Origin of the sequence: Kaistia dalseonensis (assembly GCF_030814715.1) — a bacterium.
In the GTDB taxonomy this organism is placed as follows: Bacteria; Pseudomonadota; Alphaproteobacteria; order Rhizobiales; family Kaistiaceae; genus Kaistia; species Kaistia dalseonensis.
Window position 1 is genome coordinate 400,567 of record NZ_JAUSVO010000004.1, and the last position, 57,172, is coordinate 457,738.

General features: G+C 63.2%; 49 protein-coding genes, 1 tRNA gene and 2 pseudogenes (1 of these 52 cut by a window edge). 24 read left to right on the forward strand and 28 right to left on the reverse strand.

Annotated features, from left to right (window positions below):
- The 3 genes from QO014_RS15670 to QO014_RS15680 all read right to left on the reverse strand — a co-directional run.
- Positions 1 to 68: the beginning of an ABC transporter permease gene (locus QO014_RS15670; protein WP_266349655.1), read on the reverse strand. The gene continues 769 nt to the left of window position 1, outside the view; 68 of the gene's 837 nt are visible here — the first part of the coding sequence; its start codon is at positions 66 to 68; its stop codon lies off the left edge, out of view.
- On the reverse strand, positions 61 to 852 hold the full coding sequence (locus QO014_RS15675) for an ABC transporter ATP-binding protein (protein WP_266349656.1): 792 nt from the start codon (positions 850 to 852) through the stop codon (positions 61 to 63). The genes QO014_RS15670 and QO014_RS15675 overlap by 8 nt, the downstream gene beginning before the upstream one ends.
- A 297-nt stretch (positions 853 to 1,149) precedes the next feature.
- Positions 1,150 to 2,160: an ABC transporter substrate-binding protein gene (locus QO014_RS15680; RefSeq protein WP_266349657.1), complete on the reverse strand. Its 1,011-nt coding sequence runs from the start codon at positions 2,158 to 2,160 to the stop codon at positions 1,150 to 1,152.
- Between the two features lie 31 nt (positions 2,161 to 2,191).
- On the opposite strand from QO014_RS15680, the gene QO014_RS15685 reads away from it, so the two are divergent.
- Both QO014_RS15685 and QO014_RS15690 read left to right on the forward strand, forming a co-directional pair.
- On the forward strand, positions 2,192 to 2,380 hold the full coding sequence (locus tag QO014_RS15685) for a hypothetical protein (RefSeq protein WP_266349658.1): 189 nt from the start codon (positions 2,192 to 2,194) through the stop codon (positions 2,378 to 2,380).
- 12 nt (positions 2,381 to 2,392) lie between these two features.
- Positions 2,393 to 3,205, forward strand: a complete 813-nt coding sequence (locus QO014_RS15690) for an alpha/beta fold hydrolase (protein ID WP_266349659.1) — start codon at positions 2,393 to 2,395, stop codon at positions 3,203 to 3,205.
- Between the two features lie 28 nt (positions 3,206 to 3,233).
- On the opposite strand, the gene QO014_RS15695 is transcribed toward QO014_RS15690, so the two are convergent.
- The gene (locus QO014_RS15695) at positions 3,234 to 4,130 is read right to left on the reverse strand and encodes an AraC family transcriptional regulator (protein WP_266349660.1); all 897 of its coding nucleotides are present in this window, start codon (positions 4,128 to 4,130) and stop codon (positions 3,234 to 3,236) included.
- Between the two features lie 99 nt (positions 4,131 to 4,229).
- Between QO014_RS15695 and QO014_RS15700 the strand changes: the two genes are divergently transcribed.
- Positions 4,230 to 4,964, forward strand: coding sequence for an SDR family oxidoreductase (locus QO014_RS15700; RefSeq protein ID WP_266349661.1), 735 nt, complete (start codon positions 4,230 to 4,232; stop codon positions 4,962 to 4,964).
- A gap of 202 nt (positions 4,965 to 5,166) precedes the next feature.
- Here the strand turns inward: QO014_RS15700 and mmsB are convergent, their stop codons facing one another.
- The 6 genes from mmsB to QO014_RS15730 all read right to left on the reverse strand — a co-directional run bounded on the left by mmsB (position 5,167) and on the right by QO014_RS15730 (position 13,995).
- Positions 5,167 to 6,453 (reverse strand): multiple monosaccharide ABC transporter permease, encoded by a 1,287-nt coding sequence (gene mmsB, locus QO014_RS15705; RefSeq protein WP_266349662.1) that lies wholly within the window; start codon positions 6,451 to 6,453, stop codon positions 5,167 to 5,169.
- On the reverse strand, positions 6,453 to 7,985 hold the full coding sequence (gene mmsA, locus QO014_RS15710; protein WP_266349663.1) for a multiple monosaccharide ABC transporter ATP-binding protein: 1,533 nt from the start codon (positions 7,983 to 7,985) through the stop codon (positions 6,453 to 6,455). The genes mmsB and mmsA overlap by 1 nt, the downstream gene beginning before the upstream one ends.
- A gap of 105 nt (positions 7,986 to 8,090) precedes the next feature.
- Complete coding sequence (gene chvE, locus QO014_RS15715) at positions 8,091 to 9,161, reverse strand: multiple monosaccharide ABC transporter substrate-binding protein (RefSeq protein ID WP_266349664.1); 1,071 nt, start codon at positions 9,159 to 9,161, stop codon at positions 8,091 to 8,093.
- Positions 9,162 to 9,383: 222 nt separating this feature from the next.
- Positions 9,384 to 10,454: a multiple monosaccharide ABC transporter substrate-binding protein gene (gene chvE, locus QO014_RS15720; protein ID WP_266349665.1), complete on the reverse strand. Its 1,071-nt coding sequence runs from the start codon at positions 10,452 to 10,454 to the stop codon at positions 9,384 to 9,386.
- Between the two features lie 476 nt (positions 10,455 to 10,930).
- Positions 10,931 to 12,799 (reverse strand): ABC transporter ATP-binding protein, encoded by a 1,869-nt coding sequence (locus QO014_RS15725; RefSeq protein ID WP_266349666.1) that lies wholly within the window; start codon positions 12,797 to 12,799, stop codon positions 10,931 to 10,933.
- Between the two features lie 164 nt (positions 12,800 to 12,963).
- Entirely contained in the window at positions 12,964 to 13,995 is a 1,032-nt protein-coding gene (locus QO014_RS15730; RefSeq protein ID WP_266349667.1) for a zinc-dependent alcohol dehydrogenase, read from the reverse strand.
- A gap of 196 nt (positions 13,996 to 14,191) precedes the next feature.
- Between QO014_RS15730 and guaD the strand changes: the two genes are divergently transcribed.
- Positions 14,192 to 15,529, forward strand: coding sequence for a guanine deaminase (gene guaD / locus QO014_RS15735; protein ID WP_266349668.1), 1,338 nt, complete (start codon positions 14,192 to 14,194; stop codon positions 15,527 to 15,529).
- Between the two features lie 31 nt (positions 15,530 to 15,560).
- The gene (locus QO014_RS15740; RefSeq protein WP_266349669.1) at positions 15,561 to 16,478 is read left to right on the forward strand and encodes an acetamidase/formamidase family protein; all 918 of its coding nucleotides are present in this window, start codon (positions 15,561 to 15,563) and stop codon (positions 16,476 to 16,478) included.
- On the opposite strand, the gene QO014_RS15745 is transcribed toward QO014_RS15740, so the two are convergent.
- Positions 16,475 to 17,863, reverse strand: a complete 1,389-nt coding sequence (locus QO014_RS15745; RefSeq protein WP_266349670.1) for a glycoside hydrolase family 1 protein — start codon at positions 17,861 to 17,863, stop codon at positions 16,475 to 16,477. The two genes, QO014_RS15740 and QO014_RS15745, sit on opposite strands and share 4 nt — an antisense overlap.
- Before the next feature lie 217 nt (positions 17,864 to 18,080).
- On the opposite strand from QO014_RS15745, the gene QO014_RS15750 reads away from it, so the two are divergent.
- The gene (locus QO014_RS15750; RefSeq protein WP_266349671.1) at positions 18,081 to 19,043 is read left to right on the forward strand and encodes a ring-cleaving dioxygenase; all 963 of its coding nucleotides are present in this window, start codon (positions 18,081 to 18,083) and stop codon (positions 19,041 to 19,043) included.
- 6 nt (positions 19,044 to 19,049) lie between these two features.
- Positions 19,050 to 19,730, forward strand: a complete 681-nt coding sequence (locus QO014_RS15755; protein ID WP_266349672.1) for an alpha/beta hydrolase — start codon at positions 19,050 to 19,052, stop codon at positions 19,728 to 19,730.
- An 82-nt stretch (positions 19,731 to 19,812) separates the two neighbouring features.
- Here the strand turns inward: QO014_RS15755 and QO014_RS15760 are convergent, their stop codons facing one another.
- Positions 19,813 to 21,912: an ice-binding family protein gene (locus tag QO014_RS15760; protein ID WP_266349673.1), complete on the reverse strand. Its 2,100-nt coding sequence runs from the start codon at positions 21,910 to 21,912 to the stop codon at positions 19,813 to 19,815.
- Between the two features lie 140 nt (positions 21,913 to 22,052).
- On the opposite strand from QO014_RS15760, the gene QO014_RS15765 reads away from it, so the two are divergent.
- The gene (locus QO014_RS15765) at positions 22,053 to 22,718 is read left to right on the forward strand and encodes a Crp/Fnr family transcriptional regulator (protein ID WP_266349674.1); all 666 of its coding nucleotides are present in this window, start codon (positions 22,053 to 22,055) and stop codon (positions 22,716 to 22,718) included.
- A gap of 79 nt (positions 22,719 to 22,797) precedes the next feature.
- On the opposite strand, the gene QO014_RS15770 is transcribed toward QO014_RS15765, so the two are convergent.
- On the reverse strand, positions 22,798 to 23,346 hold the full coding sequence (locus tag QO014_RS15770) for a L,D-transpeptidase (RefSeq protein ID WP_266349675.1): 549 nt from the start codon (positions 23,344 to 23,346) through the stop codon (positions 22,798 to 22,800).
- Between the two features lie 334 nt (positions 23,347 to 23,680).
- Between QO014_RS15770 and QO014_RS15775 the strand changes: the two genes are divergently transcribed.
- From QO014_RS15775 to QO014_RS15785, 3 genes are all read left to right on the forward strand, one after another.
- A tRNA-Ser gene (locus QO014_RS15775) sits at positions 23,681 to 23,770 on the forward strand.
- Positions 23,771 to 24,256: 486 nt separating this feature from the next.
- Positions 24,257 to 24,532 carry a hypothetical protein gene (locus QO014_RS15780; RefSeq protein WP_266349676.1) on the forward strand — a complete coding sequence of 92 codons (276 nt, stop codon included), beginning with the start codon at positions 24,257 to 24,259 and terminating at the stop codon, positions 24,530 to 24,532.
- Entirely contained in the window at positions 24,532 to 25,467 is a 936-nt protein-coding gene (locus tag QO014_RS15785; protein ID WP_266349677.1) for an AAA family ATPase, read from the forward strand. The genes QO014_RS15780 and QO014_RS15785 overlap by 1 nt, the downstream gene beginning before the upstream one ends.
- Before the next feature lie 894 nt (positions 25,468 to 26,361).
- On the opposite strand, the gene QO014_RS15790 is transcribed toward QO014_RS15785, so the two are convergent.
- Complete coding sequence (locus tag QO014_RS15790) at positions 26,362 to 26,940, reverse strand: hypothetical protein (protein WP_266349678.1); 579 nt, start codon at positions 26,938 to 26,940, stop codon at positions 26,362 to 26,364.
- A gap of 216 nt (positions 26,941 to 27,156) precedes the next feature.
- Between QO014_RS15790 and QO014_RS15795 the strand changes: the two genes are divergently transcribed.
- A complete protein-coding gene (locus QO014_RS15795; RefSeq protein ID WP_266349679.1) occupies positions 27,157 to 27,435 on the forward strand; it encodes a hypothetical protein in 279 nt (92 codons plus the stop codon).
- The gene (locus QO014_RS15800; protein ID WP_266349680.1) at positions 27,432 to 27,659 is read left to right on the forward strand and encodes a hypothetical protein; all 228 of its coding nucleotides are present in this window, start codon (positions 27,432 to 27,434) and stop codon (positions 27,657 to 27,659) included. The genes QO014_RS15795 and QO014_RS15800 overlap by 4 nt, the downstream gene beginning before the upstream one ends.
- Here QO014_RS15800 and QO014_RS15805 read toward each other — a convergent pair.
- Positions 27,656 to 27,952, reverse strand: a complete 297-nt coding sequence (locus QO014_RS15805; protein WP_266349681.1) for a hypothetical protein — start codon at positions 27,950 to 27,952, stop codon at positions 27,656 to 27,658. The two genes, QO014_RS15800 and QO014_RS15805, sit on opposite strands and share 4 nt — an antisense overlap.
- A gap of 470 nt (positions 27,953 to 28,422) precedes the next feature.
- Here QO014_RS15805 and QO014_RS15810 point away from each other — a divergent pair, with 470 nt between their 5' ends.
- The 4 genes from QO014_RS15810 (at position 28,423) to qatD (ending at position 33,118) form a co-directional block, all read left to right on the forward strand.
- On the forward strand, positions 28,423 to 30,219 hold the full coding sequence (locus QO014_RS15810) for a KAP family P-loop NTPase fold protein (RefSeq protein WP_266349682.1): 1,797 nt from the start codon (positions 28,423 to 28,425) through the stop codon (positions 30,217 to 30,219).
- Positions 30,220 to 30,380: 161 nt separating this feature from the next.
- The gene (locus QO014_RS15815) at positions 30,381 to 31,082 is read left to right on the forward strand and encodes a Qat anti-phage system associated protein QatB (RefSeq protein ID WP_266349683.1); all 702 of its coding nucleotides are present in this window, start codon (positions 30,381 to 30,383) and stop codon (positions 31,080 to 31,082) included.
- A gap of 150 nt (positions 31,083 to 31,232) precedes the next feature.
- Positions 31,233 to 32,354 (forward strand): Qat anti-phage system QueC-like protein QatC, encoded by a 1,122-nt coding sequence (gene qatC / locus QO014_RS15820; RefSeq protein WP_266349684.1) that lies wholly within the window; start codon positions 31,233 to 31,235, stop codon positions 32,352 to 32,354.
- The gene (gene qatD, locus QO014_RS15825; protein WP_266349685.1) at positions 32,351 to 33,118 is read left to right on the forward strand and encodes a Qat anti-phage system TatD family nuclease QatD; all 768 of its coding nucleotides are present in this window, start codon (positions 32,351 to 32,353) and stop codon (positions 33,116 to 33,118) included. Before qatC ends, qatD begins: the two co-directional genes overlap by 4 nt.
- On the opposite strand, the gene QO014_RS15830 is transcribed toward qatD, so the two are convergent.
- The 4 genes from QO014_RS15830 to QO014_RS15845 all read right to left on the reverse strand — a co-directional run bounded on the left by QO014_RS15830 (position 33,102) and on the right by QO014_RS15845 (position 37,968).
- Complete coding sequence (locus QO014_RS15830; protein WP_266349686.1) at positions 33,102 to 34,337, reverse strand: tyrosine-type recombinase/integrase; 1,236 nt, start codon at positions 34,335 to 34,337, stop codon at positions 33,102 to 33,104. The genes qatD and QO014_RS15830 overlap by 17 nt on opposite strands.
- Before the next feature lie 660 nt (positions 34,338 to 34,997).
- Positions 34,998 to 36,512 (reverse strand): IS3 family transposase, encoded by a 1,515-nt coding sequence (locus QO014_RS15835; RefSeq protein ID WP_266349687.1) that lies wholly within the window; start codon positions 36,510 to 36,512, stop codon positions 34,998 to 35,000.
- 216 nt (positions 36,513 to 36,728) lie between these two features.
- Complete coding sequence (locus tag QO014_RS15840) at positions 36,729 to 36,854, reverse strand: hypothetical protein (protein WP_266349688.1); 126 nt, start codon at positions 36,852 to 36,854, stop codon at positions 36,729 to 36,731.
- A gap of 79 nt (positions 36,855 to 36,933) precedes the next feature.
- Positions 36,934 to 37,968 carry an AraC family transcriptional regulator gene (locus tag QO014_RS15845; protein WP_266349689.1) on the reverse strand — a complete coding sequence of 345 codons (1,035 nt, stop codon included), beginning with the start codon at positions 37,966 to 37,968 and terminating at the stop codon, positions 36,934 to 36,936.
- A gap of 190 nt (positions 37,969 to 38,158) precedes the next feature.
- On the opposite strand from QO014_RS15845, the gene QO014_RS15850 reads away from it, so the two are divergent.
- The 5 genes and pseudogenes from QO014_RS15850 to QO014_RS15870 form a co-directional block, all read left to right on the forward strand.
- Entirely contained in the window at positions 38,159 to 39,322 is a 1,164-nt protein-coding gene (locus QO014_RS15850) for an ABC transporter substrate-binding protein (RefSeq protein WP_266349690.1), read from the forward strand.
- Positions 39,323 to 39,433: 111 nt separating this feature from the next.
- Positions 39,434 to 41,200: a SulP family inorganic anion transporter gene (locus QO014_RS15855; RefSeq protein ID WP_266349691.1), complete on the forward strand. Its 1,767-nt coding sequence runs from the start codon at positions 39,434 to 39,436 to the stop codon at positions 41,198 to 41,200.
- Positions 41,197 to 42,891, forward strand: coding sequence for an FAD-dependent oxidoreductase (locus QO014_RS15860; protein WP_266349692.1), 1,695 nt, complete (start codon positions 41,197 to 41,199; stop codon positions 42,889 to 42,891). Before QO014_RS15855 ends, QO014_RS15860 begins: the two co-directional genes overlap by 4 nt.
- A 56-nt stretch (positions 42,892 to 42,947) precedes the next feature.
- Positions 42,948 to 43,355: a hypothetical protein gene (locus QO014_RS15865; protein ID WP_266349693.1), complete on the forward strand. Its 408-nt coding sequence runs from the start codon at positions 42,948 to 42,950 to the stop codon at positions 43,353 to 43,355.
- Between the two features lie 393 nt (positions 43,356 to 43,748).
- Positions 43,749 to 43,996 (forward strand): annotated as a pseudogene (locus tag QO014_RS15870) (transposase); the annotation flags it as partial.
- Between the two features lie 497 nt (positions 43,997 to 44,493).
- On the opposite strand, the gene QO014_RS15875 reads toward QO014_RS15870, so the two are convergent.
- From QO014_RS15875 to QO014_RS15905, 7 genes are read right to left on the reverse strand one after another with little or no spacing between them, the layout of a single operon-like run.
- Positions 44,494 to 45,357, reverse strand: coding sequence for a 6-bladed beta-propeller (locus tag QO014_RS15875; RefSeq protein WP_266349694.1), 864 nt, complete (start codon positions 45,355 to 45,357; stop codon positions 44,494 to 44,496).
- The gene (locus QO014_RS15880) at positions 45,338 to 46,099 is read right to left on the reverse strand and encodes an aspartate/glutamate racemase family protein (RefSeq protein ID WP_266349695.1); all 762 of its coding nucleotides are present in this window, start codon (positions 46,097 to 46,099) and stop codon (positions 45,338 to 45,340) included. The genes QO014_RS15875 and QO014_RS15880 overlap by 20 nt, the downstream gene beginning before the upstream one ends.
- Positions 46,100 to 46,143: 44 nt before the next feature.
- Positions 46,144 to 47,484, reverse strand: coding sequence for an amidase (locus QO014_RS15885; protein ID WP_266349696.1), 1,341 nt, complete (start codon positions 47,482 to 47,484; stop codon positions 46,144 to 46,146).
- A 5-nt stretch (positions 47,485 to 47,489) separates the two neighbouring features.
- Positions 47,490 to 48,347: an ABC transporter permease gene (locus QO014_RS15890; protein WP_266349697.1), complete on the reverse strand. Its 858-nt coding sequence runs from the start codon at positions 48,345 to 48,347 to the stop codon at positions 47,490 to 47,492.
- Positions 48,344 to 49,171 (reverse strand): ABC transporter ATP-binding protein, encoded by an 828-nt coding sequence (locus QO014_RS15895; RefSeq protein ID WP_266349698.1) that lies wholly within the window; start codon positions 49,169 to 49,171, stop codon positions 48,344 to 48,346. The genes QO014_RS15890 and QO014_RS15895 overlap by 4 nt, the downstream gene beginning before the upstream one ends.
- 45 nt (positions 49,172 to 49,216) lie before the next feature.
- A complete protein-coding gene (locus QO014_RS15900; protein ID WP_266349699.1) occupies positions 49,217 to 50,068 on the reverse strand; it encodes an ABC transporter permease in 852 nt (283 codons plus the stop codon).
- 29 nt (positions 50,069 to 50,097) lie between these two features.
- Positions 50,098 to 51,429, reverse strand: coding sequence for a substrate-binding domain-containing protein (locus tag QO014_RS15905; RefSeq protein ID WP_266349700.1), 1,332 nt, complete (start codon positions 51,427 to 51,429; stop codon positions 50,098 to 50,100).
- Positions 51,430 to 51,763: 334 nt separating this feature from the next.
- Between QO014_RS15905 and QO014_RS15910 the strand changes: the two genes are divergently transcribed.
- On the forward strand, positions 51,764 to 52,486 hold the full coding sequence (locus QO014_RS15910; RefSeq protein WP_266349701.1) for a GntR family transcriptional regulator: 723 nt from the start codon (positions 51,764 to 51,766) through the stop codon (positions 52,484 to 52,486).
- A 1,458-nt stretch (positions 52,487 to 53,944) separates the two neighbouring features.
- Here QO014_RS15910 and QO014_RS15915 read toward each other — a convergent pair.
- Both QO014_RS15915 and QO014_RS15920 read right to left on the reverse strand, forming a co-directional pair.
- Positions 53,945 to 54,346 carry a hypothetical protein gene (locus tag QO014_RS15915; protein WP_266349702.1) on the reverse strand — a complete coding sequence of 134 codons (402 nt, stop codon included), beginning with the start codon at positions 54,344 to 54,346 and terminating at the stop codon, positions 53,945 to 53,947.
- Between the two features lie 40 nt (positions 54,347 to 54,386).
- Positions 54,387 to 55,438, reverse strand: a pseudogene (locus QO014_RS15920) (IS3 family transposase).
- Between the two features lie 306 nt (positions 55,439 to 55,744).
- On the opposite strand from QO014_RS15920, the gene QO014_RS15925 reads away from it, so the two are divergent.
- Positions 55,745 to 57,100: a ferredoxin reductase family protein gene (locus tag QO014_RS15925; RefSeq protein WP_266349703.1), complete on the forward strand. Its 1,356-nt coding sequence runs from the start codon at positions 55,745 to 55,747 to the stop codon at positions 57,098 to 57,100.
- Positions 57,101 to 57,172: the final 72 nt, after the last annotated feature.

Genomic DNA, 57,172 nt, shown 5'->3' on the forward strand with positions numbered 1-57,172 from the left:
ATCGCGCGCCGAATTCGGCCCCGGGACATGCCGGAGGCCGGCGCGGGAAGGGCGGCGCCCTCAGCCATGGGCCGGCTCCGGCTCGGCCTTCAGTTCGTCGCCAAACAGCGCGGCGCGGACGGCGTTTTCGAGATGGTTGAAGGCCGGCGTCTGCAGCATGGCGAGCGCACGCGGGCGCGGTAAATCGACATCGATGGTGGTGACGAGCCGGCCGGGATGGGCGGCGAGCACATGCACCTGATCGGCCATGAAGACGGCCTCGCCGATCGTGTGGGTGACGAGGATCGCTGTCGTGCCGGTCTCCTGCCAGATCCGCAGCAATTCCATGTTCATGCGCTGGCGGGTGATCTCGTCGAGCGCGCCGAAGGGCTCGTCGAGGAGCAGGATCTTCGGGCGAAGCACCAGCGCGCGGGCGATCGAGACGCGCTGCTGCATGCCGCCGGAAAGCTGGGCCGGCTTCGCATTCTCGAAGCCGGAGAGGCCGACGAGGCGGATCAGCGTCTCGGGTCGTGGCCCATCGCCGATCGGCCCGCCGGCGATCTCGAGCGGCAGCGCGATATTGTCCATGACGGAGCGCCAGGGCAGCAGGCTCGCATCCTGGAACACGAAGCCGATCTCGTGCCGCCGCCTGGCTTCGTCCGGCGGCGTGCCGCCAATGGTGATCTTGCCCGCGCTCGGCGCCAGAATATCGGCGACGAGCCGAAGCAGCGTGGACTTGCCGCAGCCGGACGGCCCGATCAGCGCGGAAAAGCTGCCCGAGGGGAATTTGAGCGAGATATCGTCGATCGCCGTGACCGAACGACCGTCGATCGCGAAATTCTTGGTGACGTGGTCGATGGTGATGTCGGTCATGGGTACCAGTCTGGTTCGGAATTGACCCTTCGCGACATAGTGCGCGAAGGGTCTTGTCTGTCGACCCGCCTCCTGCCTAGCCCGCCCCTTGCGGGCGGGTCGAAGACGCCCCTGCGTTTTCGGGACGGGGTCGGACACGGTCTCGTCAGGACGGCAGGACTGCCGCCAAGAACGTACTTGTCTCCAAGAACGCCTTGGCGATGCCAAGGCTAACCCCGCCCCAAAACCGCAGGGCGGTTTTGACCCGCCCGCAAGGGGCGGGTTAAGCGGAGCGCGTGGCGATTGCGGCGATGCTTCTTACTTCCCGTGTGCGGCGGCGATCAGCTTCTGCGTCACGACGTCCTCGACCTTGACCTGGCCTTCCTTCAAATCGCCGGCCTTGATCGAGAAATCGATGCCCTGCTGGAACACCGAGGGCTCGATCCAGAGCAGGCCGTTCTTGGCGGCGTCGCCGACCGGGATGAAATCCTTGTAGACGCCGGCTTCGACCGTTTGCGCCTTCAGATCGAGGCCGCGCTGGCCATATTTGTCGACCATCAGCTTGGCCATGGCGTCGGGATTGTCGAGGAACCATTGCCAGCCCTTGATCTCGGCCTTGAGCCAGCGAACGATCAGGTCGGATTTGGTGTCGATCGATTCATCGGTCGCATAGAGCACGCCGGCATAGCCGGGCAGGCCGAGATCGTTCATGTAGGCGACTTCGATATCGACGCCGCGCGTCTTCAGCATCACGCCCTGATTGGTCGCCCAGCCATAATAGCCGTCGACCTGGCCGGCCGCGAGCATGCCGGGATCGGTGCCGACCGGAACGTAATTGACCGAGGCCGGATCAAGGCCGGCCGCCTTCATCAGCACGTCCATTTGCGGGCGGGTGGCGTTCGGCAGCGCGATCGTCTTGCCGGGGAAATCGGCGAGCGTCTTGATCGGCTTGGAGGCGAGCGACATGATCGCGCCGGGCGCCTTCTGCATGATCGCAGCGAAGGCCTTGACCGGCACGCCGCCGATGCGGTTGCGGATCACGCCCTCGACATCGCTGTCGCTCGTGATGGCCTGGCCGCTGGCGACCACCGCCGTGCCATCCGTGCCCGGTCCGCCGGGCAGGAATTCGGCCTCGATGCCCTCGGCGGCGAAATAGCCCTGGTCGATCGCGGCGAAATGGCCGCCGAACTGGATCGACTTGATCCAGCCGAGCTGGTGCACGAACTGGTCGGCGGCATAGGCGCGGCGGGCGCCGAAGGTCAGCGCGCCGGGCGCCATGAACATGCCGGCGAAGAGACCGCCCGTCTTCAGAACGGAACGCCGGTTCACACCGGGGGCCGCGAGGGCGGGGAGGGATGGGATGTCTGAGCGTCCTGATTTCTCGGTCATGAAGTGCCCTTTCTCGCGTTTCCAGCCGGAAGAGACCGATCGTCTATTGAGCAAGCTCTGTGCCAAAAAGAATCCGCAGAAAGCCGACTTTCTACAAAATGGTATTTTGACGATAATCTGTATTCGTGTTGAAAATATCGGCAGCATGCGGCCGTCTTGAGCAGGAGAGAGAATGTCCATCGTCACGGCAAACGGCATCGAACAGGCGATGGTCACGGCCGGCCCGGCGGATGGAGCGCCGGTGCTGCTGGTCCATGGCCTCGGCTGGGACCATACGCTCTGGTCCGGGCAGATCGAGACGCTGGCCGCGCGCGGCTGGCGCGTGATCGCGCCGGACCTGCGCGGCATGGGGCTAAGCGCGAAGCCCGACATGGCCTATTCGATCGATCTCTATGCGCGCGATCTGCTGGCGCTCACTGACGCGCTGGATCTCGGACCGTTTGCGATCGCCGGCTTCTCGCTGGGCGGGATCATCGCGACGGCGATGATCGAGCAGGCGCCGTCACGGATCGGCGCGGCCGTGATCGCCTGCTGCGGCGTTCATACGACGGCGGAAGGGGAGGCGGGCACGGAGGCGATGTTGGCGCGCTCCGCCGGGCTCGGGCCGCTCGCCTTCGCCCGCGAGCAGGCGGCGGCGATCTGGCATCCGGATTTCGCGGCGGCGAATCCCGATCGGGTCGAGCAGTTCATCGCGTGGCGCGCGGCCATGGACCAGGCGGCGCTGACGCGGGCCTTCCGGGCGGGCTATGGCATCGACTATCGGCCGGGGCTCGCCAGGATCACCGCGCCGGTTCGGCTGATCGCGGCGGATCGCGATCCGTTTGCCTCGGTCGCGACCATGGCGGCGATGCGCGAGGCCATTCCCGGCGCCGATCTGGTCGTGATCGAAAACGCCGGCCACATGGCACCGATCGAGCAGCGCGATGCGTTCGATGCGGCGCTGGTAGCATGTTTCGAAAGCGCGTGGCCGGCTCGGGCCGGCTGAGTTCGGCCCGCCCTGAAAGTCAGGCCCATCATGATCGGGCATGGGCCCTGGGCGCGGCGCCGAAGGCCGACCTGAAGGCATGGCCAAAGGCGCTTTGCGAGGTATAGCCGACCTTGCCTGCTATGCTCGCGACGGATTCCTCGCCGCTCGCCAGCGCCGCGCGGGCCATGGTGAGGCGCCATGCCCTGACATAAGCGAGTGGGGGTTCGCCGACCCGGCGCGTGAAGGCGGCGGAGAAGGCGGCGCGCGACATGCCGGCCACCTGAGCCAGATCCGCCACCGTCCATGGCCGCGCAATATCGCCATGGATCGCCCGAAGCGCCCGACCGAGCCGTGGATCGGCGAGGGCACCCAGCCATCCAATCTCGAACTGCGCGGCGCTTGCCGCATAGGCGCGGATCGCCTCCACCACAAAGACATCGGCGAGCCGGGCACTGATGATGTCGCCGCCGATCAGGTCGCGCCCGACTTCGCCATCGATCAACGCCAGGACCGCGGCCATCGCGCCGGAGGCGGCCGTGGATTTGGGGATGAACAGGAAATCGGGCAGCATGTCGAGCAGGAAGCCGGCATTGCCCTCGGCAAAGGCGACGGTTCCCCCGATTGAAACCATATCGTCGCCGCCGAGCCGCACCGCGTCGCAACCGGGTGTGCCGTAGAGGGCCTGGCCGTCGAGGGGCGGCAGTTCCGGGTCGCTCGCCACCGCATAGGCCGTGCGCCCGAGGAGGCAGACATCGCCCGCGGCCATGCGTTGCGGTGGCCGTCCTTCCACCATTATCCAACTCGCTCCGCGCAGCAGCGCGACGAATTTGAGCCGGTCGAGCGCGGGAAAGGCGAGAGCCCATTCGCCGGACGCTTCAAGCCGGGTGCGACGCGTCACCCGTGCGCCGAGGATCGTCAGCACATCGGAAAGAGGGTCAGTCATCGCTTTGGACGATCTCGACAACTATGTGGATTATACAGCATAGGAAATCTTGCTGACCATGCACACTCTCTCTGGAACATTCAATGAAGGAGACGCGAGATGGGCATCGAGGGCAAGATTGTCGCCATTACCGGGGCGAGCAGTGGCATCGGCCGAGCGACGGCGAAGCTGCTCGCGGAACGCGGAGCCCACGTCATATTGGGGGCGCGCAATGAGGAGGCGCTCGCGGCGCTCGTCGACGAGATCAATACCGCAGGTGGAAGAGCCGCCTATAGGGTGACCGATGTCCGTCGCCGGAGCGATCTCGAAGCGCTCGTCGAACTGGCGGTCAAAAGCGGCGGCAAGCTCGACGTCATGATCAACAATGCCGGGATCGGGCCGATATCGCGTTTCGATGCGCTGCGCGTCGAGGATTGGGACGCCATGATCGACGTCAATCTGCGCGGCACTCTTTACGGCATCGCCGCCGCCCTGCCTGTCTTCAACCGCCAGCAATCGGGCCAGATCATCAATGTCGTCTCGACCGCCGGGATCAAGATTGTCCCGACCATGGGCGTCTATGCGGCGACCAAGAACGCGGTGCGGACGATCAGCGAGGCACTCCGGCAGGAATCCGGCCCGCATCTACGGGTCACGGAGGTGTCGCCGGGGATGATCGCGACCGAATTTGCAGGTTCGATCACCGATCCCGCCGTGAAGCAGGCAATCGCAGAGCGCTTGGCCGATATCGCCATTCCGCCAGCCGCGATCGCGCGCGGCATCGCCTATGCGATCGAACAGCCGGACGATGTCGATGTCGGCAGCATCGTCATCCGCCCCACGGCGCAGGATTGAACGGCGGCCCCGGGGAAAATCTCGCGCTTGGCGGGGAGGGCCGGGGGAGGGGCTTGCGGGGAATGCCGTCGATTGCGGCGCTTACCGGCTTCTGCCGGCCGGCCCCCTCTCCAACTCTCCCCCGCCGCGCGGGAGAGAGGGTGGGCCGGTGGAATCCCCCCGCCACGCTGGCGAGGGGCCGTCTGTCAGTAAGGGCTGAGGCTCAGCCCTTGTTCTTGTTGTAGACGTCGAAGATCACGGCGCCGAGCAGCACGAGGCCCTTCACGACCTGCTGCCAGTCGACATTAACGCCCATGATCGACATGCCGTTGTTCATCACGCCCATGATGAAGCCGCCGACCACGGTGCTGATCACCTGGCCGACGCCGCCCATCGCGGAGGCGCCGCCGATGAACACCGCCGCGATCACGTCGAGCTCGCTGCCGAGGCCGGCGGCCGGCACGGCCTGGCCGAGGCGGGCTGCGATGATCAGGCCGCCGAGCGCGGAGAGCACGCCCATATTGATGAACACCAGCAGCGTCAGCCGTTCGGTCTTGATGCCGGAGAGCTGGGCCGCCTTGATGTTGCCGCCCATGGCATAGACGCGGCGACCGATCGTGGTGTGGCGCGTGATGAAGACGAAGATCGCGACGAGGATTCCCATCACCACGAGGACGATCGGGAAGCCGCGATAGACCGCGAACTGGTAGACGAAGAAGAGCGCCAGCGCGGAGATGACCAGCGTCTTGACGAGGAAGAGACCGAAGGGTTCCGCCTGGTAGCCGCGGCTCTCGCGGGTGCGCCGCGAGCTGATGCCGGAGATCACATAGGCGAGCACGCCGATGATGCCGAGCACGATGGTCGTCATGTGCAGGACGATGCCCGAGCCGACAATGGTCTTGCCGGCCGCGTTGACGATCGGCTCGACCAGCGTGAGCGGTCCGATCAGGTCGGGCAGGAAGCCCGAGGAGAGCTGCTTGAAGCCGTCCGGCAGCGGGCCGACGGACGAGCCGCCGCCGAGCAGGCCCTGGCAGAGGCCGCGGAAGACCAGCATGCCGCCGAGCGTGACGATGAAACTCGGTATGCGGTGATAGGCGATCCAGTAGCCCTGCGCCGCGCCGATCGCCCCGCCGATGATCAGGCAGATGATCGAGACGACGAGCGGATTGCCGAAGAAGCCGCCGAGCGGCCAGATCACCATCATCATGGCGGCGAGCGCGCCGATGAAGCCCGCGACGGAGCCGACGGAGAGATCGATGTGGCCGGCGACGATGACGAGCAGCATGCCGAGCGCCATCACGATGATGAAGCTGTTCTGCTGCACGAGATTGCTGAGATTGACCGGCTTGAACAGGGTGCCGGTCGTCAGCTGGAAGAACACCATGATGGCGATCAGCGCCAGGATCAGTCCGTATTCCCGCAAATTCGATACGAATGAGGAGACGGGAACGCGCGGCGCACTCGGCACGTCCTGGGCAACGCCCGACTGCGGTGTGGGGGTGTCGGTCATTATGCTACTTTTCCTTCTCCGCGCACGATGGCGCGCATGATCTTCTCCTGGCTGGCCTCGCTTGCGGCCATTTCCCCGACGATTCCGCCTTCGTTCATGACGTAGATCCGGTCGGAGATGCCCAGAAGTTCGGGCATTTCGGATGAGATGACGATGATCGCCTTACCCTCTGCGGCGAGGCGGGCGATGATCGTGTAGATCTCATACTTGGCGCCGACGTCGATGCCGCGCGTCGGCTCGTCGAGGATCAGCACCTCCGGGTCAGCGAAGAGCCATTTCGACAGCACCACCTTCTGCTGGTTGCCGCCGGAGAGGTTGCCGGTCTTCTGGAAGACGCTGGGGGAGCGGATATTGGTCTTGCGCCGATAGTCGTTGGCGACGTCGAGCTCCTTCAGGTCGTCGATGACGCCCAGGGCCGACACGCCTTTCAGATTGGCGATGGTGATGTTGTTCTTGATGTCGTCGATCAGGTTGAGCCCGAAGACCTTGCGATCCTCGGTGACATAGGCGAGGCCGCGATCGGCCGCCTTGCCGACGGTCGAGACGTCGATCGGCTTGCCCTTGAGGAACACCTCGCCGGTGATCTTGCGGCCATAGGTGCGGCCGAACAGGCTCATGGCGAATTCGGTGCGGCCCGCGCCCATCAGCCCGGCAATGCCGACCACCTCGCCCTTGCGGACGTTCAGGTTGATGTTCTTGATCACCTGCCGGTCCGCGTGCAGCGGATGATAGACCGACCAGTTCTTCACCTCGAAGAACACGTCGCCGATCTTCGGCTCGCGCGGCGGATAGCGGTCCTCGAGCGAGCGGCCCACCATGGAGGTGATGATCCGGTCCTCGCTGATCTGGCTGCGATCCAGCGTCTCGATCGTGCGCCCGTCGCGGATGACGGTGACGTGGTCGGCGACGCGGTTGATCTCGTTCAGCTTGTGCGAAATGATGATGGAGGTGATGCCCTGCCGCTTGAATTCGAGCAGCAGATCGAGCAGCGCCTGGCTGTCCTTCTCCGAAAGGCTCGCGGTCGGCTCGTCGAGGATCAGCAGCTCGACTTCCTTGCTGAGCGCCTTGGCGATTTCCACCAATTGCTGCTTGCCGGTGCCGATATTGGTGATCAGCGTCTTCGGGTCTTCCGAGAGACCGACCTTCTTGAGCAGTTCGCGGGTGCGCGTCTCATTGGCGTCCCAGTCGATGACGCCGAATTTCGCGTGCTCGTTGCCGAGGAAGATGTTCTCGGCGATCGACAGCATCGGCACCAGGGCGAGCTCCTGGTGGATGATGACGATGCCCTTTTCCTCGCTGTCGTGAATGCCCCTGAAATGGCATTCCTGGCCGCGATAGATGATCTTTCCGTCATAGTCGCCTGCCGGATAGACGCCCGACAGGACTTTCATCAGGGTCGATTTGCCGGCCCCGTTCTCGCCGCAGATGGCGTGGATTTCGCCTTCCTCGACTTTGAGATTGACGTTCGACAGTGCCTTGACCCCCGGAAAGGTCTTGGTGATGTCGTGCATCTCGAGAATATATGAAGACATGGAGAGCCGCTCCGGCAAAGGCATCGGGCGCGGAGACGTTAGCGCCTCGCCCGCGCAACGAGAAGGGGGCACCGCCGCTGCGGAGCCCCCCATTCAGGATCGTGATTACTTGAGTTCGTCGGCCTTGATGTAACCCGACTCGACGATGAGCTTCTCGTAGTTCGCCTTGTCGACTTCGACCGGGGTCAGCAGGATCGACGGGACGACCTTGACGTCATTGTTGTAGGTCGTGGTGTCGAGGCCTTCCGGCTTGCCGCCCGAAAGGACGGTGTCCAGCAGGTCGACGGTCGACTTGGCCAGCGCGCGGGTGTCCTTGAACACGGTCGAATACTGCTCGCCGGCGATGATCGCCTTGATCGAGGCCGTCTCGGCGTCCTGGCCGGTGATGATCGGCCAGGGCTGGTCGGCAGCGCCGTAGCCGACGCCACGGAGCGAGGCGATGATGCCGCGCGCGAGGCCGTCATTCGGCGCGAGAACGCCGTCGACGCGCGAGCCGTCCGAGTAGTAGGCCGACAGGAGATTGTCCATGCGGGCCTGGGCGGTGGCGGCGAGCCAGGTCATCGTGCCGACCTTGTCCATGCCGGTCTGGCCCGACTTGATCTTGATCGTGCCGTTGTCGATCAGCGGCTGCAGGACGGACAGTGCGCCATTGTAGAAGAAGAAGGCGTTGTTATCGTCCGGCGAACCGCCGAAGAGCTCGACGTTCCACGGTTTCGTGTCGGGGAACCGCTCCTTCAGGCCCTTCAGCAGCGAATTGGCCTGGATCACGCCGACGCCGAAATTGTCGAAGGTCGTGTAGTAGTCGACATTCGGCGACTTCTTGATCAGGCGGTCATAGGCGACCGTGACCGCACCGGCGTCGGCAGCCTTCTGCAGCGCGTCGGTCATTGTGGTGCCGTCGATCGAGGCGATGATCAGGGCCTTCGGGCCCTTGGTGATATCGTTCTCGAGCTGGCTCAGCTGGTTCGGAATGTTGTCCTGCGCGTACTGCAGGTCGACCGTATAGCCCTTGGCCTCGAGCTGCGCCTTGACGAAGTCGCCGTCATTGATCCAGCGCTGCACCGTCTTGCTCGGCATCAGCACGCCGATCAGGCCCTTGTCTTCCGCATGCGCGGCAGGCGACAGGGCGACAACGCCGAGCGCGAGCGCGGCGAGCGCCGATTTGATCAGACCCATAATACTCTCTCCCCAATTATCGAACGTTCGCGCCGAATAGCGGCGCTTGCACACATCGACGCTTCAAAGCGACTTTCGATCTCTCGCCGACGCATTGCTGCGCCGCCGTTTCCTTCGCTGGGGCCTGTTCCGGGGACCAGATCCACCAGTCGACATCGCGAGCGACCGACCGGATAGAGGGAGAGGCGCCGCCTTGGCGGCGCCTCTCGGTATTGCGAAAGCTTACTTGAGTTCGTCGGCCTTGATGTAGCCCGACTCGACGACGAGCTTCTCGTAGTTCGACTTGTCCACCTCATGCGGCGTCAGCAGGATCGCGGGAACGACCTTGACGTCATTGTTGTAGGTGGTGGTGTCGAGGTTCGCCGGCTTGCCGCCCGACAGGACGGTGTCGACGAGTTCGACGGTCGACTTGGCGAGATCGCGCGTGTCCTTGAACACGGTCGAATACTGCTCGCCGGCAATGATGGCCTTGACCGATGCGGTCTCGGCGTCCTGGCCGGTCACGATCGGCCAGGGCTGGTCGGCCGTGCCGTAGCCGACGCCACGGAGCGAGGCGATGATGCCGCGCGACAGGCCGTCATAGGGCGAGAGAACGCCGTCGACGCGCTTGCCGTCCGAGTAGTTGGCCGAGAGCAGGTTGTCCATGCGGGCCTGGGCGGTGGCGGCGAGCCAGCGCAGCGTGCCGACCTTGTCCATGCCGGTCTGGCCGGACACGATCTTGATCGAGCCGTCATCGATCAGCGGCTGCAGGACCGACATGGCGCCATTGTAGAAGAAGAAGGCGTTGTTATCGTCCGGCGAACCGCCGAAGAGCTCGACATTCCACGGCTTCGTGTCGGGGAAGCGCTCCTTCAGGCCCTTGACGAGCGAATTGGCCTGGATCACGCCGACGCCGAAATTGTCGAAGGTCGTGTAGTAGTCGACGTTCGGGGTCTTCTTGATCAGGCGGTCATAAGCGACCACCACGACGCCCGCATCGGCCGCCTTCTGCAGCGCGTCCGACAGCGTCGTGCCGTCGATCGAGGCGATGATCAGCGCCTTCGGGTTCTTGGTGATCTCGTTCTCGAGCTGGCTCAGCTGGTTCGGGATATCGTCCTGAGCGTACTGCAGGTCGACCGTGTAGCCTTTGGCCTCGAGCTGCGACTTCACGGCGTCGCCGTCATTGATCCAGCGCTGCGAGGTCTTGGTCGGCATCAGGACGCCGATCAGGCCCTTGTCCTCGGCATGGGCAGACGGTGCCACGGCGAACAGGCTCACCGCGAGCGCCGCGAGAGCGGACTTGATGATGTTCATTCTCTTCTCCCTAATTGTATGATGTTTGCGTCTCAGGCTCTTTGGAAGCGGGCCTGTGAGGCATGGTGCGATAGTCGAGTCACGCGCCGGTTCGTCCACCTGTCGGTCATGCATCCCCCCGGCCGGAACCGACGTCTCCCGTGCAGTGAACGGCACCCGGAGGCTTCGGAGGCGTCTACCTATGATTTAATTTGGACGTCAGTCAAATGCGTTTTTGGCTGCTCCAGCGGATTTGATCCTGTCTCCTCGGAATCCGACCCGGCGCGGCAATACATCAATCATATGACGAGGCGTTTTGGAATGCGTCTTTTGTCGTCCAGCGCGCGCCGGGCGACGCAACGACGCAAGGCGCCGGCCGGTCTGATCACCAGCGGGCGCCCAAGGGCAGGTCAGGATTTTGGAAGGGAGCGATATGGGCCGCCTCGCGCGGGACGAGGCCGTGGGCCGCACCAATCGGCGCGGGGGAAGGGCGGGCGCTAGGCGCTCGCCCGTTCCAGAGGCTCGGCTTCGGCGAACTGGTAGCGATAGAGCTTCTCATAGAGGCCGCCGCGGCGGACCAGCTCGGCATGGGTTCCCGATTCGAGCACGCGGCCATGCTCGATGACGGCGATCTTGTCGGCGCTCAGGATCGTCGCGAGGCGGTGGGCGATTACGATCGTGGTGCGGCCTTCGACGAGCTTGTCGAGGGCGATCTGGATCATGCGCTCCGATTCCGAATCGAGCGCCGAGGTCGCCTCGTCGAGCAGCAGGATCGGCGCGTTCTTGAGGATCGCGCGGGCGATGGCCATGCGCTGGCGCTGTCCGCCGGAAAGCTGGACGCCGTTCTCGCCGACATGGCTGTCATAGCCGTTCGGTAGGCCCATGATGAAATCATGCGCGAAGGCGTCGCGTGCCGCCTGCTCGACCTCCTCGTCGGTCGCGCCGAGGCGGCCGATGCGGATATTGTCGCGCGCGGTGCCGGCAAACAGGAACACGTCCTGGCTGACGAAGGCGATGTGATGGCGCAGCGACGCGACGGCGACGGAGCGGATATCCTGCCCGTCGACGCTGATCGCGCCCTTGTCGACATCATAGAAACGCTGGATCAGAGCGAGCAGCGTGGACTTGCCGCCGCCCGAGGGACCGACCAGCGCCAGGCGCTGGCCATGGCCGACCGAAAGCGTCACGCCGTTCACGACCGGCTCGGTCTTGCGATAGCCGAAGACGACGTCGGTAAGGTCGATGCGGCCGCGCGTCAGCGTGAGCGGCGGCTTGTCGTCGGCCTCGGTGACGCTGGGCGGGGTATCGAGCACGCCGAACAGCATGCGCACCGCGATCATGCTCTCGGCAATGCCGACATTGACGCGGGCAAGGCGCTTGGCGGGCTCATAGGCCAGCAGCAGCGCGGTGACGAAGGACATGAACTCGCCCGGGGTCTTGCCCGAGGAGATCGTCGCCCAGCCGGCATAGAGGATGACGACGCCGATCGCGATGCCGCCGAGCGATTCCATCAGCGGGCTGGTGCGGGCCTGAAGCTGGGAAATCTTGTTGGCGCGCTTCTCGACCGATTCGACGGCCGTCGCCATGCGGTTCTGCATGTGGTCGCCGAGCCCGAAGGCCTTGACGATCTTGGCGCCCTGCACGGTTTCCTGGATGATGGCGATGATCTGGACGCCGGCGGTGAACTCCGCCTTGGCGATGCCCTTGATGCGCTTGACCAGCCGCGACACGCCAAAGATGGCGGGCGGGGCGATCAGCAGCGCGATCACGGTCATCAGCGGCGCCTGGTACACCATCACGAAGACAAGGCCGGCGAGCGAGACGAAGTCGCGGCCGACGCTGACCACGATGGTGTCGAGGATGTTGCGGATTGCGTTCGCGCCCGCCGAAACCGACATGATGAGTTCGCTCGAGGCGCGATCGGTGAAGAAATCGAGGCCGAACTTCAGGCAGCGCTCATAGAAGCGCTTCTGGTTTTCCGCCACGATCCGGTTGCCGATGCGGCTCTGCACGACCATCTGGCCGTAGGTCGCCGCGCCCTTGACGATGAAGATCGCCATGACGCCGAAGGACAGCACCCACAGCATCTCGACGTCTTGCTTGACGAAGATCTGGTTCACCACGTCGCGCATGATCCAGGCCGAGAGCGAGGTCATGGCCGCGACGATGAACAGGAAGATGAACGAGATGGTGTAGCCGCGCCAATGGTTCCTGAAATTGCCGCGCAGGATGCGGCCGACAAGGCCGATCGTGCCGCTTTCATCGGCCATGGCCGCGCGGAAGGCGGACCAGCGCCGGGAAAACCCGTTCTGGCGGGCGGGCTCGGATCCGTTTTCAGGAAGCGTATTCGCTTCGGTTTGCGTCATGAGAACTGCATCCGGCGCCGACTTCTCGAACGCCCGGACATATGCTCCACATCTGATGTCGATGTGCTTCTTCTAGCGGTTACGCCATTCCATGTCCACCAAACCGCCTTGCGGCGAATTCAAGCAGCCGCAAGGCGTTGATGAACGTTGCAGGAATCCCATCTCTACTGGCTGATTACGACCTTGATTCCGGCCCGCGCCTTGACGATGCCGATGCCGCGCTCGAAGCCTTCGAGATCGAGCTGGTCGGAGATGACGGCGCCGGGATCGACCCGCCCGCTCTCGATCAGGCCGATCACGTCGGGCCATATTCCCGGGCTGCCGAGCGCGCCGCGCAGCGCGATATCGGCCGTGACGATCCGGTCGAGATCGATGCCGCTTGGCTTCTGGCCGGCGAACAGGCCCTGCAGGATCAGCCGTCCGCCCGGCGCGGTCGCCTGGATCGCCTCGACCACGGCGGCCGGATTGCCGGTCGCCTCGATCACGACGGAGGGCAGGCCGCCGCCGATCTCGGCGAGGCGCGCCGGCACGGCGCCATCGGCGACATTGATCGCCGCCGTCGCGCCGAGGCGTTCGGCGAGCGCGAGGCGGCGCGGCGTGCCGCCGACGACCGTGACGCGACGAGCCCCGAAGGCGCGCGCCATCTGCAGCGCGAGAAGGCCGATCGGGCCGTCGCCGAAGATCGCGACATCGTCGCGCGGCGACACGGCCGCGAGCCGCACGCCGTTGAAGGCGACCGCCGAGGGCTCGACCAGCGCCGCGGTCTCGACGGGCACGGTGCGGGCGATCTTGTGCAGGAACAGGGCAGGGAAGTTGATCCGCTCGGCAAAGGCGCCGCTGCGGTTCAATATGCCGGTCTCTGTCCGGTTCGGGCAGCGGTGATAATTGCCGGAAAGGCATACCGCGCAGCGCATGCAGCCGACGCTGCATTCGCCGACGACGCGATCACCGGCCGCGAAGCCCTCGACACCGTCGCCGCAGCTGATGACCTCGCCGACCCATTCATGGCCCGGCACGATCGGGTATCGCGCCATGCCGGAGGTGAAATAGGGCATGGTGCCGTCGAAGATCTCGACATCCGTGCCGCATATGCCGGTCGAAAGCACGCGGATGGCGACATCGCCCGGTGCCGGCGGCAGATCGTCCCGCCTGGCGACCCCGGCGCGGCCGGGTCCCTCGATGACGACGGCCCTCATGAGCGCGATCCCGCGCGCGCGCCGAAGCAATTAGCCAAGGATAGTGCGGCTCTTCCCATCATGCCCTCTGGTGTTTCCGTGTTCCCCGGGGGATCGTGTCCCCTTCTGATTTGCGGCCGACTGTCGACGGCGGGCGGTTGCCTGTCAATCGAGCCGGCGCGGCCGCTTGCGCATGACGATGACGAGAGGACCACGCATGACGATGCAGGCGATCCGCGGCGCCGCCATCACCTTCAAGGCTGATCCGTTCCGGCACGACTGGACGGAGGCCGTGAACCATATTCCCGATGCGCTGATCACGATCGAGGATGGCGTCATCGTCGCGGTCGGGCCGGCGGCCGAGGGGCTCGCCACCCTCGGCGCCGATGTTCCGGTCACCCATTATCCCGACGCGATCATCTGCCCGGGCTTCATCGACGCCCATGTCCATTATCCGCAGGTGCAGATGATCGGCGCCTTTGGCGAGCAATTGCTGGAATGGCTCGAGAAATACACCTTCGTCGCCGAGCAGGACTTCGCCGATGCCGGCCATGCCGAGACGGTGGCGGGCGTGTTCCTGCGCGAATTGCTGCGCGCCGGCACGACGACGGCCGCCGTCTATTGCACGGTGCATCCGCATTCGGTCGATGCGTTCTTCGCCGAATCGAGCCGCTTCAATACGCGCATGATCGCCGGCAAGGTGATGATGGATCGCAACGCGCCGGAAGCGCTGCGCGATACCGTCGAGAGCGGCTATCACGATTCGAAGGCGCTGATCGAGAAATGGCACGGCAAGGGCCGGCAGCTCTATTGCATCACGCCGCGCTTCGCGCCGTCCTCGAGCGAGGCGCAGCTCGAAGCTGCCGGACGACTCTGGCGCGAGCATCCCGGCACCTATGTCCAGTCGCATCTGTGCGAAAATCTCGGTGAGGTCGCCTGGGTGCGGGAGCTCTTTCCCGAGCGTTCGAGCTATATCGACGTCTATGACCATGCCGGGCTGACCGGCCCGCGCGCGATCTTCGGCCATGCCGTGCACATGGATGAAGAGGATTTCGCCTGCTGCCACCGGACGGGCTCGGCGCTTGCCCATTGCCCGACCTCGAACCTCTTCCTCGGCAGCGGCCTGTTCAAGATGTTCGAGGCGAAGCGGGCCGATCGCCCGGTCCATGTCGCGCTCGGCACCGATGTCGGCGGCGGCACCAGCCTGTCGCAATTGCAGAGCCTGAACGAGGCCTACAAGGTCGCGAAGCTCGGCGGCGGCACGCTGACGCCGGCGCAGGGGCTTTATCTCGCGACGCGCGGCGGCGCGGAGGCGCTGCGCCTCGACGACCGGATCGGCTCGATCGAGCCGGGCTATGAGGCGGACCTGATCGTGCTCGATCTGAAGGCGACGCCGTTGATGCAGTTCCGCCAGGCCTATTGCCGCGACCTGATGGAAACGCTGTTCGTGCTGATGACGCTGGGCGACGACCGCGCCATCCGCGCCACCTACATCGCCGGCGCCCCGGTCTATGACCGGGAACGGGAACAGCAGTTTATCTATCCCGAGCGCTGACATGATCGCGGGACAATAGGAAAGCAGGACCATGGCCCTTCATCGTTTCGTTCCCACCCGCTGGCACAACACGCTCGGCCAGCACGAGCCGGAGTTTCACTGTCAGGACGGCGATACCGTGATCATCGATACGCTCGATGCTTTCGGCGTCGACAAGGACGGCATCAGCCGGGCTTCGTCGCCCAATCCCGTGAATGCGCCGATCTTCATCGAAGGCGCCGAGCCGGGCGACGCGCTCTGCGTCGAGATCCTGCGGATGACGCCAACGCGCGGGACAGGCTGGACATTCACCGGCCTCGCGGCGAACGTCATCGATCCGGGCGCGATCGCCAGCCTGCCGCCGCGCGAGATGGTAACCTGGCTGATCGATCGGCAGATGCTCACCACGCGGCTGGAAAACCCGCCCGCAGGCCTTGAATATCTGACCCTGCCGCTCGACCCGATGATCGGCTGCTTCGGCGTCGCACCGGCGCTCGGCCAGGCCTTCTCCAATGCGACCAGCGCGGAGAATGGCGGCAATATGGATTACCGGCGCTTCGGACCGGGCACCACCGTCTGGTTCCCCGTCGCGGTTCCCGGCGCCCTTTTCAGCCTCGGCGATGGCCATGCCATCCAGGGCGACGGCGAAATCGTCGGCACCGGCATCGAGACGACGTTCGAGATCGAAGTCCGGCTGAGCATCGCCAAGGGCCGCAAGCTGGTCTGGCCGCGCGGCGAGACCGCCGACGACATTTTCTCCATCGGCAATGCGCGCCCGCTCGACCAGGCGCTCCAGCACGCCACGACAGACATGATGAACTGGCTGATCGCGGATTACGGCCTCAGCAGCGCCGGCGCCAGCCATCTGATGGGCCAGGTCGTCCGCTATGATGTCGGCAACGTCTTCGATCCCGCCTACACCATGGCCTGCCGCATCCCGAAGAAATGGCTGCCGCCGAAAGCGGTCTAGACATTCTTTTCGATGATCTCGCGATAGATCTCGAAGCTCAGCTTCGTGGTTCGCTTCTGCGTTTCGAAATCGACATGGACGATGCCGAAACGGCGGCCATAACCCTGCAGCCATTCGAAATTGTCGAAGAGGCTCCAGACCATGTAGCCCTGCACATTGGCGCCGTTGGCGCGCGCGGCGAGCACGGCGTCGACATGGCGGGTGATATAGTCGGCGCGGCGCGGGTCCATGATCATGCCGCGCTCCATCACCTCGTCGGTCTCGCCAAAGCCGGCGCCGTTCTCGGTGATGTAGACGGTCGGGTTGCCATAATCGTCGCGGATGCGTTCCAGCAGGATCTTCAGATAGTCCGGCCGGACGGGGCCGTTGAAGGCGGCAGGCTCTGGATCGGGATTGGTGTCGAACCAGCGAAAGCCGAACGGCACGGTCGCATCATGGCGCACATAGGCGGGCGCATAGAAGTTGACGCCGAGGAAATCCGGCCGGTTGGCGGCGAGGATGGCGAGATCGGCTTCCGTCACCACGAAATCGGGATTGCGGCGGCCGAACTCGGTGATGATCTCGTCGGGATAGCGGCCCTTGAACATCGCATCGAGGCACCAGCGATTGATGATCGCGTCGCCGATCGACGCGGCGGCGATATCCTCCGCCTTGCCGGGCGTCTCGGGGATCATCGGCATCAGCGGCAGAGCGAGGCCGATCGTGCCCCGATAGCCGGCGGCGCGATAATCGCCGATCGTCTCGGCGCTCGCGAGCAGCCAGTGATGCATCGCCACCGCCTGCCGGGCATATTGCGCCTCGGTGATCGCGAACGGGCTGCCGATGCCGGCCTTGATGTTCTCCACCGTTGGCTCGATCAGGAAGAGATTGATGAAGGGCTCGTTGAAGGTGATGAACTTCGAGACCTTGTCGCCGAGCGCCTCGCGCACGACGCGGGCATAATTGCGGAACCAGCCGATCGAATCCCGGTTCAGCCAGCCGCCGCGCTCCTCCAGCGCCTGCGGCATGTCCCAGTGAAACAGCGTCACCACGGGCTCGATGCCGGCCGCGATCAGATCGTCGACGAAGAGCTTGTAATGGGCGATGCCGGCCTCGTTGATGCGGCCGACGCCATCGGGCAGCAGCCGTGCCCAGGAGATCGAGAAGCGATAGGCGTTGAGCCCGAGGCTCTGCATCAGCGCGATATCCTGCAGATATTGCGCCCGGTCATAGGCGTTGATCGCCACATTGCCGGTTTCCTGCTTGCCCGAGACCGGCTCGGTCACGCGGTAGACATTGGTGTAGACGTCCCAGTTGCAGAGACCCTTGCCGTCGGCCTGCCAACCGCCCTCGACCTGATAGGAAGCGCTGGCCGCGCCCCAGAGGAACGCCGTCTCGTCTGTCATCGGATCACTCCACCCGTCCTTGGACGCTCGATTGCGAAAGACAGTCGCCGCGATAGGCGTCCTCTTCAAGGGGGAAGCGTCTCTGTTCGCGGAACGAGAAACAGTTGCATTCGATTGTCCACGAATCGGAGACAACCTTGTTCCGGCGACGTCGATTGTGTTTGCCGCCTCCCCGTCCGATCTTCTGGTCAACGAAATTCAACAGGAGAGTTCCACCATGGATCTCAAGCTTGGAGGCTTCCACCACCTGACCGCCATCACGGCGAACGCCCCGGCCAATCTCGCCTTCTATACGAAGGTGCTCGGCCTGCGGCTCGTCAAGAAGACGGTCAACCAGGACGACACCAGCGCCTATCACCTGTTCTATGGTGACGGTGCGGCTTCGGCCGGCTCCGACATCACCTTCTTCGACTGGCCCGTCGGCGCGGCGCGCCGCGGCACGCATTCGGTCGTCCGCACCGGCTTCCGCGTCGATGGCGACAGCCTCGGCTGGTGGCGCGATCATCTGCGCGGCAAGGGCGTCGCCACGGGCGATGTCGTGGAAGTCGGCGGTCGTCCGACCCTCACCTTCGAGGATCCGGAAGGCCAGCGTCTCGCTCTCGTCGCGAATGGCGCCCCGGCCGAACGTCACCCCTGGGAGAAGAGCATCGTCCCGGTCGAGCACCAGATCCTCGGCCTCGGCCAGATCACGATGAGCGTGCCCGACCTGACGCAGACCGAAGCGGTGCTCACCCGCGTGATGAACATGAAGAAGGTGCGCGAATATCCGGTCTCGGCGATCTCGAACAACCTCGTTCATGTGTTCGAGATGGGCAATGGCGGACCGGAAGCGGAGTTGCATGTTGCGGTCGAGCCCGATCAGCCGACGGCCCGCGAGGGCGCCGGCGGCGTGCACCATGTCGCGTTCCGCACCCCGGATTATGAGGGGCTGAAGGCCTGGACCGACCGGGTCCGTGGCTTCCGAGTTCCTTCCAGCGGCGAGGTCGAGCGCTATTATTTCCGCTCGCTCTATTTCCGCGAGCCGAACGGCGTTCTCTTCGAGATCGCGACCGACATACCCGGCTTCACGGCGGACGAGCCGCTGGCGACGCTTGGCGAACATCTCTCGCTGCCGCCCTTCCTCGAAGGGCGCCGCGCATCGATCGAAGCCAATCTGCAGCCGCTCGAAACGGCTGAGTAAGGACGGATGATGGCCATTGAAAAGACGAGGGGCGACGCGCCCCATGCCGGACAACGTGTCTGGCAGGGCGGTGCGTCGCTGGACAAGGCCCGCGGTGCGGTCGTGATGCTTCACGGCCGCGGCGCCTCGGCCGATGATATCCTGTCGCTCTCCGATTATTTCGGCCAGTCCGACATCGCCTATCTTGCGCCGCAGGCGGCCGGCCACGTCTGGTATCCCCAGCGCTTCATGGAGCCGACGGAGCGCAACCAGCCCTGGCTTTCGGGCGCGCTCGGCGTGGTGCGCAACCTGGTCGACGATGTCGTCGCCTCGGGCATCGCGCCGGAGAATGTCGTGCTGCTGGGCTTTTCGCAGGGCGCCTGCCTGGCGCTCGAAAGCGCCGCCCGGCGGCCGCGCCGCTATGGCGGCGTGGTGGGCCTGAGCGGTGGGCTGATCGGCGCGGATAGCGAAATGTGGGCCGGTTCGCCTGAGATCGCCGGCACGCCCGTCATCCTCGGCTGCTCCGAGCTCGACGCCCATATTCCGCTCGCCCGCGTCGAGGCGACGGCCGAGCGCTTCGAGACGAGCGGCGCGCATGTGACCAAGCGCATCTATCGCGGCTCGGGCCATGGCGTGAACGATGACGAGGTCGCGCTGATCCGCACCCTGCTCTCCGGCCTCGGAAAGCCGGCCGGCGCCAAGGACTGAAACCATCGGCACAAATAGCTTCGGCCGGCTCATCTCGAGCCGGCCGAAGGCTTGGAGGAGGGTGCGAGAAGCCGTCCGCCGCCTACCAGTTGTAGCTCAGGCGTCCCGTGCCGGCGTAGGTCTGCGCTTCGCTGGCGAGCTTGCCATCGAGCGAAGCACCGAACGAGAAGCCGCCCGCGAGCTGGACGTCGGCGCCGAGGGTGACGAGCAGCGAATCCGCGACCGGCGTCGCGCCCACAACGGTGAAGCCGACGCCCGGCAGCGACAGGAAGTTGGTCGCCACCGTATCGTTCGACCAGTTGTCATGCGCCCATGCGAGCCGCCCGCGCAGCGTCAGCAGCGAATCCTGGTCGATCAAAAAAGTCCTGCCGATGCGGGCACCGAGCTCGGTATAGGTCGTCGTCGTGGTCTGCGCGTCATAATCGAGCGCGAAGAGCGAGGCAGGGTTCGCCGCGGTCTCGCTGTAGGACGGCGCGTAGAAGGCCTGCACCTGCAAGGCCGCATAGGGCGTCAGCCAGCCATCTCCCGGCAGGCCCTTGATGGCCGGCATCGCGAAGCGATATCCGGTCTCGATCTGACCGGCCACGTCATAGGCGTCGAAATCGGCGGTGAACCGATCGCCGCCAATGCTGAGCGAGCGCTCCGTCGAAACCGAGTTCCACGATGTCGCGAGCGCCGCCGCGACATAGGCTGCGTTGAAATCGGTCCGGCCATAGATCGAGACCTGCGCGATGTCGCTGCTGCCACTGCCATAATTGTCGGCGAGGTCGAAATTCGTGCCGCCAGCGCCGAGCGCGAAGCCGACTAGGCTGTTCGGCGTCACCTGATAGTCCAGACCGCCGACAATGCCCACGGTGGAAACCGAGCGGTCATGGGTGCCGATCGTATAGTCGCCATTGGTCTCGCTGGTGTCGCCATAGGCGGCGGCCCAGATGCTGAGCGGGCGCAGCACCGGCATCGTCTTCGTCGAGCCATTGTCGACCGCCGACATGGTTGAGGCGACCTGGGCCGGGCGCGGATCATCCGCGCCATAGCCGAGCGCCTTGACAGTCATGCCGCCCGGCCGATTGGTGTTGGCGGGGAGGGGAGCGTTGCTCGGGGGCGTGTTGAAGAGCTGGTCGTCGTTCAGCCGGTTGAAGACGCCGAGCAGAAAGCCGTTCATCGCCTGGTTGCCGGCCGGCGCGACTGCTGTCGAGATCTCACCGGAAAGCTCGGAGAATTCGGTCTTCAGTGCCTCCGCCGGCAGCAGATTGAAGAGGAGCGGCGTGGCGCCGCCGGCCGCGATATAGGTATCGAGGCCCTGTGCGACAGCGAGGGCGTTGGTCGGCACGGGCGTCGGCGTAGGCGTTGTGCTTCCGCCGCCTGTCGTGGGCGTGGTGGTTCCGCCCCCGGTGGTCGGCGTGCCGTTATCGCCGCCTGTCGTGGGTGGCGTGGTGGTGCCGCCATCGGTCGGCGGCGCCGTCAGTACGGTGCCGAAGGGCGTTGTCTGCGCGGTGCAGACCGAGATCGTGTTGCTGTCCAGCGTGACCGCGCCGTTCCGCGCCAGCGCGGCACCGCAATTGATGCTGGCATTGGTATTGAGCGTGATGCTCGTCAGCGCCAGGATTTCGCCGGCGAAGGCGGTATCGGTGCCGAGCGTCGCCGAGCTTCCCGAGACGAAATAGACATTGCCGCCCTGCGCGCCGTTGACGAGAGCGACCGCGGCACCGCTGCTGGTGATCAGCGTCGAGCCGATATTGACGATGAAGACGGCGTTCGGATTGCCCTTGGCGTCGAGCGTCAGCGTTCCCGTCAATTGCGCCGACGTATTGAACGAATAGACGCCCGGGCCGAGCACGAGGCCGGCCAGGTCCTTGCCGGTCAGGTCGATCGTGGTTGGGCGGCCCTGCAGGTCGTTATAGGCAGCCACGAGATCGATCTGCGCCTGCACCGCGACGCCGTCATTGGCGTGGATGACATAGGGCGCGGTGACGATGCCCGGCGGAAACCCGACAATGGCCGTTCCCGGGCTCACCCCGATATTACCGTTGATAATGCTCGTGCCTGTATTGGTGACGGTCGATCCGGCCAGGATGGCAAAAGAGCGAAGATCTTCCGCGCTGGCGCTCGAACAGGTTCCGATCGTCAGTGCGAATGGGAACGCAATGACTGAAGCAATCTTGGGCGCGCCGGGGAATTTCATTGCCACCTCATAATTATCATCGATCGAGGCTAGCAATAATAAGTTGGACTATCTGAGCAAAATCGCTCATTATATTTTATTCGACCGCTAAAAAATCGGGTATTGGCGCATTTTATGGAGGTATTGTGGTAAAAGAACATATGTTGGATTTCGCGCTTTCTGAGTTCCTCTCTGGAGATTCTGGGGGAGGAAGCGCCGACAAATACGTGATAAACCAACAAGTTTACTCGCAGGGTGATCAGGCCGAAGCGATTTTCTACGTCCAGAGCGGTCGGATCAAGGTTTCTGTGCTGTCCGCCCAGGGGAAGGCGGCCGTGGTCGCGATTCTTGGCGAGGGCGATTTCCTTGGCGAGGCCTGCCTCGGTGCGCAGCTGACGCGCACGGCGACGGTCATCGCCATCACGGAATGCTGCATCACGCGCGTGGAGAAATCGATCTTTGCCCGTGCGTTGCATGACGAGCCTGTCTTCTCCGACCGGTTCGTCGCGCATCTGCTCGGCCGATCGATCCGCATCGAGGAAGATCTGGTCGACCAGCTGTTCAATTCCAGCGAACGGCGCCTGGCGCGGGCGCTGCTGCTGCTCGCCAATTACGGCAGGGACACCCCGCCCGAACCGGTCCTTGCCCGGATCAGCCAGGAGACGCTGGCCGAGATGATCGGCACGACGCGCTCGCGCGTCAGCTTCTTCATGAACAAGTTCCGCCGGCTCGGCTTCATCAGCTATGACGGCACCGTCGAGGTGCATCCTTCGCTGCTGACGGCGGTGCTCTGCAACCAGTCCCGCGTCGACGATATTCCGAATTGAACGGGCGGCGGGTTGCGACGGCCGGGTTTGCCCGGCCGGGCGCGCGGCCATGCGCATCACCCAGGTTGGCGGCGGCGCTTCAGGGCGTCACGATCACGGTGCTGCCGAGCGCCACGCGATCGAACAGATCGAGAATATCGTCATTATACATGCGGATGCAGCCATAGGAGACGAAGCCGCCGATCGATTTGGGCGCATTCGTGCCATGGATCGCATAGCTGCCGCCGGACAGCGTCATGGCCGCCGCGCCCATCGGGTTCTGCGGTGATCCGCTCGGGATCACGTCGGGAATGCCGGGGCGATCGCGCTTGATCTCATCGGGCGGCGCCCAGTTCGGTCGGATATATTTGCCGTCGATCGTCGACGTGCCGGCCCATTGCCGACCGGCGCGCCCGACGCCGACCTTGTAGCGCAGGGCCTGTCCCTTGGTCAGTACGAGATAGAGACGCCGTTCGGCGGTCCGCACGATGATGGTTCCCGGCGCCGCGCTGGCCGCCTGGAAGGCGACGAGATCGGCGGCCTCCGCGCCGCCTGTCGCAAGGCCCGCAAGCCAAGCGAACGCCGCCACGAGGGCGAGGCGCCGCGCGCGGCCCGCGACGATCGACCGGCCCGGGAATGCCCCTGGCATTGCCCGCGCGCTGGCATGTTGCATGGTCCGCCGCCTTTTCTCTGCTCGCTGAAAGCCGATCACGAGCCTCGATCGATAGAGCGCCTGATCGCGCCCCGTTACAAGGGCGGGAAAGAGCCCGTGGCACGTCTTCGGCACGGGCACGCCGGGCCCGCGTGGCGTTTATTCACATCTCTCGCCCCGAAAGCGGGCGCATGCCGCATCTCGCGTTGACGAGCCCCGGTGATTGGCGCTAGAGAAGCGCCTGCCCAGAGGCGTTCAAGAGCAATCCGGTGCCAAAGCGCGGCTTCGACCAAAGCCCGTTGCCGGAATTGTGAGCGTCTCCAAAGGGTTCGGAGAGGTGGCAGAGTGGTCGATTGCACCGCACTCGAAATGCGGCATACTCGCAAGGGTATCGGGAGTTCGAATCTCCCCCTCTCCGCCAATTTAATCGCCCAAGATACGGAAATCGTTAGAGACTTTCGGGTCACTCTATACGTTGTCCTAACGGATATCCTAACCTGATTGCCTCCTAGCGCGGTTGTTTAGCGTTGTTCGCGGTCGCTCTTGCGCGTCGGGTTCCGCGAACCTACCTAATTGAAACCGAGCTTTGGCCGGCCGATGGAAGATCATCAAACCCCGTATTTCAACCGGGGCGATCACATCGGCCGCGTGCAGTGTGATCGCCCGAACTAAGGCGATTTCAAATGCCGGATCGGCCGCTCACCCTTAAGCAATTGACCGAGCCCGCCAGCGAGTACTTCGTTGGATCGCGCTCGTACATTTATACGCAGATCGCAGCAGGCGAACTTCAGGCGAAAAAATTCGGCAGGGCTGTCCGTGTCATGCAGTCCGAACGCGAGAGGTTCATCGCGTCGAGGCCCGCCGCCGACATCAGGCTCGGCGGTCAGCGGTCGAGGTAGCCCCCAGCATGATCGTGAACAGCGAACGGCGCCGGGTCTGGTCCCCCGGCGCCGCGCAGAATTCCAATGACTGTGAACGCTTCGAAGGTGGCGCTCCGCGCCGCCATCGTCAAGGTGTTGTCGATGTCCGGGACGACACCGGCTTCGTCGGCCGGATTGTCAGCGCCGAAACGGGAAGGTCGCTCGCCTTCCTCGTGACCGACGCAGGTCTCCGGCAGGTCGGCCCGATCTATGCGGGCCGTATCGCCGCACGCGCCGCGCTGTTCGAAGGGAGGGCGTCGTGATGGCGAAGCTCTCCACCTTCACTGTCTCCGAACTGCTCGATCGGGATTTCGATCCGGTCAGCTTTGTCGTGCCTCGCTTCATCCCGATCGGCCTGACACTTCTCGCCGGCAAGCCGAAGATCGGCAAGTCCTGGCTCCTGCTGAACATCGCGCGCGCCGTCGCGCAGGGAGGCGTGTTGTTCGGGGAAGTGACGGAGCCCGGTTCGGTTCTAGTCTTGGCTCTGGAAGACAACGAGCGTCGGCTCAAGGCTCGGCTGAAAACGATGCTCGGCTCGTCGCCGCCGCCCGAGACGATGCACATGACAACGAAATGCCCCCGTATCGGCGAAGGGTGCGAGCAGGCGATCACCGAGTGGGTGAAAACAGCCGATCGCCCGCGCCTCGTTATCGTTGATGTGCTCGGCCAAGTCCGGCCCAAGAGCGACAGCAAGCGCGCCTACGATGACGACTATGCCGCCATCGGCCCGCTGAAGAAGATCGCCGACGACGCCGGCATCGCCATCATCGTTTGTCATCATACCCGCAAGGAACAGGCCGCCGATCCGTTCGACGCGATCTCCGGAACGACTGGCCTCGCGGGCGCTTCGGACACGGTCATCATCATGGACCGTGGCCCGACCGGTACGACGCTGTACGGCCGGGGACGCGACCTCGAAGAATTCGAGGTCATGTTGTCCTTCGATCCGCGCGCCGGTTCTTGGCGCTTGGTCGGCGACGCCGCAGAGGCGACGCGCTCGGTCGAGCGCACGGCGATCCTCGCGGCGCTGCGGCAGATCGGGGCGCCCACCGGTCCGAAGGAGGTCGCTGATGCGGCGCGGCTTTCGGCTGGTTCTGTCAAAAAGATGATGCCGAAGATGGTCGCGGCCGGCGATCTCGTGAAGATGGCGCGCGGGACGTACTGGCTCGCCGATCAGCCCGATCCCGGACTGCACTAGTCCGGGTCGCTCACCGCTCTACCCCGGTCACTTCGTTCCCCTCGTTCCCTATTCTCTCCCCCTCCCTCTCTCTGAAGGCATGAGAGTGTGGGGAGAAGGGGAACGAAGTACCCAAGGTGACCGGGGGGTAGAGGGTAGGACGTAGAACGCAGGCGCTCGGCCGCGCTTCAAGGCGCGGCCGGACGCCCCGCCGCGGGGCAGCCCCGCAGAAGATGTCCGAACCACCGACAGCTTCGTCCGGCTTATCTCCGAAAACGTCCGGCGAGCCAGCATAAGCCGTCCAATCGGACAGCGATCTTCTCGCGGAGCCGTCCGCATTACGGAAGGTACCGGCAAGGCGGCGCCGCCAAAGGCGCCGACCCGGACCGACCCCCGCCAAGCCCCCCGCTCGTCTCGCGCCGCGCCGCGACCGCTGGCCCCCGCCGTCCGGTCCAGCCTTGACCATCGCCCGGAGCGGGCACGCCGTCCCCTTCAGAACCCGACCCGTCTAGGATCGCGAAAGGCAGGCTTAAAGGCCTGCCGCTTTCGATGGCTACCCCGCCCTGCCCGAGGCCGCGCCAGTGCTCTCGTGGCGCCGTAGCCCGCCCTACAGCCCTGCCGCAGCCGGTGCCACCCCCCTACCCCCCGTGCGTGGGTCCCGTCACAGGGGGGCGGGTGTGCCGCGCTGCGGATCAGTCCGGGAAAAACCTGAATGTCACGAATTGCGATTTACGCTTTGATTGTATTCATCCAGCGGCGCGGACCGGAAAGTCCGGTCTAGCGAATTGAACGTGAGTATACCGATACGAATGTGCAGGAACGACCGAAGTAGAACCGCAGTCTCCTATTTTGTGGCGCGGGGGTACTGTGTTAATCTGTACTGGCCTCGAATGGTTGACGGGCACGTCTTCACGGTCATTGAGAACGAGGGCGGCGGCTCGCTGCCGCCTTCACACCACATCCCCCGAACTCGATTGGAAGCCGATGGTCTCTTTGTTTGATCGTATCCAGCAGACCTTCTCGCCGGCCGCGAAGAAGCCGGCGTCGGTGGCTGAACTCGCCAAGCTCGCGGAAGCGGCCCGTATCCATGTCGCGGCGTGCGAAGCAGCGGTCAAGGAACTTGAAGGCCGCCGGGCCGAAGCCGTTCTTTCGGGAGAGGAAAGCAGGACGCGGTTCCGCGCTGATCTTGCTGTGGCATCTGGCGATCTGGATGACGCGAAGATCGCAGCGCAGGAGATCGAACGCAGGCTCGCGGAACGTCGCGAGAAGGACGAACAGGCAAAGCGGTTGAAGCAGTTCGAAGCCGCCCAGCGCGCCCGCGACGAAGCTGCCGCCGAGATCACCAAGCGGTATCCGGCAGCGGCGCAGGAAATCGTCTCGCTCATCCGGATCGCTGCGGAAGCCGACGCCCGTGTTGAAGCCGTGAATGCCGAACTGCCGGAAGGCCTGCCGGCTCTCGCCGCAGTCGAGGATGTCGCCCGCCTTGGCGGGCATCGCTCGCCCCGCGCCGTCTCCGATCGCGTCGTGAAATTGTGGTGCCCGGAGGGGTCTACTGAACCTGCACCCGAGGACCAGCAGGCGAGCATCGAAGTCGTTGCCCACGACCCCTCGCGCGGCACGCGGCAGACATCGTGGACAAGCGCCGCGCCGTATGACCCAAGCCGAGGGGGTCGGCCGTTAACCGAGACGCACATCCGGACGCTGAATTTCGTGCGCCGCCGGTTCCGTCGCATCGAGCACATCGAGGGCATCCCCGGCACCGTGCCGGATCGTCTCGCCTCGATCGTGCTGCCGCCGCTGCTCGGCGGCGGCGTGCCGTTCTGGTCAGGCTCCGACTGGTTCGACAGCCCTTCGTCGGTTATCGACCGTCTCGCCAAGCTCGACGCTCAGCGGGACGAGACCGCGCGGCAGAGCGAGCCGCGCCGTGTCGTGAAATTTGAGTTGCTGAAGGACGAACCGGCGGCGGCCGAGAAGAGCGAGGCGGAGTGATCGAACCCGGTGCGATCGTGCGGCGGGAGGCGGCGGCGATTGCGAAGATCGGAGCCGCCTTTGCTTCGCTCGGCATCCCGATCGATGTTGGAGCTGCGATCCGAGCCGGGATTTCGCTGCCGGATTTTGCGTTGCTCGTCGTCGCGGATGCCGTTGCCGCTCTCGAAGGCGAGGAGATCAGCCCCGAGGTCGCCGCTTTCCTCGAAACCGCACACACCGACTAGCTGGCGCGCCGCGCCAAGGCTTCCGCGTCCCGTCCAGCACTGATGAGGAGTTGGGCGCACAGGCCTTCCCAATTCTGGCTGATCCGCATTCCGCCGTAGACCCGCATCTTGATGGCGATCTCTTCGACGTTCTCGGCCTTGGCTTCGGCGAGCAGCGCCAAGGCCGCCGCCTCCTTAGCCGCCGCGCGCTCCAGCGTCACCAGCACATCCCCATCGTCGTCGCCGCTGTCGAGCGCGGCGGCATAGGCCGCCGTCGCCGCGTCTAGTTCCTTCGCGATCTCCCGTACCAGCATCTGGGCCTCCATTCGTGCGATGCTCGAATTCTACACGGGGGCCTGCTCGATCCCGAAGTTGTATCTTCGGCGTCGGCGGTTGTTTCTTCGCTGCCGAGCGTTGGAGATTGCGTCGTTTCGATTGTAGGGCCTGTTTCCGCCGGCTAGGCCGCCCGTAGGCGGCGATCCGCGATTTTCGGCGTGGATATACGCCGGCCGAGACGAATGCCCGCCTACGCCCCGTAAACGACAGTCCGAATGGCAGCGTAACCCCTCGGCGCCGCAGCGCAGCGGCGGAAGAAGGGTTGCCGTGACCCGCGATCACGCGCCCTCGACGGACACGTCCGTCTCTAGTGCTGCTCCACGGAGGGTCGCTCCAACGGAAGCCTTGCCTCTGCACGCCTCGATCCGGGCGACGAATACTTACTATCTGGGGTTTTTGCGCGCTAAGCTTGTGCTACAACGCCTAGGTTACCAAGGGGGAGAGGGCAATGTGGCGTGACAGCGAGAGCGATCACGACTTTCTCAATTTCACAGAGATTGCGGATCAAATCGCAGCATTGGCAACGAATAACTCGTTGTTGCCAATCTCGATAGGCGTGTTCGGAACTTGGGGAACAGGCAAGTCGACTGTCTTGAAACTGGTCGAGGGTCGCTTGGCCCAAATATCGGCCGACAATCCAGAAGCCCCCGTGCCAATAGTGGTGAAATTTGACGCGTGGATGTACCAGGGTTTCGATGACGCGCGCGCAGCTCTTATGGAGGTTGTTGCATCACATTTATTGCAGGTTGCCGAAGAAAAGAAGACGTTAATCGATAAGGCCAAAGAGTTCGCTGGGCGCGTCAATTATTTCCGTGGCCTAGGCATGATAGCCGATTTCGGACTAGGCATTGCTCTTGGAATTCCTCCCGGTCTCCTCACGCGAGCTGGATCGGCGGTCTCATCCATTTTTGCCGGAAGCGTCACTGACGCTCAATACAAAGAGCTGAAAGGTGACGCTGCCGATGTGACAAGAAGTCTCTCGGAACTTGTTAGGCCAGCCGAAAAACGTACACCACCGAAAGAAATAGCTGCCTTTAGGAGCGAATTCGGAGAGCTTCTCGAAGGGCTTAACACGACGCTGATCGTTTTTATCGACAATCTCGATCGATGTCTCCCGGACGTTGCGATAGGAACTTTGGAAGCCATTCGACTTTTTCTCTTCATGCCGCGAACCGCGTTCGTTATCGCAGCCGACGAAGATATGATCCGACATTCAGTTGCGAAGCATTTCAATGATCCGAATGCATCCCACGTTCGGGACTATCTCGACAAGGTCATACAAGTTCCAATGCGCGTCCCGCAAGTCGGCGTACAAGACATTCGTGCATATATGTACTCTCTATTCGTCAGCCTCACTGCCCCCGATAATATAGTTGCAGTCAAGGAGCGCCTGCTCGGCGCGTTACAAAGCGGATGGAGAGGTGACAATTTCAACAAGGAGGAGATTGCTAAGCTTGCCGGTGAACCACAGGGTTTGCTCGACAACTTGGGAATAGCCGACAGGCTGGCTCCATTGCTGGCCTCTGCTCCAAAGATACAGGGCAACCCGCGCATCGTGAAGCGGCTGCTGAACGCCGTATCCCTGCGGCAGACGCTGGCCGCAAATCGCAAGATGAACATCGACTTAGCGACGCTGGCCAAACTCGCAATCTTTGAGCGCTGCACAGACGGTCCTGCGACGTTGGCGCTCTTCCATCTCATCATGGACAGCAAGGATGCGGAGAAACTGCTGCTGCCGCAGGCAAGGGTCAGGGGAAAAGCGCCCGAGGTCAAAGGCAAGGCTATTGATCTACCGACCGATTGGGCACCATACGCGGACTTCATAGAACAATGGCGAGAGCTACCACCACTGTTCGACAGCGCCGAGAAGCTTCGTCCGGCGGTCTTTTTGAGCCGCGACGTGATGGCGCCAGCATTGGGACGTTCGGACCTGAGCCATGCCGCGCGAGAAGCGATCGCTGCCCTATTGAAGGTCGACAACGTCAATTCGCCGGTCGGCAAGGAAATCATAAAGAGCCTCAACGCTACCGATCGACGCGCAGTTATGTCTGGCCTGATCGATGGAATGCGTGACGCGGATTGGTCAGCAGCCGTGCCGGGCATCCATGGCGCTGCTTTGATCGCCGAGAATTCGCCGGAGGCGAAATCAGAACTGAAGGCATTCGTCGGAGGCTTGCAGACCGATGAGATGAACAAGGGCGTTCTCTACCTGCTTCGAAAGATTGGACTGATCGGGGGCGCATGATGGGAACCTCTCGTCCGAAACCAGACGCGCCGCCCGCCTCACCATTGATCCCGCCGTGGGCAGATCAGGACCCGGCTCCTCCGACACCATTGCCCGATCCTCTCCCCGAAGACCCCCTACCTGAAGAGGAGGCAGACGCCGGACTGCCTGCGGATGAAGTCGTGGACGATGACGACGATGCAGGAGAGATCGCCGAACCACAGCGCTATCGAGGTTTCCGGATCGCCCTCAGTCGCTTTGCAAATTCGGGCGAGATCAGCGACGCGCGAACGGCTCTGAGCCGCTGGGTCAATAAATCAATGGGCGGGGGCGCAGCGGGTACCCGGCGTGTGGAACGGGCTGCACGAACCGGCGGTGCAGCCCTTGCTGGGGTCGCTAGGGCGGGCGCCGGACAACCCCCAGAAGGCGGCGCCCTCGACATCCGTACGCTGGCTGGTCAGCCCGTCGAAGCTGCGATCGGCGCTATCCTAGATGCCTTCATGCCACCCGGCATCTTGGACGAGGTCGCTGCCAGGCTGGCGATGGAAGAGGCGCTAGCGCAGGCACTTGGGACGGCCGACATATTCGACCCGGCCGCTCTGGATGCCAACGCGGTGCAGGTCGCGACCTTGGCGTTTGTCGCCGAGTTGGTTTTCGTACAAGTCGCCGGTGATGCAGGGCGTTCTTTAGCCTCAGTGGGGCCGGTCGCCGCGGCGAAGCGCGAAGCGGAAATCCGCTCGCTGGTGAGGGAGGTAGTGAGCTTGGTCGGAGCGCCGATACTAGCCGCTGCCGGGGCGGTGCTCAACGGACAGCGGATGTCGACGCTGATCTCCCGGTCAGTGCGAGAGGCACTTGAGGAAATCGCCAGATGGGAAGATCGCTAAATGTTAACACGGACGCCGATCCGAGTTTTGGCCACGTCGAGCCCCGAACGTGCGACGGCAGCGCTTGCACGCGGCGACGTAGGCATCGCCCTATACCATAGCGGCCGGCCCCAATTGGCCGGTCTGGGGGCCAACCTACGAACCGCCGCCATGCATCTCCCGCGCCCGCCATCGGCAATAGCATGGGACTTCCTGACGATCGCCCTCGCCGTATATGCCGCCGACCGCTTCGTTGTCAGGCGAGAGGCGCCCGACGCCTGGACGAGGATGATCCTGCTTGAAGTCGAGCTGTCGGACCCCGAGCCGTGGATCGCCCAAGCGGACGCATTGGCGGAGGCTCTTCGTTTTCTGTCCAGCGACATCTGGTATCTGAGGTTTCGTACCGGCGGCAGTCTCCCTCCAACCTTTCAAGCTCGGCCCTCAGATCGCGACTGCGCTTGCCTCTTTTCAGGCGGTCTGGATAGCCTAATCGGTGCAATCGATCTCCGCGCAGAAGGCCGTCGGCCGCTTTTGGTCAGCCAAGCGTCGCCGAAAGAGGGATCGGTTCAGGACATCCTGGCCGGTGAGATCGGAATGCTTGAACATCATTTCGCGGGAAGAGCCGCTGAGAAGTGGCGCCCGCCCTATGAGCCATCGTCGCGGGCACGGTCGATGCTGTTCTTCGGGTATGGGGCGGTCGCGGCATCATCCATCGGCTCGATCGATGCCCCAGCCGACCTCGTTGTTCCGGAAAACGGCCTGATATCGATCAACGCACCGCTGACACATCGGCATATCGGAAGCCTAAGCACGCGAACAACACACCCCCATTTCGTGAGTTCGCTTCAAGCAGTATTTGATGGCGTCGGCCTCGGCGTCCGCCTAGACAACCCATATGGGTTCAAAACCAAAGGCGAGATGCTTGCTCAATGCCGAGACCGCGTCATTGAACGACTTGCCGCGACCTCCTATTCCTGCGGTAAGGGCAAGAGGCTGAACAAGCAATGCGGTCGATGCGTGCCATGTCTGATCCGACGGGCATCGTTTGACGCGGCACGGGTCGCTGACGGAACAAACTACTGGGCCGACGATCTGTCGCAGCACGCGGCGAACGAAGACGTGGCTTCGGCGCGCTTCGCTGCTGCAACTCTGGCTGAGCGAGATATCGACCGATGGGTGTCGCAGGCTGGTCCACTGCCTAGCGATCCCACCCTGCGATCACGATATGTCGATGTGGTCCGTCGCGGGACCGAGGAGCTTCGAAGCTTCTTTGCTGGTATAGCGTGGCCATGATCGATCTTCACTGCCACCTTGATCTGTACCCCGACCCGACGGCATTGGTCGCTGAGTGCGTCGAGCGACGCGTCTACGTTCTGTCCGTGACCACGGTGCCCAGTGCTTTCACTGGCACCGCGGCACTCGCTGCGTCGGACAGTAGGATCAGAACCGCACTTGGCCTCCACCCAGAAATCGCCGCGTCGCGATCACGTGAGCTGCCGCTTTTCGAACGGCTTCTTCCGCTAACCCGATACGTGGGCGAAGTCGGACTTGATGGTTCGAGGGACCACAAGGCGACCTTTGATGCGCAACGGAGCATCTTCGCAGACATCCTTCGGATGTGCGCGCGTGCCGGCGGCAAGGTTCTGTCGATCCACAGTCGCGGCGCGACCGGCGCCGTGTTGGATGCCCTCTCTGCCGAGCCTACCGCTGGCTGCAGTGTTCTGCATTGGTATGTTGGCACCGGAAAGCAGGTGGCTAGAGCGTCCGAAATGGACTGCTGGTTCTCGGTCGGGCCTTCTATGCTCGCAAGCGAACGTGGCCGTTCCGCGGTAGCTGCCATGCCTCGCGATCGCGTACTCCCCGAAACGGATGGGCCATTCTGCTCGTTCGAAGGTCAACCAGCTCGGCCTTGGGACGCCTGGAGCATTGTGCCGATGCTTGCATCCATCTGGGGTGAGGATGATCAGAGCGTCGCTAGCCGAATGCGCACCAACCTAAAGGCGCTGTCCGATATCGCCCAAGCGCTGCCACCTGCTGGCGCTAGGAGGCCGACCTGATCGGTCGAACGTTGTCGCCGCCCTTTGCGGACTTGCCTTCCAAGTAGCCCGCCCAGGCGGTCATCAGCTTCCGGCGTTTCTCCAGCGCATCGCCGCGCCGATAGGCGGCTTCCACTTTGTCGCCAACGGTATGCGCGAGCGCCGCCTCGGCGACCTCGCGCGGGAAGGCGGTCGCCTCGCCGCACCAGTCTCGGAAGCTGGATCGGAAGCCGTGCACGGTCGGCTCCGGCTCGATCTTCAACCGCCGCACCACCATCGTCATCGACATGTTCGACAACACCTTCCCCGTCCGGCCGCTCGGGAACACCAAGGCGGTCGGGTTCGGCTTTCCGCTTTCCGGCAGAAGCTCCTTCAGGATGGCCACGGCGCGATCGGGAAGCGGGACGCGATGCTCGCGGCCCGCCTTCATTCTATCGCCGGGCACGGTCCAGACCTTCTCGTCGAGGTCGATCTCTCCCCATGCCGCACCCAGCGTTTCGCCGGTCCTCGCGGCGGTCAGGACCGTGAACTCCAGCGCCCGCGCCGAAGTGCCCGGAACCGCGCGAAGCCGCTCCATGAAGCCGGGAAGCTCGGCGAAGGGCATGGCAGCGTGGTGCCCGCGCGTCGCCTTCTTCTCCTTCGGCAGGAGAACATCGAGGTGCCCCTTCCAGCGCGCCGGGTTCGCATCGTGCCGGAGCCCCTTAGCCGTGGCGGCGTCGAGAACCTTCTCGATCCGGCCACGCAGCCGGCTCGCGGTCTCCCGCTTCTCGATCCAGATCGGCTTCAAGACGCGCAGCACGTCCTCGGTGGTGACGGCATTTACGGCAAGGTCGCGGATCGGCGCCGCGTATTCCTTCAACGTCATTTCCCACTGAGCAATATGCTTCTCGTTCCGGAACCCCGCCTTGAGGCTATCGAGCACCTCCGTGGCCATCTCGCCGAAGGTCGGGATTGCCTTGAGCTTGTTCCGCTCGGCATTGCGCTCGGCGATCGGATCGCGACCTTCAAAAACGTCGTTTCGGAATTTCGCTGCAATCTCTCTCGCCTTCGAAAGGGAAACGGTATTGACGCTCCCGAGACCGGCCTCGCGCTGCTTGCCGCCGGCACGGGTCAGGAACACCCACTGCTTCGAACCGCCCTCGGCGACCCGGAGATACAGGCCGCCGCCATCACTGTAGCGGCCGGGGGTCTTGACCGACTTCACGGTCAGGGATGAGAGGCGATGGAGCGTCCGGGCCATTTGTCCTAACCATTCTTGTCCTAGAACTTGTCCTAACCGATACGGTGGATTGGAGCGGACGGTCAAGGACGGCCGAACACAAGCGATCCAGAAAGAACCGTTGCGTCAGTAGGTTGCTAGCGGCGATCAGGCACGTCAGCGCACACCGGAAAACAGGCAGTTCAGCGGACCCCCTCTCCGCCATCAACTAACCCATTGATTTAGTTATTATTTTTATCTTTTGACGCCGCGATTTCGCTGGTCATTTCCGCGGCTTGCGGCTGCCTCATCGCTGTCGTGGTTTCAGGAGACGTTTTTCCGGCCGAATCCGGGCCACTTTCTCTCCCGCGTCTCCCTGCCGCCTTTCGGCAGTACCGAAGCTCGGTCGGACCGGGACTCGGCGTTTCGTAGCCTGCGTGCCGGCCGGTGGTCATGAGTGGCGAAGAAGAGACAACTTCTACGACGACCGTGGAACCGATAGCTCGTCGGTTTCTGATCGCAGTCGGCAGCGTCGCTGGATTCGCGTGAGCAGCAGGCAAGCTGCGACGCCCGCGGTAGGCCAAGGCGGGAGGCGATGCATCGATTTGCCTGGAAGCGATGGCCTGACCGGCTGGCGGCAAGGATGTCCAATGCGATGCAGTCGGGGTCGGTGTTCGTGTCGCTAAGCAGTCCGGGAGACCGCTACTCGAACCCGAGCGCCTGACGCTGTCCCGACCAGTCGATCGAAAGCCGCGTATCGGCCATGATCTTGTTGGCCGTGAGTTCGACGGGCTGTCGGCCATCGAGGATGGCGGTGACGATATCAGGCGCCACGAAGGCCAGTCGCAGCAAGCGGGTCAAATAGGACGCGGTTAGCCGCTCCTGCTCCGCCAATTGGGTGATGGTTCGATCGGGATCGGCAACGAGACGATCCCGCATCTGATGCGCACGAGCGACAAGGCGAACGAGACTGTGATCAGGCCGGGCTCCTGTTTCTTTGCCCGGCACTACGAGACGCAGTTCGAAGCCAGATCGCCTGAAGGCGACGTGGACCGTCAGCAAGATGATGTCGCGCGCGCCGCGCTCGCTGGAGTGAGGGGCCAAAGCGGGCTCGTCTGGGTGGCTCGTTCCGATAACGCCATCGTCGCGCACTGGGTGATCTTCGTCCAAGGCTCCAACGCGACTGGGCTGATCGTCATCGCGCACGCGCTGCAGCAATCCGGTCCGATCGATCCGGATCTCAACCCGATCCCGATGCACGTCGACCCGTTGCAAGGCGGCGAGCAGAAAGCCGCGCTGCGCGACTGCATCGGCCGCTACGAGGGCCGAAGCGTTCCGCTGCGCTGCCTCCAGCAGTGCGCTCTGTCCGACTGCATCGAGATTAGAGTCCGGATGGAGGTTGGGATCGAGATCGGACGCGGAGATCGCGAGGACCTCAGCGGGTGTGGCCAGGAGTTGAACCATCCGATCAAGCACGAGCCGCTCAATGTCGCCAGCGGGCAGGCGCAAGCTGTTCCGGTCTTTGGCGATCGGCGCGGCTGTACCGTTGAAGTCCGCATCCTTGTGTCGACGGGTGCTTATCTGCCGCGGCGTGATCAGCGTCTTCGAGACATAGTAGCGATAGCGCACACCCTTCTTGCTGGCGTGGGTCGGCGTCATCCGGTTGCCATCGGCGTCGAACAGCAGGCCAGCGAGCAGCGACGGTTCGTCGGCATTGACGCCGCGCTCGCGGTCGACCCGATTGGTCGCCAGGATCTGCTGAACGTCATTGAACAGAGCTTCGTCGACGATGGCATCGTGCTGACCCGGATGCGAGACATCCTTGTGGACGATCTCGCCGCGATAGAGCCGGTTCGACAGCATGACGTAGACGAAGCCGGCGGTGATCGCGACATAGGTGATGTCGGTCACCCAGAGCGGGTTCGGCCCGCCCGGGACCATATCCCGCGCCAGGTTCGGGAAGATCGGCAACTCGTGATCGCCATCGGTGGTGGCGATGTAGCGCCGACGCCGTCGAGGCTGGAGGCTGTGCTCGCGCATCAGTCGCCTGATCTTCTTATGATTGACAATCAGGCCGAGATGCCGCAGCGCTGCCTGCATCCGGCGAGAGCCATAGGCTTCGAAGCTCTCGCAGATGGTGACCATCGTCTCGACGAGTGCGGTGTCGTCGAGGCTGACGGCCGGCTTATCGCAATAGGTCGAGCGCGCGATCCCCATCAGCCGGCATCCTTCTGCGACAGAGATGCCACGGGGCCGGTGACGACGGATGTAGTCGCGCTTCCAGGCCGCGGTCCGTGCTTCAGAGCCCGGTTTAGAAACTCGATCTCCAGGGCCTGCCTGCCGACGAGCCACTCCAGCGCGGCGATGCGCGCCTCGTAGGCTTCGATCGTGTCGGCGCGGCGGCTTCGTCGTCGAAGTCGCCGCCCTCGAACTTTAGATGCGGATCAGGTTGCGCGACAGGTCGTGTCGACGAGCAAGGCCGTGGAGCGTCTCGCCAGCCAGGTAATCCTGCGCCACCTGGCGCTTGAACTCGATGCTGTGGGTGCGGTGTCGGGCCATGGGGTTTCATCCTTCGAAAGCCCGACTCCCCGGTCAATTCCCCGTCGTCACACTGTCCGCCTCTCGGGGCGCACTCCAGCTAATATTCCACAATCGACCGTCGCTTCCGCCATTCCGAAGGTGTGATACCGCTCCACCGCCTAAAGGCGCGGATGAAGGATCGCAGTTCGGCATAGCCCAGGATACCGGCGATCTGCGGTAGTTTTTGAGACGTCCTTTCGAGCAATTCGCAGGCAGCCTCAAAACGCGTCTTGTCCAACAGTTCCTGGTGGCTCACTCCGTGCTCGGCCAGGCGTCGGTGAAATGTGCGGACGTGCATGTCGAACAGTCTGGCCAGACGGTCTGCCCTCGCGTGATCGAATGTCATGGCCGTTCTCATGACCGCTTGCACTTGGTCCGGGAAGGAACGCGCATGAACCCGTTCTTGCTCAGCAACCTTGTCGAGGATCAGACGGGTCAGTGCCGGTTCGGTCGGCGGCAGTGGTCGGGACAGCCAGGTGACCGAAAACACAAGGCCGTAACTTTCAGCATCGAATTCGAGATGCACTCCTAAAATCTTCTTGTACGGCTCCAAGGCCTTGGGCCGACCATGTGCAAATCGAGCCTCTATCGCCTTGAAATCATTTCCGCAGAGATCTCTCATAACGTTGAGGATCGCTGCCACCGCGCCATCGCCCGTTTGATCGACCGCAGGAATTCGCGGTTCGGTAATTCTGTAGGACAGGGTCGCTGCCCCGCCGTCAACATGGAGGTGCAAGGCGACCCCGTCAGCATGAAGGAAGAAGTGCCGGCATAGATTTCGAAGCGCGCTTCCGACATCTGGAGAGTGCTTTGCCAGGAGCCCCACAAGACCAAGTGATTCAAGTCGGCTCCGGCTGCCGACCAGAAGGCCGAAATACGGACAGCCTGTAATCTTCGCGCATCGCTCGAGAAGTCGACCGCGTGCCGATAGCGAGATCTGATGATCCGGGCTTCCGAACAGCGTCGGGCTAAACTCAGGGGGCAGAGCCTTCTCCGTGGGCTCGGCGCCGAGCTCCCGCAGCACGTCGGGAATTCCAAGGGTGGCTCCGATCCGCAGGATCGCCTGATCGCTTGTCTTCCGAACTCTTTGCACGACCGTCTCTATATATTGTATTGTCCCAATCTGTCCACCTGATGTCCAGATCGGACCTGTTCGGAAGCCTCTTGCCGGTTACAGAATTCCCACAGGACGGGCTTCGGGCGAAAATCAGCTGAGCTCAGGACGTGTTCCACCGTGAACGATGATGACCTTGTCGGTCGGCATTCCATCTGGAGGAGAATCGATGACCACCCAACGCGTTTCAACAACGGTTCCACTCGATTGGAAGCAGGTCTGGTTCACGAACTGCCCCATGGTGTCAGCCAACAATGTTGATCAGGAACTTGGCTGGTGTCGGGAGGAATATAAGAAGATCGGCGTCGAATACGCCTATTTCCGCCACGCGCCGGAAAACAACTGGTACCCTCACTACATTCACAATCTGGACAATTTGATCCGTTTTGGCGGACTTTATCCACCGATCCAAGTTAATTCAGACATCCGCCGGACCGTTCTACTTGGAGCGACCTGGGTTTATGAGGGCGGGGTGATGCAGGTTCGCGCCCGTGACAAGATCTTCCGGGTCCAGGATCTGAAGGGCAAGAAGGTCGGGCTCACGAAGAGCCTGAACACGATCAAGAACGACTGGTGGCGAATTCAGGAGCACATGGGCATCCTGAACATATTGAAGCTGCACGACATGACCATCGACGACGTTGAGATCGTCGAGTTCCCATACGCAGACGACTGGTACGACAAGCCCGAGATGCTCGTGCCGCCGATGAACAATCCGTCCGAACTCTGGATGCGGCGCGACCACAAGCGCGACTATGCCTTCCGGCCATTGGAGAAGGCCCTGCTCGCGGGGACCGTCGACGCCATCTATAACCAGATGGGCCAGCTGGGGCAGCTCTCGGAAGCGACGGGAGAAATCAAGTCGATCTTCGACCTGTCCAAGCTGCCTGACTGGACCATTCAGGTCGCCAACACGCCAGCCATCATCACCTGCACGGACGTGATGGCCAAGGAGCATCCCGAACTGGTCGTCGCATATATGAGGGCCATGATCAAAGTCGGCCGCTGGGCCAACAGAAACAAGCCGGCGGCAGCCGAGATCCTCAACCGGCAGACCTTCTACCTGGATGCCGAGCACACCTATGAAGGGATCAAGCACGTCGACATGGTGCCGAGCCTGAGCGCACAGAACCTTGAATGCATCCGGATCGGCAAGGACTTCATGCTGGAGCATGGCTACATCAAGAACGACTTCGACGTCGCCGAATGGGCCGCGCCCGAGTTCCTCGAGAAGGCTGCAATCGAAGTTCTCGAGGAGGAGTGGGAGCGGCGGAGTTGGAGCAAGCTGCCCGCTGGCGGCGGTCTCGACGTGGAGGGAACGCGCCTCGGCTAGCTACATCAAACCGGGGACGCCATCAGCCTGGTTCATGCCGATTGGCGTCGCCCGGCCGTGGGACGATGGGGATGGGAAAGCTCGCGGGATCAGACCCCGAGGGGGACATGCATGCGCCGCACTGAACCGAGCCGCTGGCCAGTGCCGTTCTCTGGATTGCGAAGCGCGACCCTGAGTGGCGCTCCCCGCGAGATAGCCGCGGGAATTACGCTCGCTGCTCTGATCATTCCGCTCAATATCGGCTACGCGCAGGTCGCAGGCCTCCCACCGACCGCGGGTCTCTATGCCGCGATCATTCCGCTTGTTGTCTTCGCCCTGCTCACCTCGTCGCGTCACCTCATCACCAGTCCCGACGCGTCGCTTGCCGCTTTGGCATCGGCGGCGCTCATAGGATTGCAGCTGCCCGACGCCACAGTTCGCCACGACTACGTCCTCGCAATGGCACTGGTCGCAGGCGGATTGTTCTTCATCTTCTGGGCGTTTCGCCTCGCGTTCCTCGCCAACTTTTTATCCCGCCCTGTCATGGCCGGCTTCGTCTCGGGCTTGGGACTAGAAGTCTTTGTAAGCCAGGTCTTCAAGATCCTCGGAGCTCCACACATCGACATGACGGGCACGGCAGCCGCGACCGCACGCGACGCGATGTCGTTGCCGTTCGAGACGACGGGGTTCTTTCTGGAGCTGGCCACCCTGGCTCGTACTGTCCCACATGCGAACCTCTGGTCAGTCGTCGTCGGGCTCTCCGCCTTCTTCATGGTCCGGCTGCTCAAGCGCTTCGCGCCGGCCGTACCCGGCTCTCTCGTCGTGCTGGCGATCCTGACGGTTCTCGTTGGTGCGTTCGGGCTCGACCAGAAGGGGGTCAGCGTCCTCGGCGCCATTCCCTCAGGCCTGCCCCAACTGACATTTCCGCGAGTTCCTCTTTCTGCCTTCATCGACGTCCTGCCCGCGGCACTCGCAGTCGTCGCGATCACGCTGTGTGAAGGGCTCCTTCTGTCGCGCCGCTACAGCCGCAAATATGGATATAAGGCTGACGGCAACCAGGTCCTCTTCGCCTTCGGGGCGGCCAATGTTTCTGCTGCACTTTCGGGCGCCTTCCTGACCGCCGCAAGTCCGTCTCGCACGGCGGCCATGGACACTGCGGGCCAGCAGAGCCAACTGCCATCCCTGGTGGCGGCCGTCACGATCACAATCGTGATGCTGTTCTTCACCGACGTACTCGCCTATTTGCCGAATGCAGCATTGGCGGGGATCGTGGCAAATGCCGTCATCGGCCTCGTGTCCGTTTCGGAATTCCGAGACCTCTGGCGGATGCGCAAGACGGAGTTCTGGATCGCCGCGGTCTGCTTCCTGAGCGTGCTTGTTCTGGGACCCATGCAGGCGGTCCTCATTGCCGTTCTGATGTCGATCATTGACGTCGTCGGTCGTGCATCGCGGCCGGAAAGCTGGCTTCTCGCCGCGGTCTCCGATGGCAGCCATTTCGAACCCGTTCCACCGGATGAGGAAGACACTGCTGCCCCGCTTCTCGTGTATCGCTTCGGTACTGCGCTCTACTTTGCCAACGCGAACACCTTCCTGGAGGACGTCGAGGCCATCCTCGAATGCCGGACGGCGCCGCTGGACTGGTTCGTGCTCGATGCAGAGGCGATCTCTGAACTTGATACGACCGGAGCGGAGACCCTGCACCAAGTGGCGAAAATGCTCGACAGCAAAGGTGTCACCCTGGTCATCACGCGGGCGAGCACCGCCCTGGCCGCACAGTTCGGCCAGCTCGGTCTGCATGAACTGGTCGCCAAGGCCCCGACGTTTCCAACCAATCGACAGGCGGTGGACGCTTTCCGCAACGCGAAGACGTCCCGTCACGGACGAGGAGAACTCGCATGAAAGTCATGATCATTGGAGGTGTCGCTGGTGGCGCATCCTGCGCCGCTCGCCTTCGCAGGCTGGACGAGACGGCCGAGATCGTTCTCGTGGAACGGGGGCCGTTCGTCTCCTTCGCCAATTGTGGTCTTCCCTATCACACCGGCGGCATCATCGCGCGGGAGCAGGATCTGATCGTCGCGAACGAAGCGTATTTCAAGGTCAACCTGAACATCGACGCCCGGACGAGATGCGAGGCAGTCGCGATCGACAGGAGGGCCAAAACTGTCGACCTGCGATACCTCGATACGGGGGAGGTGACGACGGAGAGCTACGACAAGCTCGTTCTTTCGCCTGGCGCTCCATCGGTGGTGCCACCCATCCCGGGCATCGACCAGCCTGGCATCTTCCAAATGCGCACCGTGCCTGATGCTCGCGCCGTGCGGGAATGGATCGAGAAGGGCTCCTTGTTCCTCACAGGAATGAGCAAGTATTCAGGCTTCCAGACTGCCCGTCCCAAGACGCGTGCCGTGGTGGTTGGAGGCGGGTTTATCGGGTTGGAGATGGCCGAGAACCTGGTCCATCGCGGATTTGACGTGACGGTGATCGAGTTGCGGGACCAGGTTCTCGCCCCGATGGACCGCGAAATGGCGGAGATCGTTGAGAGCCATCTCAAACATCACGGTGTCAGCGTCGTGCTCGGTGATGCCGTAACGGCGTTTACCCCAAGGGAGGACGGCGCCATCAAGGTGGCGACCCGTTCTGGAACCGAGTTTCCGGCCGATATCGTGATCCTTGCGCTCGGTGTGCGCCCGGATACTGCGCTGGCCCGGTCGGCGGGTCTCGAAATCGGAAAGCTTGGCGGCATTCGCGTTAATGACAACATGCAGACCAGCGACCCGGAGATTTTCGCCGTCGGCGATGCAATCGAGGTGCGCGATACGGTCACGGGGGCGTGGAGTCTCGTCGCTCTGGCCGGACCGGCCAACCGGCAGGGCCGGATCGCGGCAGACGTGATTGCTGGACGTGACAGCCGCTACAGGGGAACGCAGGGAACGTCGATCATCGGTCTCTTCGACGGGGCGGCAGCGTGGACGGGCGCGAGCGAGAAGGCGCTGCAGAATGCGGGCCGGCAGGACTACGAGAAGGTCTACCTCTATCCCAACTCGAATGCCGGCTACTATCCCGGCGCCAAGCCCATTGCCATGAAAGTCCTGTTCTCCAGGACGGATGGACGCCTTCTTGGTGCGCAGGCGGTCGGCACGAAAGGAGTCGACAAGCGCATCAGCACCCTTGCGATGGCCATCCAGATGGGCGCAACGGTCTATGATCTCGAGGAGGCCGAGTTGTGCTATGCGCCGCAGTTCGGAAGCGCCAAGGATGCAGTGAATTTCGCGGGCATGGTTGCTGCAGACGTGCTCCGGGGTGATATGCCCATCTCCCACTGGGGCGACCCTTCGAAGGCAATCCTGCTCGACGTGCGGGAACCGGCCGAGCTAAGTGTGGAAAGCGTGGCCGGTGCGGTCAACATTCCACTTCGCCAGCTCCGCGAACGGATCACCGAACTGCCGCGGGATCGAGACATCCACGTGATCTGCAGGTCGGGCCAGCGCGCCTATTATGCGACGCGCATCCTGCTCCAGAACGGCTATCGGGCACACACTATGTCCGGGGGCATGCTCGCCCGTTACCATCGCGGCGTGCTCGACAGCTGAGACCACCGATGTCCTAGAATCCCACCGCCAAGGCGACTGCATTCGAGGCTCAACCCATGGCATCTATCGAGGAAGCTGCTACCCGGTTCCTCGCCCACATTCTGGAAAGGCCTGATGGACCCATGGCGTTTCGCCTCATTCTGCAGCCGATCATGGCTGCCATTCTGGCGATCCGCGATGGCGTTCGCGACGGCAAGACCGGTGCGCCATCCTATCTTCTTGCCGTCTTTGGTGCCGCCGAGCAACGGAGGGAAGCCTTAAGGAACGGATGGCGCTCGACATCGAAGATCGTAATTCTCGCGGCGGTGCTCGATACAATCTATCAGCTCATCGTGTATCAGGCCGTCCGCCCCGGTGAAGTCATGGTCATCGCCATTGTGCTCGCGATCGTTCCGTACACGATCTTGCGCGGTCCGGTAGCGCGGATCGTCAGGTGGGCGCGGGCACCGGCCGAGAAGGTCTGACAGCGGCCGCTAGCAGTTGCCAGCCGGTTGATCCATCGTCCGAGCCGACCCGACCACCCTTCTGGGATCGGGGGACGCTGAATCTGCTGAATTCAATGAAGGGAGAAAGCCTCGGCGAACAAGTCCGTCGAGCCGAACACGGTGCCCCACGACTGGAGCGAGCTCTACTCAATAAATACCCTGTCGCGCATCGATCGAGAGCCCTGTCGGACCCGCGAGGAATGAAGCGCACCGAACTCGCCTATGGCTTGCAGAGGAGACGACCGAGGTCGAGCGCTGGGCCCAAAGGGACTGCTTGGCAACGTCTCTGCTTGCTCTGCCCGCTGAGAACTGGATCGTTTGAAGCTGGAGTTTTCCGCTCGATTTTCCCGGCTGGGAGAGGAGCGGAGCAGCATGAAGGCATCGAAGTTCAGCGAGGCGCGAGATGAGCGTTTATCCTGAAGCAGGGCGAGGGAGGTACGCCGGTTGCGGAGATCTGCCGCAAGGCGGGGATCAGCCAGGCGACCTATTTCAACTGGAAGAAGCGGTACGGCGGCCTGCTGCCTGACGAGATGCGGCGGTTGAAGTCCCTGGAAGACGAGAATGCGCGGCTGAAGAAGATCGTGGCGGAGCTGACGCTGGACCGCGAGATGCTGCAGGACCATTCGTGTGAATAGGCGCGGAATGGAGGCATCGGCTTAGGTCGACCTAACTATCTGATTTTCATCATAAATCCTAAATACACTCGGGTCACGCTCGGCGCCGATCGAGGCCCCTGTAGACATAGAATTTCTGAAGTACTCTCAATGAGTTGAAGCCATCTGGCGCGGGGGCCTGCTTGGGCGCTTGTTCACACAAGGAGACTTCACGGCGACGCGGAGCCGGCTTCAAAAGAGCCTCGAAGAGCCATCAAGGAGCCTTCTAAGAGTCTTCGAAAGACCGCAGCGATCCCGAACGGTGGGATTTGGCCTGCTGCTGAGGACGGGACGCTGGGCCAAGCAGAGATCGAATGGGACTGCAGACGTCGTGATTCCCCGAATCACTCGCCAATAGGGCAGTGTCCGGTCCCAGCAGCGCCAATGCCGCCAAGACCTGCGTTCGACCGCTCATTCAGCCGGGTTAAGGTGATATTGCCATTGCTGATCCACTGCTTCTCAGATCAAATGCGGATCAGCTTCGTGACAGAGCTCGGATCGATTTCAGCAAGATAGATGTCTCCGAACCGGTCGACAGCAAGGCCATGGGCGCCGTTCAAAGACGGGCGGGCCCGGCCGATTCTGTGACCGTCAGGTGCGAAGGCGTGGAGGCTCGGAATCTGATCGCTGACAAAGATCGTGCCGTCGGCCTGTTCGAACAGATCCATCGGCCGGCAGAGGCCGTCCCAGTTCTGCAGCCAGTTTCCCGATCGGTCGAAGACCTGTACCCGATCGTTCTCGCGATCGCAGACGAGCAGCCGGTTCTGGCGGTCGACCAGGATCGCATGCGGCGTCATGAACTCGCCGTCTCCCGTCCCGACCGAGCCGAAGCTTGACAGCCAGCCGCCATCGGCGCCGAAGCGGTGGATGCGCGCGTTGCCATAACCGTCGGCGACATAGATCTCACCGTCGCCGGCGACAGCCGCCTGGGTCGGATGGTTGAACGGCCTCTCCCAGCTCGGAACGCGGCGTTCGCCGAGCGCGAACAGCAGCGCGCCGTCGGAGGAGAAGAGGAGGATCTGGTGCGCGTCGCGGTCGGCGATCAGCACGCGGTCCTGCGCGTCGATACGGATGCCATGCGCGTCGAACACCTGGCCGGTGCCATAGCTGAACAGGAATTCGCCATCCGGCGCAAAGACGACGGCAGGCGTCGCCGCCCGCCGCAGCACATGCAGCCGGCCGAGGCGGTCGACCGCGACCTGGCTGACGCGCGCCGCCGCGATATCGGTCGGCAGCCTGCCCCAATGACGGATCACGTCGTAGAAGACGCCCGCCAGAACGATGCGTCCGGTCTCGGCGATGTCCGGCCTAACGGCGGGGTTCGGCATGGGAAGCGTCCATATAGGCGGAGAGAGCGGCCGGCAGGCCGATTGCGGTCTTGAAAACCGGGCGCTTGAAGGAGCCGCGGGTCGCCTTGCGGGGGCTGAGCGCCACCAGCGCTTCCGCCTGCTTTACGGCGGCGGCGATCGGATCGATGATCGGCACGGGAATGCGATCGCGAACTTTTCGCGCGAGACCGGCGAGCGGCGCACCGGCGAAGATCATCGCGTGCGCGTCCTCAGCGTCGATCGCGTGATTGGCGAGGGCCACCAGCGCTTCGAGATTGTCGTCCTGGACGTCGGCGATTGAGTCGAACGAGCGGTCGAGGCCGTAAATGCCGGCGCAGCGGCCCATCAGCCCATGCATCTCGACGCAGTCGCGATACCAGCCATTGAAAGCGCTCGACAGGGCGACAAGGGCGAAACGCTGGCCAAGCATGCAGGCGGTCAGCATGGCCGCCTCCGAGATGCCGATCACCGGCAGATCGAACATTTCGCGCGCGCCGAACAGGCCCGGATCGCCATAGGCGGCGATGATCACGGCATCGACCTCGCGATACGCCTCGGCGATCATGTCGAGCACGATCGCGCCGCCGATCTGCGCTTCGGCGCGAGTCGAGATATAGGGCACGCCGAGCCGCGCCGTCATAGGAACCAGTTCCGTTCCGGCCGCCGTCACCGCTCGGCCGGCCTCGATCATCAGCTCCGTGACCGATTCGGTCGTATTGGGATTCAGGACCAGGATGCGCAAAAACTTCGTCTCCGCTTGGATCGATGCCGCCTTGGTGCGGCTGTTTATTGAGTTCCGGCCGATACCGGCCGCGCTCGTTCGAGCCAGGCAGCGGTGGAAAGCAAGCGCCGGTCCTGTCGCGTTCCACTCACGAGTTGCACGCCGAGCGGCAGGCCATGCGCGCCTTGGAGCAGCGGCAGGCTGATCGCGGGTACACCGAGCAGCGTCCAGAGCGAGGCAAAGATCGGATCGCCGGTGCCATCGGAGCGGAGCGGCGCCACACCGATTGCGGACGGGGTCAACGCAGCGTCATAGGGCGCGATGATCTGGTCAAACAGGCACCGGAGCGTGTCGCGAGCTGCCCAAGCGTCAAGAAACGCCGTAGCCGAAACACGCTGTCCGTCTTCGATGATGCGGACAAGGACATCGGCCATCAGCGGACGGGCTTTGTCAAAATCCTCGCGATAGGTCTGAGCGATGCCGGCTGCCATTATCATGCTGAGAATATCGGCGGCGGCATCGAAGGCGGGGGGCAGGTCGACGATGTCGATCGCTCCATCCAGGCTTTCGACGAGCGCCTCCAGGCCGGCGCGGGTTGTCGGATCGGTGCGCAGCCAATAAGGGCTGCGGATGAAAGCGAGACGCGGTCGGCCATTGATCGGTGACGTGGCTTCAACCAAGCCGGCCGTCGAGAGGCCAAGACTCTGCTCGTCGAGCGGATCCTCGCCGCCGATCGCCTCGACCACAAAGGCGGCGTCGGCGGTGCTCCTGGTGATGATGCCGGGATGATCGAGCAGGCTTGATTGCTTCAGAATGCCGGTCCGCGGCAGCAGGCCGAGGCTCGGCTTGTAGCCGACGACGCCGCAGAACGAGGCCGGGCGGATCGTCGAGCCATTGGTCTGGGTCGAAAGGGCCACTGGCACCATGAAGGCGGCGACTGCCGCCGCCGAGCCGCTCGACGAGCCGCCGGGCGTGCGGTCGAGCGCATGCGGGTTGCGCGTAGGCCCGGCAACGTAGACGGCATGCTCGGACGTGACCGTCTTGCCGAGAATGATGGCCCCGGCCGAACGCAGCCGCTCGACGATCGTCGCATCGGCTTGCGGCCGACGGCCCTTATGGATCGGCGTGCCATACTCAGTCGGCATGTCGGCGGTGTCGATGATGTCCTTCACGCCGACCGGCAGTCCGTGCAGTGGTCCGAGCGTCGCCCCGCTTGCGCGGACCGCGTCCGCCTCGGTCGCCGCTGCAAGCGCCTGGCCGCGATCGAGCCAGGCCCATGCCTGGATATCGGGCTCGAGCGCATCGATCCGCGCGAGATGTGCCTCAATGACCGCGCGTGCGGACACGGTGCCGGCGCGAAGCCTTTGCACCAGTTCTCGGGCCGAAAGCTGAAACAGGGCTTCCATCTCGGTCACCGTCGCTGCGAGGGCGGCGCCCAAGCGAGCCAGCGGGCGGAGAGCCGGCCGATCGCCCAGTAGCTGATCGAGGTGTAGACGATGAACAGCAGCGCGATGAAGAACATCCGGTCGAGATAGGCGAATTGCTGCGCGTAGACGATGATGTAGCCAAGGCCCGATTGCGCGCCGAGATATTCGGCGCCGAGCACCGCGCTCCAGCCGGCGCCGAGGCTGAGCAATATGGTCGAGCGCATTGCCGGGAAGATCGCCGGCAACACGATCGTTCGGCAGAGCGTCCAGCGGGACGCGCCGAGCGAACGGGCGTTATCGATATATATCTGCGGCACGTTGCGGACGGCATTGACCGTGCCGGCAAAGACGATGACGCCGATGCCATAGGCGACGAACAGCACCTCGCCGAGGAAATAGGTGCCGAACCAGAGCTGGAATAGCGGCACCATGGCGAGCAGCGGCAGCGTGCGCAGGAATTGCAGCGGCCAGTCGAATAGCCGCCGCGTCCAGCGCGACCAAGAGACGGCGAGCCCAAACAAGAGGCCGGCTGCGCCGCCGACGGCAAGGCCGATCGCCAGGCGGCCTATCGTGTCGATCGAATGCGACGCGACAGCAAGGAACGCCGCCGGATAGGACCGCGCAGCGCCATCGGCAACAGCGGGAACGCCGAATCCGCCCTGCCAATAGTCCGACATTGCCAGGAAGGTGTTGGTGAACAGCACTTGCCAGCCGGCGATCATCGGCTCGCCCGGTTGCGCCTCGGCGGTATAGACCATCGACAGGACCTGCCAGATGGCGGCGAGCGTCAGAAAGACGGCGACCGAGATCCAGCGATCGCGATGGACATGGCTCGTTATCATGACGCGGCCCCATCCTGGACGATGGCCAATGGCTTGGCCCGCTTTTCAAGGCCGAGATGGGCGAGGAGCTTATGCTTGATCGCCACCATGTCCGGCAGAAGCAGACTGTCGGTCGAGCGCGGCCGCTCGGCTGTGACCGCGAGATCGTCGACGAGATGGCCGCTGTGAAACACCAGGATGCGGTCGGCGAGGCTAAGCGCCTCGTCGACATCGTGGGTGACGAACAGAACGGTGCGCCGCGCTGCCGCGCCGCCTTCGTCCCACAGATCGAGTAGCACCGATTGCAACTGGTGCCGGGTGACATAGTCGAGCGCGCCGAACGGCTCGTCGAGCAGCAGCACGCGGCTGCCATTGGCGAAGACGGTGGCGATGGCGACCCGCTTCAGCATGCCGCCGGAGAGTTCGCGCGGCCAGGCCTTCTCGACATGGCCGAGGCCGACGCGCTCGAGATAGGTGCGCGCGATCTCCCGTCTTTGTGCTGCCGGGACGCCACGGCATTTCAGGCCATATTCGACATTGTCGATAACGCGCATCCAGGGGAACACGCTGTCCTTCTGGAACACCATGCCGCGTTCGCGGCCCGGCCCCGAGATCTCCCTGCCGGCGACCGCTATGCCGCCGTCGGACGGTTCGAGCAGGCCGGCGACCATCTGCAAAAGGGTGGTCTTGCCGCAGCCCGAGGGGCCGACCAAGCAGACGAATTCGCCCTCCTTGATGACCACCGAGACGTTGTCAACGGCCTTCACCATCTGCCCGTCGGCGCGCTGGAAGGTACGATTGACGTGGACGATCTCGATCATGCGGGAATTAGCGGCACTGTTCATGGCATCGGCCTCAAGGCTTTCGGGCGGTCCGCCCGGAACAGGGGACTAGCGCGACGCGGCGCTCCATTTGGCGGTACGGGCAACGGCAAAGGCGGCGACCGCGTCGACGACGATGGCGGCGAGCCCGAGCATCAGCAGCGTCGCCATGATGCCCTGTGGGTCGGTCGCGCCGGCGAGCACTTCGAGCACTTTGCCGACGCCTGATTGCGAGCCGAGCAACTCTGCAATTGCCTCAAGGCCCCAGGCGCCGGCCAGCGCGATGCGGAGACCGCCGAGGATTTCGGGGACGGTCGCCGGGATCAGGATATCGCGCACGATCCCGGCCGGTGTCGCACCGAGCGTGCGCGCGGATTCCTCATAGACCGGGTCGAGATTGGTCGCGGCGCGCTGCGCGAACAGATAGAGGATGACGATGACATAGAAGATGACGAGGCAAACGGCGCTCGCCCGTCCGACGCCGAACCAGATCAGCAGGAAGGGTGCTGCGACCAGGATCGGCACGGTACCGGCGGTCATCATCACAGGATCGATGATGGCACGGATGATGCCGAAGCGGGCCGACAGCAGGCCGGCGAGAATACCGATTACCGAGCCGATCACGACCGCGATCGCCACGTTCTCGGCAGTATAGATCAGGTTGCCATAGAGGTTGGCTTCCTCGACTCCATAGTATGAGAGCGCCGGGGCCGACCAGAAATCGGCGACCAGCCGTTCGACGACGCCGCGCGGTGTCGGCAGGATGATCGCCGGCAGGCCTAGCGTCAGCACCTGCCATACGAGCACGAACAGCACCACACCGGCGAGCCGCAACGGATCGAGGATCGCTAGCAGTATCCTGGCACGCGAGAGCAACGAGGGTGATGGCCGGGTCAGAACATCAGGGGCTACCAATGTCATCGGATCGCTCCTCTCGCGTGCACGGTTCACTATGTCGAGGCCGCGAGCGCCAGGCGATAGGCGTCGAGGAAGTCGTAGTTGGCGTAGAAAGTCTTCGCCCTATCGACCAGGGCCTGCTTGTCCGAAGACAGCGTCATGCCGTTGATCTTGGTCAGCAGTTCGTCCGTCTTGGCCTTGTACTCGACCATCTGGTGCCAGATCGGGCCGCCCCAGACGACGTCGTCGGCCGTGATTCCGGCCGGGATGATCTTGTGGGCTTCGAAGTCCTTGATCACCGCGCTCCAGACATTGGCGTAGTAGGAGGTGGCCTTATTGTTATCGTAATATTCGGCGTTGCCGGCGAACGGCGTGAACGGATGCAGGATGTTGACGGTCGCTTCCACGCCCTTGCCGTCAAGGTCGGTGCCGGCGACAGAGTTCAGGTACGGTGCCTGCAGGTCATAAAGCGACGGATCGGCCTTGGTGGCGTCGATGATGTGCCAGACGACCGACATGAAGCGCAGCAGTGTATTCTGGTTGGCGTTGACCCAATCGGAATTGGCGCCGAGGCCGACAATGCCGATCAGCGGTTCGATCGGCGAATCGACACCGCCGGGGCCGTATTTGATCAAATCGCCGATGTCGACGAGGCTCGTCCAGCCCGCCTGCCGCAGAGTGTAGACGATCGGTGCGCCTTCCGGATTGACGAAGTCCTCGCGGTCGGCCTTGGCAAGGACCAGCGATTTGGCGTCGTCGAGGACCTGCAACTTGAAGCCGGCGCCGGAGGTCTTGTTCAGATATTCCTCGAAGGCACGATCGGAAAGCTGCGGCGCGCCGACCAGCGTCTTGCCCTTCATCGGGGCGAGGGTCGCCTTCAGCGCCTCTTCGTAGGTTTTGCCCTCAGCGATATATTCCTTGAACGTCTTCAGCTTGAGTTTCGGATTGGCGAGGATCGCATTGGCAAGGAAATTGTCGGTGAAGCCGACGCATTTCAGCTTGGTCGAATCCTTGTAGGTCGGCAGCATCAGCGGGCAGAACTCGGAGATCAGGTCGAGCTGACCGTTGAGCAGGAGAGTCGTGACGTTCGAGTCATTCGCCTTCAACCCGTAGGGAGCCGGATCGAAGCTGATCCCCACATCCGAGAACCATCCCTTTTTCATGCCGATGATGTAGAAGGTGTTGTCGGCATAGGGCCGCATGCCGAACTTGATGGTCGAAGCCGGGATATCGGTGCCGGGCTCGGCCGCGGCCGGCACGAAGCGATCCGCGGCGAAGGCGGTCGGCGCGGCGCTAAGCGCCGTAAGGCCAACCAAGCCGGTGGCTAGTATCAACAGGCTCTTGCGCCCGATCGACGCGGCGATGCCCTGGATGGAGGATCTCATTGCAATCTCCTGGTTGTCGGGGCCGAAGGCGACCCTCGATTGTCGCTGGGGGAAAACGTTCCGCCCGTCCGGTTTGCGGCGTGCGGCGTGGAATCGGCTCAGCCAGGGAGGGAGGAGGATCCGGGATCCTCGGGACGATGGCTGCGCGGTCGTTTAGGCAACAAGGTTCTTGCATCCATCATGCCAATAGCGGTAAATTGCATAATTGATTGATTTTAAATACGATTTTTGATTGTCGCCGATATTGTGCATGCATTAATTTGATTTTTTGCATGCAAAATTGGCGGAGGTGACTAAGAATGCTCATGCTTTGCGCAACAGGATGCCTGACGAAGTGACGACGGACGAAAGCCTGGCACCGAACCCCGTGATCGAACGCCCCGCGCCGGAGGCAGCAAAGCGCGCCGCGCGTCAACGTCCTTTGCACGAGGCCGTAGTCGACCGGCTGCGCGACATGATCATCGAAGGCGAACTGCGTGTCGGCGAGCGGCTGCACGAATTCAACCTCGCCGAGACGCTGAACGTTTCGCGGACGCCGGTGCGCGAAGCCGTCAAGCTGCTTGCGACGGAAGGGCTGGTCGAGCTTCTTCCCGGCCGTGGTGCGCGCGTCGCCGCCCTTTCAGCGAAGACGATCACCGATCTGCTCGAAGTCATTGGCGGCATCGAGCGCCATGCCTGCGAGCTCGCCGCTGAGCGCATGACGGCGCGGGAACTGGCGAAGCTCAGCCGTATGCATGAGCGGATGGCGGGCTATCACCAAGCCGGCAATCTACACGATTATTTCAAGCTGAATAACGAGATCCATGTCGCGATCGTCGCCGCGGCGAAGAATGCGACTTTGGCGACGACCCATGCGGCGCTAATCCTGAAAGCGAGACGCGGCCGTCACGCTGCACTGGCATCACAGGCCCGTTGGGCGGAAGCGATGGCCGAGCATGAACTTCTCATGAAGGCTTTCGCCGAACGAGACGGCCGTAAAGCCGGCGAGATCATGCTTCAGCATGATTTACGGACGCGGGAGGTCGTCCAGCGGATACTTGAGGCGTCGAAGCCATAGACGGCCCAATATCCATTTGGATGGCTTGGAATCGGCTCGAGGCTGTCAATCGGGCGCGGGACGCAAACCCCGCCATCTTCAAAAATCAACCCGCGTCACCGCACCCCGGGACCAAATACCTAGGTCGCTTTGTAGACGTCCTGCTTGTCGTCGAGAGGCAGGGCATTCCCCTGCCCAGCGCCAAGGCATTGCCTGCGCCTGTTCGGGGCCTTGGATCGGCTCTCGCCAAGCCCCTCCGAATTCGACAATCGGATACCGCCAAGCGGCAGTCCTGGCCCGCTTAACGGCAGGCCAGCACCGGATAACGACATTGCCGAACCGCCATTCGACAAAGCGATCCCGCAATCGCGCAAGCCAATTCCACAGAATTGCATTCCGATCCCGGCTAACGACAACGCAATCCCACCAAACGACAATCGATTTTCCCAGATAGCGGCTGAGAACACCCTTCCAGATGTCTAAAAATCGGCCCATCATTTCACAGAGATATTCAGGTAACGCACGGAAATCGCGTCACTTTCCAGCAGGCACTCCACCCGAGATCGCGAGGAAGTCCCTCTCTGGCGTTTCTGCTCCGAACAGGGAAGCCGGCAGAGACGGGTTCACGGCGGACTGCGCCCGCCGCAATTAAGTACTTGTTTTTTATTAGATTTTTTTACTTTTGGAGGCTGCGGCAGATAGTGCCGTTGTTTCCAGAGCTTGCAGGCCGCCGATCTTGGGCCGGGTCGGAAGAGACTGCTTTTGCCTGCTCTTCACGTCCCCGTCTCTAGCGCGACTTTCAGCGGTACCCGAATTGCGAATTGGGGGGCGACTTTTTGCACGACTGCACGGCCGCCCCTTTCCACTTCATATGCCCGCAAGCCGCTTTCCTGCCGACAGGATTGGCCTGCTGCGTCGATCGGTTCGAGCAGACGCGCCTCTTTGCCTTGCGTGCAATTGGGACCGACGAGTCGGAGGGCTTCTAGTGTGGCGCAATGCCAACTGGATTTGCCACAGCAGTCCACGAGATGCTGGCGCCAAACATTGCGATGGGTGTTGCAGCCTCGGCCGCTTGGCTGCTGTTCTGCAAGAAGATAGGCGTGCGGGGGCAACCAGAATGGCGCGGGACTAATTGAACCCGAGCGCGCGGCGCTGCTCTGCCCAATCGATCGGAAGGCGAGTATCCGCCATCAACTTGTTGGCGGTCAGTGTAACGGGCTGCCGGCCTTCCAGAATTGCAGTGATGATATCGGGCGCCAGGAAGGCCAACCGGACGAGCCGCGACACATAGGATTTGTTCAGTCCCTCTTCCCTGGCTAAATCCGCAACGGTGGGCTCCGGGTCACCACTCAACCTGGGTACAATCTGGTGCGCGAGCGATAAGGCGAACGAGACTGGTATCCGGCCGGGCTGCTGCTTCTTTGCCCGGAACGACGAGGCGCAGTTCGAAGCCGGACCGTTTGAAGGCGACCGGGACCGTCAGTGTGATGACGTCGCGCTCGCTGGAGTTCGTTGCTGGGGCGGGCTCGGCTGCAGGGCGCCGGAGATCCGGTAGGTCACCGCCTTCAGGGAGACAATCCCGGTGTCGGGATCCAGATGGATCGCATCGCCTCTCTGGGTGATGACCCGGTTCAAAGCCCGGAGATTTGCTCCCGGCTGCATCGGCTTCGTTTCCGGCGAGTGCTCTTCGTAGACAGCGTAATCGGCAGCAAACGCTTCGGCAGCGCCAAAACTCAGGGCGCCCATCGCAACGAGCAGGATGAGACCAAGAACTCGGAATGTTGAAAACGGCTTCAGCCATCTGCCGCGCTCCTGCGCTGTCAGTCGCGTGCCACCCGACCGGGAACATCCTGATATCTCTCTGTCGTTCGTTCCGCTCATGACGTTCCACTTGGTGTGTGTCTGAACCGCCCCGCGTTTTCTAGACGCCCTCGGCTTTGGCTTTGTGCTGCCGTTCGAACTCCATGGGTGACAGCATCTCGTTGCGTGCGTGCTTCCGGGTGGAGTTGCAGAACATCTCGATGTAATCGAACACGTCCCGGCGTGCCTCGTCGCGCGTGCGGTGGACCTTGCGGCGGACGCGTTCGCGCTTGAGCAGGTTGAAGAAGCTCTCGGCCACGGCGTTGTCATGGCAGTTGCCACGACGGCTCATCGAGGGCTGCAGATCGTGGTGTTTCAGGAACGAAGCCCATTCCAGGCTGGTGAACTGGCTCCCCTGATCCGAATGCACCAGCGCACGGTCCTTTGGCCTGCGTCGCCAGACGGCGGCCAGCAGCGCCTGAAGCACGACGTTGGTGGTCTGCCGGGCCTGTATGGACCAGTCGACGACCCGGCGGGAGAAGAGGTCGATCACGACCGCCAGATAGGCGAAGCCTTCGTGAGTGCGGATGTAGGTGATGTCGGTCACCCAGGCCTTGTCAGGCGCGTCCGCGTCAAACCGGCGATCGAGCGTGTCGTCTACCGCCAGGGATGGCTTGCCTCCTTATTGGCCGGGATGGCGTCTGTAGCCGATCTGCGCCTGAATGCCGGCAAGTCGCGTCAGCCGCGCAACCCGGTTGGGACAGCAGCTCTCGCCCATGTCCGCCAGATCGTCGTGAAGCTTGCGCCTTGCGGTGATGGCAAGCAATCACCTGTCGGCCAATGGATAGCCATAGACTTTGCCGCTCTCGCGGCGATGCTCGGCGATGAGCGCGTACTTCGCTTTGCATCGTTGGCGAAGTACGCGGCCGCTTCTTTTGGGATGTCGCGCTCCTCCGTCACGCGCTGCAACTCGCGCTTCAGTCGGCGGACCTCAGCAGCCTGATCATCATCGCGGGCTGCGGCCGCAGGCTTGCCGTACCGTTTCCTCCGCTCGTAGAGCGAGTACTTGCTGATCCCCAGCCGCGCAGCCACCTCCGCAACCGGATAGCCCCGCTCGATGATCTGAACGACCGCGTCGCGCTTGAAGTCCTCGGTGAAGTTCGCTTTGCTCATCGGGGCCTCCTTGCCTCAGAATTGAGGGAAGAAGGCGTCCAGGAATCTAGGGGCGGTTCAGAGCCCGCGATCGGGTAGGATTGAATTCCGCGCATTCTCGTGCGCCAGAACTCAGCGAATACGACCATCTGGGCCAACCACTTTCAGTAGCCGTAATGATGACGCCACTCGTCGACATCCGAGATCGTATACACGTGGTTAGTTGAATCTCCCAGCGACGTGGATGCCTTGACCAAGCTCAAGGACCGTCGTCCGTAGTGCGGATATTTGAAATACGGAGGTGACGAATCAACCGAAGGAATTCACATGCAGAATATCCGCCGCACCCTGATCGGCCTCTTCGCGCTGCTTACAATCCTTTGGCTCATCGCCGAGCCTTCCGTCTTCCAGCCAGCGAACTTCTTCGTGCTGCGCGCAACGATGATGCAATACAGCGGCATCATCGCCATCGGCGCTATGAGTGTGGCGATGATTCTGGCGCTGCGGCCCCGCTGGCCAGAACGCTGGTTCGGCGGCCTCGACAAGATGTACCGCCTGCACAAATGGCTGGGCATCACGGCGCTGATCGTGTCCGTCATCCACTGGCTGTGGAGCCAGGGTGCCAAATGGGCGGTTGGCTACGGCTGGATCGCGCGGCCGGCTCGCGGCGAACGTCCGGCGATTGAAAATCCGATCGAGGCCTTTTTCTCGACCCAGCGGGGAACGGCGGAAGGACTCGGGGAATGGGCCTTCTATGCGACGATCATCCTGATCGCCCTCGCACTGATCAAGTATTTTCCCTACCGCTATTTCTACAAAACGCACCGCCTGCTGGCCGTCGCGTATCTGGTGCTCGTATATCACAGCGTGGTTCTGACGAGCTTCGATTACTGGACATCGCCGATCGGCATCGTCCTGGCTATGTTGCTCGCCTACGGAACATGGGCCGCTATCGTCGTACTTGTACGACGAGTCGGCGTCACCCGGCAGGTTCGCGGCACGATCGCGTCGACACACTATTATCCTGGCGTGAAGGTCCTCGAGACTGAGATCGAAGTCCCGCATGGCTGGCCGGGCCACAAACCGGGCCAGTTCGCCTTCGCGACGTCGGATCTCTCGGAAGGTGCGCATCCCTACACAATCGCCTCCGGCTGGAACGACAAGGACCCGCGCATCACCTTCATCACCAAGGAACTGGGCGATCACACCAGCCGCCTGCGCGAGAAGCTTCGCGCCGGACAGGACATGAAGATCGAAGGACCTTATGGTTGCTTCACCTTCGATGACGACAAACCGCACCAGATCTGGGTCGGCGGCGGGATAGGTATCACGCCGTTCATCGCCCACATGAAACACATCGCGCTGCAGAGCGGCTCCGGAAAGCCCGGCTCGAATGCGAAGACGGCCGACCTGTTTCACACCACGACGGATGTCGACGAGGAAGCGCTCCGCAAGTTGGCGGCCGACGCGTCGGAGGCAAAGGTGCGGCTTCACGTTCTCATCGACGAGCGCGACGGACGGCTGACCGGCGACCGCATCCGCGCCGAAGTGCCGAACTGGCGCGAAGCCAGCATCTGGTTCTGCGGGCCGTCTGGCTTCGGCGAAGCGCTGCGCAAGGACTTCGAGGCACAGGGTTTCGACGTTTCGAGACATTTCCACCAGGAGCTGTTTGCCATGCGCTGAAGTCGGTCAGGCATGGGTGTGAGCAAGCGCCCAAGCGAGGCCACACATCAGATTGCTTCAATTCATTGGGAA

Excerpts from the sequence above, each read along its gene's own strand:
- QO014_RS15675 (WP_266349656.1), bottom strand. The coding sequence starts at position 852 with ATGACCGACATCACCATCGACCACGTCACCAAGAATTTCGCGATCGAC.
- QO014_RS15685 (WP_266349658.1), top strand. The coding sequence starts at position 2,192 with ATGTCTGAGCGTCCTGATTTCTCGGTCATGAAGTGCCCTTTCTCGCGT.
- QO014_RS15690 (WP_266349659.1), top strand. The coding sequence starts at position 2,393 with ATGTCCATCGTCACGGCAAACGGCATCGAACAGGCGATGGTCACGGCC.
- QO014_RS15695 (WP_266349660.1), bottom strand. The coding sequence starts at position 4,130 with ATGACTGACCCTCTTTCCGATGTGCTGACGATCCTCGGCGCACGGGTG.
- QO014_RS15700 (WP_266349661.1), top strand. The coding sequence starts at position 4,230 with ATGGGCATCGAGGGCAAGATTGTCGCCATTACCGGGGCGAGCAGTGGC.
- mmsB (WP_266349662.1), bottom strand. The coding sequence starts at position 6,453 with ATGACCGACACCCCCACACCGCAGTCGGGCGTTGCCCAGGACGTGCCG.
- mmsA (WP_266349663.1), bottom strand. The coding sequence starts at position 7,985 with ATGTCTTCATATATTCTCGAGATGCACGACATCACCAAGACCTTTCCG.
- chvE (WP_266349664.1), bottom strand. The coding sequence starts at position 9,161 with ATGGGTCTGATCAAATCGGCGCTCGCCGCGCTCGCGCTCGGCGTTGTC.
- chvE (WP_266349665.1), bottom strand. The coding sequence starts at position 10,454 with ATGAACATCATCAAGTCCGCTCTCGCGGCGCTCGCGGTGAGCCTGTTC.
- QO014_RS15725 (WP_266349666.1), bottom strand. The coding sequence starts at position 12,799 with ATGACGCAAACCGAAGCGAATACGCTTCCTGAAAACGGATCCGAGCCC.
- QO014_RS15730 (WP_266349667.1), bottom strand. The coding sequence starts at position 13,995 with ATGAGGGCCGTCGTCATCGAGGGACCCGGCCGCGCCGGGGTCGCCAGG.
- guaD (WP_266349668.1), top strand. The coding sequence starts at position 14,192 with ATGACGATGCAGGCGATCCGCGGCGCCGCCATCACCTTCAAGGCTGAT.
- QO014_RS15740 (WP_266349669.1), top strand. The coding sequence starts at position 15,561 with ATGGCCCTTCATCGTTTCGTTCCCACCCGCTGGCACAACACGCTCGGC.
- QO014_RS15745 (WP_266349670.1), bottom strand. The coding sequence starts at position 17,863 with ATGACAGACGAGACGGCGTTCCTCTGGGGCGCGGCCAGCGCTTCCTAT.
- QO014_RS15750 (WP_266349671.1), top strand. The coding sequence starts at position 18,081 with ATGGATCTCAAGCTTGGAGGCTTCCACCACCTGACCGCCATCACGGCG.
- QO014_RS15755 (WP_266349672.1), top strand. The coding sequence starts at position 19,050 with ATGATGGCCATTGAAAAGACGAGGGGCGACGCGCCCCATGCCGGACAA.
- QO014_RS15760 (WP_266349673.1), bottom strand. The coding sequence starts at position 21,912 with ATGAAATTCCCCGGCGCGCCCAAGATTGCTTCAGTCATTGCGTTCCCA.
- QO014_RS15765 (WP_266349674.1), top strand. The coding sequence starts at position 22,053 with ATGTTGGATTTCGCGCTTTCTGAGTTCCTCTCTGGAGATTCTGGGGGA.
- QO014_RS15770 (WP_266349675.1), bottom strand. The coding sequence starts at position 23,346 with ATGCCAGGGGCATTCCCGGGCCGGTCGATCGTCGCGGGCCGCGCGCGG.
- QO014_RS15780 (WP_266349676.1), top strand. The coding sequence starts at position 24,257 with ATGATCGTGAACAGCGAACGGCGCCGGGTCTGGTCCCCCGGCGCCGCG.
- QO014_RS15785 (WP_266349677.1), top strand. The coding sequence starts at position 24,532 with ATGGCGAAGCTCTCCACCTTCACTGTCTCCGAACTGCTCGATCGGGAT.
- QO014_RS15790 (WP_266349678.1), bottom strand. The coding sequence starts at position 26,940 with ATGCCCGCCAAGGCGGGCGACATCCTCGACTGCGGCGAGAGCCGGCAG.
- QO014_RS15805 (WP_266349681.1), bottom strand. The coding sequence starts at position 27,952 with ATGCTGGTACGGGAGATCGCGAAGGAACTAGACGCGGCGACGGCGGCC.
- QO014_RS15810 (WP_266349682.1), top strand. The coding sequence starts at position 28,423 with ATGTGGCGTGACAGCGAGAGCGATCACGACTTTCTCAATTTCACAGAG.
- qatC (WP_266349684.1), top strand. The coding sequence starts at position 31,233 with ATGCATCTCCCGCGCCCGCCATCGGCAATAGCATGGGACTTCCTGACG.
- qatD (WP_266349685.1), top strand. The coding sequence starts at position 32,351 with ATGATCGATCTTCACTGCCACCTTGATCTGTACCCCGACCCGACGGCA.
- QO014_RS15830 (WP_266349686.1), bottom strand. The coding sequence starts at position 34,337 with ATGGCCCGGACGCTCCATCGCCTCTCATCCCTGACCGTGAAGTCGGTC.
- QO014_RS15835 (WP_266349687.1), bottom strand. The coding sequence starts at position 36,512 with ATGGGGATCGCGCGCTCGACCTATTGCGATAAGCCGGCCGTCAGCCTC.
- QO014_RS15840 (WP_266349688.1), bottom strand. The coding sequence starts at position 36,854 with ATGGCCCGACACCGCACCCACAGCATCGAGTTCAAGCGCCAGGTGGCG.
- QO014_RS15850 (WP_266349690.1), top strand. The coding sequence starts at position 38,159 with ATGACCACCCAACGCGTTTCAACAACGGTTCCACTCGATTGGAAGCAG.
- QO014_RS15855 (WP_266349691.1), top strand. The coding sequence starts at position 39,434 with ATGCGCCGCACTGAACCGAGCCGCTGGCCAGTGCCGTTCTCTGGATTG.
- QO014_RS15860 (WP_266349692.1), top strand. The coding sequence starts at position 41,197 with ATGAAAGTCATGATCATTGGAGGTGTCGCTGGTGGCGCATCCTGCGCC.
- QO014_RS15865 (WP_266349693.1), top strand. The coding sequence starts at position 42,948 with ATGGCATCTATCGAGGAAGCTGCTACCCGGTTCCTCGCCCACATTCTG.
- QO014_RS15875 (WP_266349694.1), bottom strand. The coding sequence starts at position 45,357 with ATGCCGAACCCCGCCGTTAGGCCGGACATCGCCGAGACCGGACGCATC.
- QO014_RS15885 (WP_266349696.1), bottom strand. The coding sequence starts at position 47,484 with ATGGAAGCCCTGTTTCAGCTTTCGGCCCGAGAACTGGTGCAAAGGCTT.
- QO014_RS15890 (WP_266349697.1), bottom strand. The coding sequence starts at position 48,347 with ATGATAACGAGCCATGTCCATCGCGATCGCTGGATCTCGGTCGCCGTC.
- QO014_RS15895 (WP_266349698.1), bottom strand. The coding sequence starts at position 49,171 with ATGAACAGTGCCGCTAATTCCCGCATGATCGAGATCGTCCACGTCAAT.
- QO014_RS15900 (WP_266349699.1), bottom strand. The coding sequence starts at position 50,068 with ATGACATTGGTAGCCCCTGATGTTCTGACCCGGCCATCACCCTCGTTG.
- QO014_RS15905 (WP_266349700.1), bottom strand. The coding sequence starts at position 51,429 with ATGAGATCCTCCATCCAGGGCATCGCCGCGTCGATCGGGCGCAAGAGC.
- QO014_RS15915 (WP_266349702.1), bottom strand. The coding sequence starts at position 54,346 with ATGAGCGGAACGAACGACAGAGAGATATCAGGATGTTCCCGGTCGGGT.
- QO014_RS15925 (WP_266349703.1), top strand. The coding sequence starts at position 55,745 with ATGCAGAATATCCGCCGCACCCTGATCGGCCTCTTCGCGCTGCTTACA.